This window comes from Streptomyces sp. NPDC057002, from assembly GCF_042673825.1.
GTDB lineage: Bacteria > Actinomycetota > Actinomycetes > Streptomycetales > Streptomycetaceae > Streptomyces.
Map to the genome: position 1 here is coordinate 282,128 of NZ_JBHURZ010000003.1, position 55,372 is coordinate 337,499.

Here is a 55,372-nt window from a genome sequence, read left to right on the forward strand (position 1 = left end):
CTCCGCCGCCCGGACCCCGTGCCCCACCCGGTTCGCACCCAGGTCGTCCAGGCAGTCCCGCACCGACGACGGGCCCGTCAGCTCGCCCCCGTGCGGCGCCGACAGCAGCCCGGCCTCCCGCGCGATGCCGAACGCCCGGTCGAAGTCCCGCGCCATCCCCCGGCGTTCGTCGTTGGAGAGCCCGAAGCCGACCACGCCCCGGTCCGCGTACCGCACCGCCAGCCGCGCCAGCGTGCGCGCGTCCAGCGGGTGCTTCATCCGGTTGGCCGCGACCAGGACCCGCATACCGAGCCCCGTCTCACGCGATGTCGTCTCCACCGCGTCGAGGATGACCTCCAGCGCCGGGATCAGACCCCCCAGCCGGGGTGCGTACGACGTCGGGTCGACCTGGATCTCCAGCCACCCCGAGCCGTCCCGCAGATCCTCCTCCGCGGCCTCCCGCACCAGCCGCTGGATGTCCTCCGGCTCCCGAAGGCACGAGCGCGCCGCGTCGTACAGCCGCTGAAAGCGGAACCAGCCCCGCTCGTCCGTCGCCCGCAGTCTCGGCGGCTCCCCGCTGATCAGCGCCTCGCTCAGCGCGTCGGGCAGGCGCACCCCGTACTTGTCGGCCAGTTCCAGCACGGTCGAGGGCCGCATCGACCCGGTGAAGTGCAGGTGCAGATGGGCTTTCGGCAGTTCAGAGACATCACGTACACGCTCCATTCCCAGATCCTGCCGTACGTCCGAGGCGTCCCGGTACCCGTTTCACCTTTAGTGGTCTTGCTCGCACAAACAAATGGGGCACATACCGAATTCGGTATGTGCCCCAGGCCGAAGGCCGACCAGGAGACGTCAGTCCCTGGCCTCCGCCAGCAGCTTCTGGATCCGGCTCACGCCCTCGACGAGATCCTCGTCACCCAGCGCGTACGACAGCCGCAGATAGCCGGGCGTACCGAACGCCTCACCCGGCACCACCGCGACCTCGGACTCCTCAAGGATCAGCGCGGCCAGCTCGACGGTGTCCTTGGGCCGGCGCCCCCGGATCTCCTTGCCGACCAGGGCCTTCACCGACGGGTACGCGTAGAACGCGCCCTCCGGCTCCGGGCACACCACGCCGTCGATCTCGTTCAGCATCCGCACGATGGTCTTGCGGCGCCGGTCGAACGCCTCACGCATCTTCGCCACGGCGTCCAGGTCGCCGGAGACGGCGGCCAGCGCGGCCACCTGCGCGACGTTGGACACGTTCGACGTGGCGTGGGACTGGAGGTTCGTCGCGGCCTTGACCACGTCCTTCGGGCCGATGATCCACCCGACCCGCCAGCCGGTCATCGCGTACGTCTTCGCGACACCGTTGACCACGACGCACTTGTCGCGCAGCTCGGGCACCACGGCCGGCAGCGACACGGCGGAGGCGTCGCCGTAGACCAGGTGCTCGTAGATCTCGTCGGTCAGCACCCACAGGCCGTGCTCGGCGGCCCAGCGGCCGATCGCCTCGGTCTCGGTCTCGCTGTACACCGCGCCCGTCGGGTTGGAGGGCGACACGAAGAGGACAACCTTGGTCTTCTCCGTGCGGGCCGCCTCCAGCTGCTCCACGGACACCCGGTAGCCGGTCGTCTCGTCGGCGACGACCTCCACCGGGACACCCCCGGCCAGCCGGATCGACTCCGGGTACGTCGTCCAGTACGGCGCGGGCACGATGACCTCGTCGCCCGGGTCCAGGATCGCGGCGAAGGCCTCGTAGATGGCCTGCTTGCCGCCGTTGGTGACGAGGATCTGCGACGCGTCGACCTCGTAGCCCGAGTCACGCAGCGTCTTCGCGGCGATCGCGGCCTTCAGCTCGGGCAGACCGCCGGCCGGCGTGTAGCGGTGGTACTTCGGGTTCTTGCAGGCCTCGATCGCGGCCTCGACGATGTAGTCCGGGGTCGGGAAGTCGGGCTCACCGGCGCCGAAGCCGATCACCGGCCGCCCGGCTGCCTTGAGGGCCTTGGCCTTGGCGTCCACGGCGAGGGTGGCGGACTCGGAGATCGCGCCGACTCGGGCGGAGACCCGGCGCTCGGTGGGAGGGGTTGCAGGGCTCATGGGCCCCATCGTTTCAGACCGGAAACGCTCGCGGCACGGGGGTTTCACAGACTGAACAACGTCGGGCAAACCCCTGGACAACAGTACGGATCGGCCGCCCGGCCTGGGCGATCTTCAGCCTGAGGCCCGCCGCCCGCCACCTGTTCCGGGGGCGATCTTGCGCCAACAAGGCCTCCCGCGGGCCCTTTCTGTTCGACGACCGGCCGCGGAGCACGTACACTCTCACCTCGTTGGCCTTCAGCAGGCCGCGCCCGTTCGGTGCACACCAAGCATCCGGATGGATGCGGTACGTTGGGGGACACACAAAGGGTCGTAGCTCAATTGGTAGAGCACTGGTCTCCAAAACCAGCGGTTGGGGGTTCAAGTCCCTCCGGCCCTGCTACACACTCCTTCGCCAGGATGTGTGCGCATGTACGTACAGCAATGCACCGCCGTGCGGCTCAGACCGGGCGCGGCACGGCCACGACCCGGAATCAGGTGAGGACGAGTGACGGACGCCGTGGGCTCCATCGACATGCCTGATGCCCAGGATGAGGCGCCGGAGTCCAAGAAGGCCCGCAAGGGCGGCAAGCGCGGCAAGAAGGGCCCGCTGAAGCGCCTGGCCCTCTTCTACCGCCAGATCGTCGCGGAGCTGCGCAAGGTCGTCTGGCCGACGCGCAACCAGCTGACGACGTACACGACCGTGGTGATCATCTTCGTCGTCATCATGATCGGCCTGGTCACCGTGATTGACTATGGACTCAGCAACGCCGCCAAGTACGTGTTCGGCTGAGCAGCCCGCGAAGAGCGCCGAGGTACCCGGCGCTCCTTTCGCATGTTCCACCCCTATGTATCCAGGAAGAAGCAGCCACCGTGTCTGACCCGAACGTGAACGACGCCATCGAGCCTGTCGAGTCCGTCGAGGACGAGCTCGACACCGTCGAGGGCGCGGACAGCGAGGACACCGAGACCTCCGCCGAGGTCGAGGCTGCCGACGCCGTCGCGGACGACGACGCCGAAGCGGAGTCCGAGGCCGGCGAAGAGGCCGCGGACGAGCCCGAGGAAGAGCCCGAGGACGACCGCGACCCGATCGAGAAGCTCCGCGAGGAACTGCGGGTCCTGCCCGGCGAGTGGTACGTGATCCACACCTACGCCGGCTACGAGAACCGCGTGAAGACCAACCTCGAGCAGCGCGCCGTCTCGCTCAACGTCGAGGACTACATCTTCCAGGCCGAGGTGCCGCAGGAAGAGGTCGTCCAGATCAAGAACGGCGACCGCAAGACGATCAAGCAGAACAAGCTTCCCGGCTACGTCCTCGTCCGCATGGACCTGACGAACGAATCCTGGGGCGTCGTCCGCAACACCCCCGGCGTCACCGGCTTCGTGGGCAACGCCTACGACCCGTACCCGCTGACCCTGGACGAGATCGTCAAGATGCTCGCCCCGGAGGCCGAGGAGAAGGCCGCCCGCGAGGCCGCCGAGGCCGAGGGCAAGCCGGCTCCGTCCCGCAAGGTCGAGGTCCAGGTGCTGGACTTCGAGGTCGGCGACTCGGTCACCGTCACCGACGGCCCGTTCGCCACGCTGCAGGCGACCATCAACGAGATCAACCCGGACTCGAAGAAGGTCAAGGGCCTCGTCGAGATCTTCGGCCGCGAGACGCCGGTCGAGCTCTCCTTCGACCAGATCCAGAAGAACTAGCGGACACCAGCTTCCGAGCAGGTCAGGCAGGCTCCTGGAGCCTGCCTGACCTGCTCGGTTTTTGGCCGCACATGGATACCCGTTATCGTTGTGCGGTATGCCTCCATCCGGATGATCCGGTTCGGAGGCTGGAAAACTCTCACTAGGACCCGGAGAGAGCAATGCCTCCCAAGAAGAAGAAGGTCACGGGGCTCATCAAGCTCCAGATCCAGGCCGGTGCGGCCAACCCGGCTCCGCCGGTCGGCCCCGCGCTGGGCCAGCACGGCGTCAACATCATGGAGTTCTGCAAGGCCTACAACGCCGCGACCGAGTCGCAGCGTGGCTGGGTCATCCCGGTGGAGATCACGGTCTACGAGGACCGTTCCTTCACCTTCATCACCAAGACCCCGCCGGCCGCCAAGATGATCCTGAAGGCCGCGGGCATCGAGAAGGGCTCGGGCGAGCCGCACAAGACCAAGGTCGCGAAGATCACGCGTGACCAGGTCCGTGAGATCGCCACGACCAAGATGCCCGACCTCAACGCCAACGACCTGGACGCCGCCGCGAAGATCATCGCCGGCACCGCCCGTTCCATGGGCGTCACGGTCGAGGACTGAGCCCCAACTCCATCAGCAGAAGTGGCAGGGCCCGCTCGGCCCGGACCACGACTCCTAAGAATCCACAGGAGCAGTAGTGAGCAAGCGCAGCAAGTCCCTTCGCGCTGCGGACGCCAAGATCGACCGGGAGAAGCTCTACGCCCCGCTCGAGGCCGTCCGTCTCGCCAAGGAGACCTCCACGTCGAAGTTCGACGGCACCGTCGAGGTCGCCTTCCGCCTGGGTGTCGACCCGCGCAAGGCCGACCAGATGGTCCGTGGCACCGTGAACCTCCCGCACGGCACCGGTAAGACCGCCCGGGTCCTGGTCTTCGCGACCGGTGACCGTGCCGAGGCCGCTCGTGCCGCGGGCGCCGACATCGTCGGCGCCGACGAGCTGATCGACGAGGTGTCGAAGGGCCGTCTGGACTTCGACGCCGTCGTCGCCACCCCGGACCTCATGGGCAAGGTCGGCCGCCTCGGCCGTGTGCTCGGTCCGCGTGGTCTGATGCCGAACCCGAAGACCGGCACCGTCACCCCCGATGTCACCAAGGCTGTCAACGACATCAAGGGCGGCAAGATCGAGTTCCGCGTCGACAAGCACTCGAACCTGCACTTCATCATCGGCAAGACGTCGTTCGACGACACCAAGCTGGTGGAGAACTACGGCGCGGCGCTGGAGGAGATCCTCCGTCTGAAGCCGTCCGCCGCCAAGGGTCGCTACATCAAGAAGGCCGCCATCAGCACCACGATGGGCCCCGGCATTCCGCTCGACTCCAACCGCACCCGCAACCTCCTCGTCGAGGAGGACCCGGCCGCGGTCTGAGCCTGACGGCTCGCCCAACCGGTCACGGGCCCCGCACCTCTCAGAGGTGCGGGGCCCGTTCCCTTTTCCGGTACGTACGCCGGTGGCCTGGGTTAACGTGCGGGAACCGGATGCGAACGGGGGGACGTATGCAGGGCAGGACCGTGCGCCGCGTGGGCCAGGTGCTCGCGATGGCGACCGCGCTGACGGGGGTGGCCGCCTGCACCTTCTCGGACTCCTCCGACCGCCCGGGCAAGGACGACCGTGCCGCGCGCGGCACCTCCCTGGCGGACCTGCGCTCCGCCGAACGGGCCACCGCACAGGCCGAGTCCGCCCGGGTCGAGTCCAAGACGACCATGGGCTCGCTGATGTCCATGACCGCCGACGGCACCCTCGGCTGGAGCGACGGCATCACCGGCACCCTCACCATCACCTACACCGGCGGCACGATCGCCGACACCATGCGCAGGCTCGGCACCACCTCGATGGAGGCCCGCTACCTGCCCGACGCCTACTACGCGCGCATGGGCGACAAGTTCGCCGAGCAGGCCGACGGCAGACACTGGATCCGGTACGCGTACGACGATCTCGAAGCCCTCGCCGGCGGCTCCGGGGCCCACCTCGGCGACCAGATGCGCACCACCACGCCCAACCAGTCCGTGAAACTCCTGCTGGCCTCCGGGGACGTCCGGAAGATAGGCGAGGAGACCGTGCGCGGCCGGGCCGCCACGCATTACTCCGGCACCGTGGCCACGGCGGACGTCACCGACGACGGCCTGAAGAAGCAGCTGACCGAGGCCGGTGTCACCACCGAGACCGTCGACATCTGGATCGACGAGCGGAACCTTCTGGTCAAGAAGGTGGAGAAGGCGCGGATGACCACGGGCCGGATGACCCAGACCGCGCACTACCGCGACTACGGCGTGCGGGTCCGGGCGGAGCGGCCCCCGGTCTCCGACACCGGGGACTTCGCGGACCTGATGCGGAAGAAGGCGGGTACAACCGGTACGCCCTGAGGCTGCCGTGAATTCGGATAGGTCACTTGTGCCCCTCTGGGATAAGCTCACCGCCTTGCTGTGAAGCAATCATGTATTCCTTGGGGGGAATCAATGAGGACATCCATGCCCGTCGCCGGGCTGGGCGCGCTGCTGCTCGCCGCCGGCGCGGTCGGCTGCGGATCCGAGCAGTCGCCGGAGATGACGCCCGCGGCCGCCGTCGCCAAGGCGGCGAAGAACACGGAGGACATCACGTCCCTCCGGTACCGCCTGAGCGGCACGTCCCCGGGCGAGGGCCGGGTCAAGGGCGAGGCGTCGATGCGCCTCAAGCCCACGATCGCCATGAGCATGAAGATGACGGCACCCGACAAGGGAGCCACCGAGGCCGTGGAGATCCGCCTCGTCGACAAGGCCATGTACCTCGGTGGGGGAGCCGAGATGGCCAAGGAGATGGACGGCAAGCGCTGGATGAAGTTCGACCTGTCCGGGTCCGAGGCCGGCAAGGAACTGGACCAGGCGGGCAGCAGCACGAGCCGGGCCGAGCAGGACCCGGCGGCCCAGTCCGCCTTCCTCGCGGGCGCCAAGGACGTGAAGGAGGTCGGCTCCGAGAAGGTAGACGGCGTCGAGACGACCCACTACTCGGGCACGGTCACCCTCGCCGACCTGCGCGCCTCCGCCAAGGACGCCAAGGCGGACACTCGCAAGCAGCGCGAGAAGAGCATCAAGCAGTACGAGAAGCTCGGTGTCGACAAGCTCACGATGGACATGTGGATCGACGGCGACGACCACACCAAGCAGTTCCGCATGAAGGGCGATGCCGCCAAGGGCCCGCTCGACATGACCATCACCTTCCTCGACTACAACAAGCCGGTGGACGTCAAGGCGCCGCCCGCCAAGGAGGTCGCGGACCTCGCCGGCATGTTCAAGGAGCTGGAGCAGGGCTGATCCGCCCCGCACCGCCGGTCGTACGACGGAGCCGTACGGGCGGATTTGCTTGACGGCGATCCGTTCCCGTACCCTCCTGTAGAAGCCAAAGACCGCTGGTCGTTACCGCGTGCTCGGAAGAGGGCGTGGTGGCCGAAGGATCCGCTGAACGGCGGACGACCCGCGCAGGTGACACTGGAAGAGCTCCTGGATTCCGCCGCCTCGTGCGGCCGGACAACCGGTCGAGCTACGCCCCGTGCGCTTGCGCCGGGGCGTTTCGTTTTCCCCAGTCCTCCTTCGGGTCCGCGCGGTCCGAATCACCCGGAAGGAGGCCGAGGCTCATGGCGAGGCCTGACAAGGTCGATGCCGTCGAGGAGATGCGGGACAAGTTCCGCAACTCCAACGGTGCCGTCGTCACCGCGTACACCGGTCTCACCGTGGCGCAGCTGCAGCAGCTGCGTCGTTCACTCGGTGAGAACGCTAACTACCGTGTGGCGAAGAACACGCTGACCAAGATTGCGGCCAATGAGGCCGGGATCAACACGATCGACGACCTCTTCACGGGTTCGTCGGCCGTCGCCTTCGTGACCGGTGACCCGGTCGAGGCGGCGAAGGGTCTCCGTGACTTCGCCAAGGACAACCCCAACCTCGTCATCAAGGGCGGTGTCCTTGACGGCAAGGCGCTGTCCGCCGACGACATCAAGAAGCTTGCGGACCTCGAGTCCCGCGAGGTTCTGCTCTCCAAGCTGGCCGGTGCCATGAAGGGCAAGCAGTCCCAGGCTGCCTCTGTCTTCCAGGCGCTGCCGTCGAAGCTCGTCCGCACCGTGGACGCGCTCCGTGCCAAGCAGGACGAGCAGGGCGGTGCCGAGTAACTCGGCTCGCATCCCGGCCCCCGCTGCCTGAACGCGGAGGCCGTCGCGGGCCAGACGTACGCCCGCCACACATGTACATCCGGCACCTGCCGATTTAGTGGAAGGACCGCCATCATGGCGAAGCTCAGCCAGGACGACCTGCTCGCCCAGTTCGAAGAGATGACCCTCATCGAGCTCTCCGAGTTCGTGAAGGCCTTCGAGGAGAAGTTCGACGTCACCGCCGCCGCTGCCGCGCCGGTCGTCGTCGCCGGTGGTGCCGCTGGTGGCGCCGCCGCCGAGGCCGCCGAGGAGCAGGACGAGTTCGACGTCATCCTCACCGGTGCCGGCGACAAGAAGATCCAGGTCATCAAGGTCGTGCGCGAGCTGACCTCCCTGGGTCTGAAGGAGGCCAAGGACCTCGTGGACGGCGCCCCGAAGCCCGTTCTCGAGAAGGTCGCCAAGGACGCCGCCGAGAAGGCCGCCGAGTCCCTCAAGGGCGCCGGCGCCTCCGTCGAGGTCAAGTAAGACCTCTCGGATCCGCCAGGATCCACGACACGTCCCACTGGACGTGTAACGCGTAAGCGCGGAAGAGCGATCATCCATCCGGGTGGTCGCTCTTCGGCGTTCCCGGGGTCCGGCCACGGTTGCCTTGCACCCTCAGTGACGGGGGGTATGGTGATCTTCGTCGTGTCTCCGGGCGTCCCCGGTTCGGGCAGGGGGGCCTTGACGAACCGCACGCAGCGCGCAATTCTCAGGACGCGTCGTCACAAGGATCCGTATCCGAGGCATGGATCGACGGCGAAGAGGGCAGTATCAACGTGCGTTGAGGGCAGCGCCTTGTAGCAGGAGTGGAACAACGAGGGTCAACACGGGCGTGAAAACCCGGACTGGACATCAGTGTGCCAAGTGGCTACACTGACCCTTTGCGCTGCCTGTTAGCTGTCCCCTGCCCGTCACCAGGGGTCTGCCCTCACCCGAGCATCGATGACAAGACCTGTCTGACCTGGCCTTTCGGCCGGACCGACACAGCTTGTCTCTGTGTACGGGAGAGGGGCCGGTACGCGCGTAGTGAGTCCGAGCCCTCGGAAGGACCCCCTCTTGGCCGCCTCGCGCAACGCCTCGACCGCGAATACGAACAACGGCGCCAGCACCGCCCCGCTGCGCATTTCCTTTGCAAAGATCAAGGAGCCTCTCGAGGTTCCGAACCTGCTCGCGCTGCAGACCGAGAGCTTCGACTGGCTGCTCGGCAACACCGCTTGGCAGAGTCGGGTCGAGGAGGCTCTGGACAACGGTCAGGACGTCCCCACCAAGTCCGGTCTGGAGGAGATCTTCGAGGAGATCTCCCCGATCGAGGACTTCAGCGGGTCGATGTCGCTGACCTTCCGTGACCACCGCTTCGAGCCGCCGAAGAACTCGATCGACGAGTGCAAGGAGCGCGACTTCACGTACGCGGCCCCGCTCTTCGTCACCGCCGAGTTCACGAACAACGAGACCGGCGAGATCAAGTCGCAGACCGTCTTCATGGGCGACTTCCCGCTCATGACGAACAAGGGCACCTTCGTCATCAACGGCACCGAGCGTGTCGTGGTGTCGCAGCTGGTCCGTTCGCCCGGTGTCTACTTCGACTCCTCCATCGACAAGACGTCCGACAAGGACATCTTCTCCGCCAAGATCATCCCGTCCCGGGGTGCCTGGCTGGAGATGGAGATCGACAAGCGCGACATGGTCGGTGTCCGCATCGACCGCAAGCGCAAGCAGTCCGTCACCGTCCTGCTCAAGGCTCTCGGTTGGACGACCGAGCAGATCCTGGAGGAGTTCGGCGAGTACGAGTCCATGCGCGCCACCCTGGAGAAGGACCACACCCAGGGCCAGGACGACGCGCTGCTCGACATCTACCGCAAGCTGCGTCCGGGCGAGCCCCCCACGCGTGAGGCCGCGCAGACGCTCCTTGAGAACCTGTACTTCAACCCCAAGCGCTACGACCTCGCCAAGGTCGGCCGCTACAAGGTCAACAAGAAGCTGGGCGCGGACGCTCCGCTCGACGCCGGCATCCTGACCGTCGAGGACGTCATCTCGACGATCAAGTACCTGGTGAAGCTGCACGCGGGCGAGGCCGAGACGGTCGGCGACAGCGGTACCTCGATCGTCGTCGAGACCGACGACATCGACCACTTCGGCAACCGTCGTCTGCGCAGCGTCGGCGAGCTCATCCAGAACCAGGTCCGTACGGGTCTGGCGCGTATGGAGCGTGTCGTCCGCGAGCGGATGACGACCCAGGACGTCGAGGCGATCACGCCGCAGACCCTGATCAACATCCGGCCGGTCGTCGCCTCCATCAAGGAGTTCTTCGGCACCAGCCAGCTGTCGCAGTTCATGGACCAGAACAACCCGCTGTCGGGTCTGACGCACAAGCGGCGTCTTTCCGCGCTCGGCCCGGGTGGTCTGTCCCGTGAGCGGGCCGGCTTCGAGGTCCGTGACGTGCACCCCTCGCACTACGGCCGCATGTGCCCGATCGAGACGCCCGAAGGCCCGAACATCGGTCTGATCGGCTCGCTCGCCTCCTACGGCCGGGTCAACGCGTTCGGTTTTGTCGAGACCCCCTACCGCAAGGTGTTCGAGGGCCAGGTCACCGACGAGGTCGACTACCTGACCGCCGACGAGGAAGACCGCTTCGTCATCGCGCAGGCCAACGCGCCGCTCACCGACGAGCTCCGCTTCGCCGAGGCCCGCGTGCTGGTCCGCCGTAAGGGCGGCGAGGTCGACTACGTCACCGGCGAAGACGTGGACTACATGGACGTCTCGCCGCGCCAGATGGTGTCGGTCGCGACCGCCATGATCCCCTTCCTCGAGCACGACGACGCCAACCGTGCCCTCATGGGCGCGAACATGATGCGTCAGGCCGTGCCGCTGATCAAGTCCGAGGCCCCGCTCGTCGGCACCGGCATGGAGTACCGCTCCGCGGCCGACGCCGGCGACGTGGTCAAGGCCGAGAAGCCGGGTGTGGTCCAGGAGGTCTCCGCGGACTACATCACCACCGCCAACGACGACGGCACGTACATCACGTACCGCCTGGCCAAGTTCGCCCGTTCCAACCAGGGCACCTCGGTCAACCAGAAGGTCATCGTCGGCGAGGGCGACCGGATCATCGAGGGCCAGATCCTCGCGGACGGTCCGGCCACCCAGCAGGGTGAGATGGCGCTGGGCAAGAACCTGCTCGTGGCGTTCATGCCGTGGGAGGGTCACAACTACGAGGACGCGATCATCCTGTCGCAGCGCCTCGTGCAGGACGACGTCCTCTCCTCGATCCACATCGAGGAGCACGAGGTCGACGCCCGTGACACCAAGCTCGGCCCCGAGGAGATCACCCGGGACATCCCGAACGTCTCCGAGGAGGTCCTCGCCGACCTCGACGAGCGCGGCATCATCCGTATCGGTGCCGAGGTTATCGCCGGTGACATCCTCGTCGGCAAGGTCACGCCCAAGGGTGAGACCGAGCTGACGCCCGAGGAGCGCCTGCTGCGCGCGATCTTCGGTGAGAAGGCCCGTGAGGTCCGTGACACCTCGCTGAAGGTGCCGCACGGCGAGACCGGCAAGGTCATCGGCGTCCGCGTCTTCGACCGCGAGGAGGGCGACGAGCTTCCCCCCGGTGTGAACCAGCTGGTGCGCGTCTACGTCGCGCAGAAGCGCAAGATCACCGACGGTGACAAGCTCGCCGGCCGTCACGGCAACAAGGGCGTCATCTCGAAGATCCTGCCGATCGAGGACATGCCGTTCCTGGAGGACGGCACCCCGGTCGACATCATCCTCAACCCGCTCGGTGTGCCGTCCCGAATGAACCCGGGTCAGGTCCTGGAGATCCACCTCGGCTGGCTCGCCAGCCGCGGCTGGGACGTCTCCGGTCTCGCGGACGACTGGGCGCAGCGCCTCCAGGCCATCGAGGCCGACAAGGTCGAGCCCGGCACCAACGTCGCCACCCCCGTCTTCGACGGTGCGCGTGAGGACGAGCTGGCGGGTCTGCTGAACCACACGATCCCGAACCGCGACGGCGAGCGCATGGTGCTCCCGACCGGTAAGGCGCCGCTGTTCGACGGCCGCTCCGGCGAGCCGTTCCCGGAGCCGATCTCGGTCGGCTACATGTACATCCTGAAGCTGCACCACCTGGTCGACGACAAGCTGCACGCCCGCTCGACCGGTCCGTACTCGATGATCACCCAGCAGCCGCTGGGTGGTAAGGCCCAGTTCGGTGGCCAGCGCTTCGGTGAGATGGAGGTGTGGGCGCTGGAGGCTTACGGCGCCGCGTACGCCCTCCAGGAGCTGCTGACCATCAAGTCCGACGACGTCACCGGCCGCGTGAAGGTCTACGAGGCCATCGTCAAGGGCGAGAACATTCCCGAGCCCGGCATCCCCGAGTCCTTCAAGGTGCTCATCAAGGAGATGCAGTCCCTGTGCCTCAACGTGGAGGTGCTGTCCTCGGACGGCATGTCCATCGAGATGCGCGACACCGACGAGGACGTCTTCCGCGCTGCGGAGGAGCTTGGCATCGACCTGTCCCGGCGCGAGCCGAGCAGCGTCGAAGAGGTCTGACGGGAGTTCGGAGGCCTTCGTCATGAAGGCCTCCGGCCCCAGGACCCCCGTATCAGACCCCATGACTTACAACCCTGAGAGGGATTGACGCATAGTGCTCGACGTCAACTTCTTCGACGAGCTCCGGATCGGTCTGGCTACCGCTGACGACATCCGTCAGTGGAGCCACGGCGAGGTCAAGAAGCCCGAGACCATCAACTACCGCACCCTCAAGCCCGAAAAGGACGGACTCTTCTGCGAGAAGATCTTCGGTCCGACCCGGGACTGGGAGTGCTACTGCGGCAAGTACAAGCGCGTCCGCTTCAAGGGCATCATCTGTGAGCGCTGTGGCGTCGAGGTCACCCGCGCCAAGGTGCGTCGTGAGCGGATGGGCCACATCGAGCTGGCCGCGCCCGTCACGCACATCTGGTACTTCAAGGGCGTCCCGAGCCGGCTGGGCTACCTGCTCGACCTGGCTCCCAAGGACCTCGAGAAGGTCATCTACTTCGCGGCGTACATGATCACGTACGTCGACGAGGAGCGCCGTACGCGCGACCTGCCCTCGCTGGAGGCCCACGTCTCCGTCGAGCGCCAGCAGATCGAGCAGCGCCGCGACGCCGACCTGGAGGCCCGCGCCAAGAAGCTCGAGACCGACCTGGCCGAGCTCGAGGCCGAGGGCGCCAAGGCCGACGTGCGCCGCAAGGTGCGCGAGGGTGCCGAGCGCGAGATGAAGCAGCTGCGTGACCGTGCGCAGCGCGAGATCGACCGTCTCGACGAGGTGTGGAACCGCTTCAAGAACCTCAAGGTCCAGGACCTCGAGGGCGACGAGCTGCTCTACCGCGAGCTGCGTGACCGCTTCGGTACGTACTTCGACGGCTCGATGGGTGCCGCGGCGCTGCAGAAGCGCCTGGAGTCCTTCGACCTCGACGAGGAGGCCGAGAAGCTCCGCGAGATCATCCGCACCGGCAAGGGCCAGAAGAAGACCCGTGCGCTCAAGCGCCTGAAGGTCGTCTCCGCGTTCCTGCAGACCAGCAACAGCCCCAAGGGCATGGTGCTCGACTGCGTGCCGGTCATCCCGCCGGACCTTCGCCCGATGGTGCAGCTGGACGGTGGCCGCTTCGCGACCTCCGACCTGAACGACCTGTACCGCCGTGTGATCAACCGGAACAACCGACTGAAGCGCCTTCTCGACCTCGGTGCGCCCGAGATCATCGTGAACAACGAGAAGCGCATGCTCCAGGAGGCCGTCGACGCGTTGTTCGACAACGGCCGTCGTGGCCGTCCGGTCACCGGTCCCGGTAACCGCCCGCTGAAGTCCCTCAGCGACATGCTGAAGGGTAAGCAGGGTCGCTTCCGTCAGAACCTGCTCGGTAAGCGTGTGGACTACTCCGCGCGTTCCGTGATCGTCGTCGGTCCGCAGCTGAAGCTGCACCAGTGCGGTCTGCCGAAGGCGATGGCGCTGGAGCTCTTCAAGCCGTTCGTGATGAAGCGCCTGGTCGACCTGAACCACGCGCAGAACATCAAGAGCGCCAAGCGCATGGTCGAGCGCGGCCGCACGGTCGTGTACGACGTGCTGGAAGAGGTCATCGCGGAGCACCCGGTTCTGCTGAACCGTGCGCCCACGCTGCACCGCCTCGGCATCCAGGCCTTCGAGCCGCAGCTGGTCGAGGGCAAGGCCATTCAGATCCACCCGCTCGTCTGCACCGCGTTCAACGCGGACTTCGACGGTGACCAGATGGCCGTCCACCTGCCGCTCTCCGCGGAGGCGCAGGCCGAGGCCCGCATCCTGATGCTGTCCTCGAACAACATCCTCAAGCCCGCCGACGGCCGTCCGGTGACGATGCCGACCCAGGACATGGTCCTCGGTCTGTTCTTCCTCACCACCGACGGCGAGATGCGCGACCTCAAGGGCGAGGGCCGTTCCTTCGCCTCGGTCGCCGAGGCGATCATGGCCTTCGACGCGGGCGAGCTGTCGCTCCAGTCGAAGATCGACGTCCGCTTCCCGGTCGGCACCATCCCGCCGCGTGGCTGGATGCCGCCGGCGCGTGAGGAGGGCGAGCCCGAGTGGCAGCAGGGTGACAGCTTCCGGCTGAACACCACCCTGGGCCGTGCGCTCTTCAACGAGCTGCTGCCCGAGGACTACCCGTTCGTCGACTACGAGGTCGGCAAGAAGCAGCTCTCCGAGATCGTCAACGACCTCGCCGAGCGCTACCCCAAGGTCATCGTGGCGGCGACGCTCGACAACCTGAAGGCGTCCGGCTTCTTCTGGGCGACCCGCTCCGGCGTCACCGTGGCCATCTCCGACGTCGTCGTTCCCGAGGCGAAGAAGGAGATCGTCCGCGGGTACGAGGCGCAGGACGAGAAGGTCCAGAAGCAGTACGAGCGCGGTCTGATCACCAAGGACGAGCGCACGCAGGAGCTCATCGCGATCTGGACCAAGGCGACCAACGAGGTCGCCGAGGCGATGAACGACAACTTCCCGAAGACCAACCCGATCTTCATGATGGTGAACTCGGGTGCACGAGGCAACATGATGCAGATGCGTCAGATCGCCGGTATGCGTGGTCTGGTGTCGAACGCGAAGAACGAGACGATCCCGCGTCCGATCAAGGCGTCGTTCCGTGAGGGTCTGTCCGTGCTGGAGTACTTCATCTCCACGCACGGTGCCCGTAAGGGTCTGGCGGACACCGCTCTGCGTACCGCCGACTCGGGTTACCTGACCCGTCGTCTGGTCGACGTCTCCCAGGACGTCATCATCCGCGAGGAGGACTGCGGCACCGAGCGCGGTCTGAAGCTGCGGATCGCCTCGAAGGACGAGACCGGTGTCCTGCGCAAGGCCGAGGACGTCGAGACCAGCGTCTACGCCCGCATGCTCGCCCAGGACGTCGTCATCGACGGCAAGGTGATCGCGCCGGCCAACGTGGACCTGGGCGACGTGCTCATCGACCAGCTCGTGCACCACGGTGTCGAGGAGGTCAAGACCCGCTCGATCCTGACCTGCGAGTCGCACGTCGGCACCTGTGCCATGTGCTACGGCCGTTCGCTGGCCACCGGCAAGCTGGTCGACATCGGTGAGGCGGTCGGCATCATCGCCGCCCAGTCCATCGGTGAGCCCGGCACCCAGCTGACGATGCGTACCTTCCACACCGGTGGTGTGGCCGGTGACGACATCACCCAGGGTCTGCCGCGTGTCGTCGAGCTCTTCGAGGCCCGTACCCCGAAGGGTGTCGCCCCGATCTCCGAGGCCTCCGGCCGCGTCCGGATCGAGGAGACCGAGAAGACCAAGAAGCTCGTCGTCACCCCGGACGACGGCAGCGACGAGACGGCGTTCCCGATCTCGAAGCGTGCCCGACTCCTGGTCAGCGAGGGCGAGCACGTCGAGGTGGGCCAGAAGCTCACCGTGGGTGCCACCAACCCGCACGACGTGCTGCGCATCCTGGGCCAGCGTGCCGTCCAGGTCCACCTGGTCGGCGAGGTCCAGAAGGTCTACAACTCGCAGGGTGTGTCGATCCACGACAAGCACATCGAGATCATCATCCGGCAGATGCTGCGCCGCGTGACGATCATCGAGTCGGGCGACGCCGAGCTGCTGCCCGGCGAGCTGGTCGAGCGCTCGAAGTTCGAGACCGAGAACCGTCGTGTGGTCCAGGAGGGCGGTCACCCGGCCTCCGGTCGTCCGCAGCTGATGGGTATCACCAAGGCCTCGCTGGCGACGGAATCCTGGCTGTCGGCCGCCTCCTTCCAGGAGACGACCCGAGTCCTGACGGACGCGGCGATCAACGCCAAGTCCGACAGCCTCATCGGCCTCAAGGAGAACGTCATCATCGGTAAGCTCATCCCGGCCGGTACGGGTCTGTCCCGCTACCGCAACATCCGGGTCGAGCCGACCGAGGAGGCCAAGGCCGCGATGTACTCGGCCGTCGGCTACGACGACATCGACTACTCGCCGTTCGGCACGGGCTCCGGCCAGGCCGTTCCGCTGGAGGACTACGACTACGGTCCGTACAACCAGTAAGCGAGTCGCTTGAACCGGAGGGCGGTCACCTTGAGGTGGCCGCCCTCCGGCGTGTCAGCGCCGGCTGTCCAGATGGGCCTGTAAGCGGTGGAGCCGGGTGTGCACATCGGGGTGCGAGTCGAGCAGCCGGGTGTGCACATCGGGGTGCGAGTCGAGCAGCCGCGTGATCATTCCGCCTTTCGCGAAGGCGAGGCCCGGGGCGGTGGCCGTGACCTCCCGTTCGCGCTCCTGGTGCAGTACGGCCATGAGCTGGGGCGCGAAGCCGAGCCCCGCCGCGTGCTCGTCGGCCCGCAGCTCGGACCGCCGGGCGACCGCGGCCACCAGGTAGGGCGTCGCCAACGGCAGGAAGATCAGCCCGTACGTGGCGGTCGCCAGCGCGATCAGAAGCGCCCCGGCCACGCCGGTCACCACGGCGGCCGTACCCGTCGGGAGCCGGCCCAGCCGGGTGCAGAGCAGGAGCAGCAGCCGCCAGGCGAGCCGGGCCGGCAGCGCGTACCAGAGGGACAGCAGCGAGGCCCACGCGTGTCCCCGCGTGTGGTGCCCGAGTTCGTGGGCGAGGACGCCGGCGAGCTGGGCGGGCGTCAGGCTCCGCAGCGAGTGACTGGTCACGCCGACGATATGACCGGCCGCGGCCAGGGCGTTGATCTCGTCGCTCTCCTCCATCCAGAGCTGATAGGCGCCCGCGTCCACTCCGGCCCGGGCGGTCACCTCGTGCCAGACGGGCCGCAGCCGCCTGTCCTCCTCCGGCGTGGGGTAGCGCAGGCCGAACAGCCATCGGGCCAGGAGCCGTTCGCACGGCCGGTGGAAGACCAGGGCCCCGCTCAGGACCCAGCAGCCGAAGAGAAGCCACCAGGGCAGATCGCTCAGCCGGCCCAGGGCGTAGGACACGACGAAGACGACGGCCAGGCTGGCGGTGACGTGGGGGAGGTGCAGCACCAGCGAGCCGAGGGCGGTGAGATCCGCCCCGCGCCGGCGGGCGGCTATGTGGACCCGGCCGGAGCGGCGGGGGAGGTCGTCGTCGGGGACCGGTGCGGACATGGGCATGGGCCTTCCTTCCCGTGCGGGGGACAGAGCGGCGTGGTTCAGGCGAGGAGCATCGATCCGGGCAGCAGGACCGCCGAGCAGCCGAACGAGAACAGTCCGGTCCGGATCCAGAAGTGCTTGCGGGCGGCGATGCCGCTCGTCTCGGCGAGGGCGAGCAGAAGGCCACGAGCGGGGTCGCGGCCGGTGTCCGCGAGGGCCGTGGTGAGCCGCCCCTCGGCTGCGGCTCGTCGTACGTCGCCGAAGTAGGTGAGCGGGCTGCCGGGCGTCCAGCGGCTGCTCCGGTAGCGGGGCACGACCGCCAGCAGGAGGGCGAACAGCGCGACGACCAGGGACGTCGCCCCGGCCCACCACAGCACGGCGGCGGGTGCAGGAAGCCGGCCGGGAGTCCAGCCGCGGTCGGCCAGGAGCGCGGCGAGCATGCCCCCCGAGATGCCCAGGGCGCCGACGAGCACGGTGGCCTTGGCGTCGGCGCGGGCGATCTCGCCGCGGAGGTCGGCGAGCAGCCGGGTGCCCGCGCGCACGCCGGAATCGTCCGGGGAGGTCATGTGCCGGGCTCCGGATCGTCCTCGGGCGGGGCGGACGGGTCCGTGGTCCGCAGGATGACCTTCATCCGCTCGGCGATGAGCTTGTGGGGCTCGTCGAGCTGGTAGCCCTCCAGCTGCTTGTTGTCCAAGGCCTGGTTGATCAGGTTCACCTGGGTGTCCAGCAGCCTGTTCTGGCCCGACTGGAGGTGTTCCAGGACGAGCCGGGTCTCCTCCGGGTGCGCCGCCAGGTGCAGGGCGAGCGCGGCGGTACCGCCCCTGGCCAGGGTGAGTTCGTAGAACCTGATCTGTTCGGTCCTGCGCTCTGCCTCGTAGGTGTCGCGGAGCCGGGTCGCCTCGTGCTCCGGCCTCGCGGCCTCCACCTCGTGCCGGGCGGTCCGCAGGCGGGCCTGGTGGGATCGTTCGGTGGCGTCGCGGCGCAGGCGTATCGAGCAGGTGACGTGCAGACCTTGGGCGCGGCCGAGCGAGGTCGCCTCCCGCACCGCCCGCTGCACGGCCCGTTCCGCCTCGGCGCTCGCGTCGATGGGGTGACGGCGGCCGGCGTCCCGCATCAGCGGCAGCAGCTCCCGGGTGAGCAGGCCGGGTACGTCCCGCTCCTGGCTGCGGACGAAGAGCGCCGGGTGGGTGACGCGCCAGCCGACGTCGGCCGTGACCTCGAACTCGAAGCTGTCGACCAGGCTGGGCAGGAGCATGTCCAGCTGGAAGGCGTGCGGGTCGGTGTCCACCTCGTACACGGCGACGTACCGCCGCATGGAGGCGGGACGGTCGGGTGGCGGGAAGGTCTCGTACGCGCCCTTTCTGGTCACACACACCAGGGCGTGGTCGATGCGGCCCGTGAAGCGCCGGCCGCCGAGGTGGAAGCGCGGCAGCTGCCAGACGGTGCGGACGGGGTCGGTGTCGTGGTCCATGGTCGGCCTCCGTAGGCGGGTCAGTCGAGGGCGAGGCGCTTGCGCAGCCGGTCCGCGGCCGGTGTGACGGCTCCCCTGGAGTCGCGGACCGTGCCCAGCAGATGGCTGACGCGCCGCCGGTTGGTGGGTGTGGTTCCGAGGGCGCCGAGCAGGGAGGCGAGGGCCGACTCGGTCTCCGGGCCGTCGTCGGCCAGGCGCACCCAGCCGCGCAGGATGCCGAGGGCCTTCGGGTTGTGTGTCCGGTCGGTGAGCAGCGCGTCCCAGAACGCGGCCAGCTGCCGGGCGGCCGTCGGGTCGTCGGCCGCCGCGGCCCGCGCGCACCAGGCGAGGACGGGCGGGCGGTCGCTGTCGTCGTCCTTCGTCTGCTTGCAGGCCTGGAAGAAGGCGAGCAGGGCGTGCGGGCGGACCACGCGGTCGGTGCGGCGGAGTTCGGTCAGGGCGGCCAGTACGGGGTCCCGTACGGCGAGGAGGAGGAGTTCGAGGGCGTCGGCGAGCTGCCGGGCCTCCTCCGGTGGCTCCCCGTCCTCCTGGACGCTCCCGGCCTCGTCGGGCGGCGGCCGGTGCATGGCGTCCACGAGTGCCGCCAGGGTCTCCTCATGGTGCACCGGCCCCAGGAGGCCGTAGGCACGGATGGCGGTCCAGCGACGGCTCTCGACCTCCCCGACGCACCAGTCGTGCAGGATCCGGGAGACGGCCGGCACCTTCAGCAGCTGGGTCATGGTGAGGGCGTTGGCCGCGGTCAGCCAGGCATGCGGCTTACGGCCGTCCGCCCACGGCTCGATGAGGTGGGCCATGGCGGACGACAGATCGGCCTTGGCCAGCAGCGCGGCGGCCGACGCCGCCCGGGTCCGCACGAGAGGGCGGCGGTCGTCGGCCAGCTTGCGGATCCACTCCGCGAAGGCCGGGCGCGCCGACGGGTGGAGGTTCCACACCTCCTCCAGCAGCATCGGAGCCGTCCGCTCGTCCTGGAAGGCGGCGCAGAAGCTGCCCTTCAGAGGACCCCACTCGGTGACCTCCGCGGTCACATAGCCGTCGGCGTGCGCGAGCCGGAGCCGCTCCTCGCGGGAGCTGCCGAAGACGGGGATGGTCGGTCGGATGTTCGGATTCTGGATGTCGTGCAAGCGTACGAAGAGGCCGTCGGCGAGCTCGGCCGTCACCGCGTACGGCGCCTTGTCGAAGACGGCGAGGGAGACGAGGAACGCCTTGTCACGCAGCTCGGGCTTCTCCTCGGTGAGCCAGCGGTTCACCTGGGTCGCCACGGCCGTCTCGCCGAAGGCGGCGAGCCGCGCCTCGTCGATCTCGCCGCGCTGGTGTGCGACGAGCCGCAGCGCGAACTGCCTGATCTCCTCGGGCCGGTGGTGCCGGGTGAGGAAGTCCCGCACCGCTGTCAGTCCCCACAGTTCCGGCCAGGCGGACTCACCGGTCGCCGGGGTGACATGGGCGTGCAGCAGATCCTCGGCCGACGGCGGCTCCCACCGTACGGAGGGCAGGTCGCCCAGCGCCGCCGAGGGCTCAACGGTGATCACCAGACGGGCCCGGGCGCGCTCCAGCCGCTCCCGAAGCGAGTGCAGTTGGGCCTCGCGCAGGGGACGGTTCCGGCCGACGGGCAGATCGCACAGGACGTATCCGGCCGAGGAGTCGACCTGGCCGGCAAGCTCCGGGAACGACGCCGGGGGATCGAGGGAGCGCAACCGCTCGGCGCCCGACCGGTGCAGCAGCATCAGCGCGGCGGTACGGCGGCCTGTCTCGCGTCCGCCGGACAGGATGACGAGCCTGTCGTCCCGCAGGCGCCTCAGGGCCTCGTCGAAGCTCTGGCAGCCCCGGAAGACGACCTTCAGCTCCTCGATCTCCCCGTGCGGGATCGGCCCGGACAGCGGGAGGGGCGCCTCGGCCCGGCCTCCGAAGTGGAAGTGCTGGTCGCCGTAGTGCGTGCCGCCGGCCTGGCCGAACTGGTCGCGGGTGACGAGGGTGGAGACGAAGTCCGGGGCGTGCGCGATCAGGTCCCGGCGCGCGGCCCACGCCTCCTGCCTCGGCTGTTCCTCGGCCGCCTCGTCCCGCTGCTTCTTCTCGCCGTCCTGCGCTTCGGCCGGATGCGCCGCGTCGGCCGCCGACTCCTCCTGGCTCATCGGCGCTCGTCCCGGGTCCGGCCGGTGAAGTCGAAGTGCTGGCCGCCGTGGAGTGTGCCGCCGGCTTGGCCGTACTGATCGCCGTAGATCCGGACGTCGGAGCGCTGGAGGGCCGGCGCGTCCGGGCCCGAGGCACCGGCGACGGCTTCGGGGGAGCCCGGCGTGCTGCTGCCCGGCTCCCCGTGCACCCAGGCCACCGTGGGCCCCTCCTTCGTCCCCACCGTCACCCGGTGGAACTCCTCCGGCCGCACGCCCAGCGGGCCGTGCCGTACAACCCCCTGGTAGATCCCTTCCGACACGCACAGAACGCAGTCGGACTCGCGCTGCGTCAGGGCGTCGCGCAGGGGGTCGGAGTTCAGCAGGCGGACCGCGTGGTTGAGGTCGGAGCCGACCCAGCCGTCGAGTTCGTCTACGGCGACGTAGCCGGAGGACAGGACGATGCGCAGCCGCATACGGGCGCTCGTCGCCAGGAGGCGGTTCTTGTTGTGGAGGAGGGCGGGGGTCTCGGTCAGAAGTGTCTTGATCAGGGCGGGTACGGGGACCGCGGTGTCGATCAGCTCCATGACGGAGTCGCCGCGGTCGGCGCGCAGCCGGGCGGTCTCGTCGACGGCGGCGTCGAGCAGGGTCGTGTCGACGACGTCGTAGAGGACGCGGCGCAGGAACGCCTGTTCCACGTCGTCTCGCGAGCCGTACTGCTCGATGTCGAAGAGGAGGATCGTGCGGTACACGGGGTCGGTCATGGCTGCCTCTCGCACGTCGGTGTCCGTCGTCCAGCACGATGGCGGGTCGCGGGCGAGCGCCGGAGGGCCGATGACACGGACGGAATGTGACCGTGTGCATGGAACGGCGGGCGGGGATGTGCGTCAGGCGGAGGCTTCGCCGGCTATACGGCGCAGTACGTCGGGGCGGAGTACGACGATGCGGCGGCGCCGGGTGGCGACGACCTGCCGGTCCCGCAGCTCCTTGAGGAGCCGGGCCACCGCCTCGCGCGAGGAGCCCACGGAACCGGCGAACTCCTGCTGGCTGAGCCCGATGGTGAGTTCGACGCCCTCGTCCGTCCGGCTGCCGTGTGTGCGCACCAGTTCGAGCAGCAGGACGGCCAGCCGCTCGCGCACGGTCAGCGCGGCCCATTCCAGCCGGCGACGGTCGGTCGACCGCTGCCGGTCCGTGGACAGGCTCAGCAGGTGCAGTGCCACCCGGGGGTGGTCCGAGACGAACACGGTGAAACGGTTCTGGTCGATGACGACCGCCTCGACCGGCTCCAGGGCCGTCACGGTCGCCGAGCGGCCGCGGCCGCTGAGGGCCGCGCCCTCGCCGATGATGTCGCCGGGGCCGCGCAGGGCGAGCAGCGCCTCGTAGCCGTTGGCGGCGATCGCCGTGACCTTCGTCCAGCCGTGCAGGAGGAGCAGGACGTGGGCCGAGGGCTCGTCCTGGTGCAGGATGACGCCGCGGGCCCGGTAGCCGAGGGGGCGGCCGATGGCGAGCAGGGCGGCGCGGTCCTCCCGCTCCAGCCGGGCGAGGAAGGGGACGCCGTCGTCGTCCCACGCGCGTGCCTGCCCCCCGGTCATCCCGCCGACCCCCGCGTTCACCTGTGCCGATGCCTGCCCTGTACAGGCGTCGTACTGGCGTCAACGTACTGGAAACGACCATGGAGGAAACGGGCGTGATTCGGCCGCGTGGCTGACGAACGGCGCCTCGCCCCGGGCGCACCGATGCCGGAAGCGTCCCTTCGGAGCATCATGGAAGGACTCAGGCTCCCGGGGAGGTACTCCGTGTCGCAGCCGCCCTATCCGTCCTGGCAGCCCTGGCAGGGCGCCGGCGCACCGTCGATGCTCGCCTCGCACGCCGACCGCGAGCGTGCCGTGGACGTGCTCAGAGCCGGATACGGCGAGGGGCGGATGGAGCAGGACGAGTTCGAGAAGCGGGTGGCGCGGGCGTACGGGGCCCGGACCGTGGGGGAGCTGGCGCTGCTCGTCGCGGACCTGCCGCAGGGGCCGGTGCCGCAGTCGGCCGGTGCCGTGCCCGTGCCCGTGCCTCGGACGTTCCTGCCGGTGCCGCGGCCCGCGACGAACGGGAAGGCGGTCGCGGCGGGCGTATGCGGTCTGCTGTGTGTGCCCACGATGGGGCTGACCGGGATCCCGGCCGTCGTTCTGGGGCACGTGGCGAGGGCCGAGATCCGCAGCCGGGGCGAGCTGGGGGACGGGCTCGCGCTGACCGGGCTGGTGCTCGGATGGTTGTCCACGGCGGGCTGGGCACTCGTCCTGGTGTTGCTCACGGTGGTGTCCATCGCGGCGGGCTGAACGGCGGGCTGAACGGCCTGGGGTCTTGACATGCTCCGCATAACCATGCGGGCGATGCCCATTTGTTTTGACCGCAGCGAATGCGATAGGTACGCTCAGACCTTGTGCCTGGGGTGTGCCCTGGCTCTCGTGCGTGCCATCAACCGCATCGCGAGCTGTTACCGGCCACCGCAATCTGCGCTTCTTTCTGCCTCGCGGCGGGAGTCCGCGGGATTCGACACACCCGACCGCGTGGGTCGGCGACGTTCCAGGTTAGCTTCACCATTCGGCACACAGAAACCGGAGAAGTAGTGCCTACGATCCAGCAGCTGGTCCGGAAGGGCCGGCAGGACAAGGTCGAGAAGAACAAGACGCCCGCACTCGAGGGTTCCCCTCAGCGTCGTGGCGTCTGCACGCGTGTGTTCACGACCACCCCGAAGAAGCCGAACTCGGCCCTGCGTAAGGTCGCGCGTGTGCGTCTGACCAGCGGGATCGAGGTCACCGCTTACATTCCGGGTGAGGGACACAACCTGCAGGAGCACTCCATCGTGCTCGTGCGCGGCGGCCGTGTGAAGGACCTGCCGGGTGTTCGCTACAAGATCATCCGTGGCTCGCTCGACACCCAGGGTGTCAAGAACCGCAAGCAGGCCCGCAGCCGCTACGGCGCCAAGAAGGAGAAGTAAGAATGCCTCGTAAGGGCCCCGCCCCGAAGCGCCCGGTCATCATCGACCCGGTCTACGGTTCTCCTCTGGTGACCTCCCTCATCAACAAGGTGCTGCTGAACGGCAAGCGCTCCACCGCCGAGCGCATCGTCTACGGCGCCATGGAGGGTCTGCGTGAGAAGACGGGCAACGACCCGATCATCACGCTGAAGCGCGCGCTGGAAAACATCAAGCCGACCCTCGAGGTCAAGTCCCGCCGTGTCGGTGGTGCGACGTACCAGGTTCCGATCGAGGTCAAGCCCGGTCGTGCCAACACGCTCGCGCTGCGCTGGCTGGTCGGTTACTCCCGCGCCCGTCGCGAGAAGACCATGACCGAGCGTCTGCTCAACGAGCTTCTCGACGCCTCCAACGGCCTTGGTGCCGCTGTGAAGAAGCGCGAGGACACCCACAAGATGGCCGAGTCCAACAAGGCCTTCGCGCACTACCGCTGGTAGTCGCTACCCACATCGAGACCGAGAGAAGACTGAAGCCTTATGGCTACCACTTCACTTGACCTGGCCAAGGTCCGCAACATCGGGATCATGGCCCACATCGACGCGGGCAAGACGACCACCACCGAGCGGATCCTGTTCTACACCGGCGTTTCGTACAAGATCGGTGAGGTCCACGACGGCGCCGCCACCATGGACTGGATGGAGCAGGAGCAGGAGCGTGGCATCACGATCACCTCTGCTGCCACCACCTGTCACTGGCCGCTCGAGGACAACGACTACACCATCAACATCATCGACACCCCGGGGCACGTCGACTTCACCGTCGAGGTGGAGCGCTCCCTGCGTGTGCTCGACGGTGCCGTGACGGTGTTCGACGGTGTCGCCGGTGTCGAGCCGCAGTCCGAGACGGTGTGGCGTCAGGCCGACCGTTACGGCGTTCCGCGTATCTGCTTCGTCAACAAGCTCGACCGTACCGGTGCCGAGTTCCACCGCTGCGTGGACATGATCTCGGACCGCCTGGGCGCGCAGCCGCTGGTCATGCAGCTGCCGATCGGTGCCGAGGCGGACTTCAAGGGCGTCATCGACCTCGTGACGATGAAGGCCCTGGTCTGGTCGGCCGAGGCGACCAAGGGCGAGATGTACGACACCGTCGACATCCCGGACACCCACGCCGAGGCTGCCGAGGAGTACCGCGGCAAGCTGCTCGAGGCCGTCGCCGAGAACGACGAAGAGCTGATGGAGCTGTACCTGGAGGGCACCGAGCCCACCGTGGAGCAGCTCTACGCCGCGATCCGTCGTATCACCATCGCGTCCGGCAAGAGCGACGGCACCACCGTCACTCCTGTCTTCTGCGGCACCGCGTTCAAGAACAAGGGCGTTCAGCCCCTGCTCGACGCGGTCGTGCGCTACCTGCCCACCCCGCTCGACGTCGAGGCCATCGAGGGCCACGACGTCAAGGACCCGGAGCAGGTCATCGCGCGCAAGCCGTCGGAGGACGAGCCCCTCGCCGCGCTGGCGTTCAAGATCATGAGCGACCCGCACCTCGGCAAGCTCACCTTCGTCCGCGTGTACTCCGGCCGTCTGGTGTCCGGCACCGCCGTGCTGAACTCCGTGAAGGGCAAGAAGGAGCGCATCGGCAAGATCTACCGCATGCACGCGAACAAGCGTGAGGAGATCGAGTCGGTGGGCGCCGGCGACATCGTCGCCGTGATGGGCCTCAAGCAGACCACCACCGGTGAGACGCTGAGCGACGACAAGAACCCGGTCATCCTGGAGTCCATGGACTTCCCGGCGCCGGTCATCCAGGTCGCCATCGAGCCCAAGTCGAAGGGTGACCAGGAGAAGCTGGGCGTCGCGATCCAGCGCCTGGCCGAGGAGGACCCGTCCTTCCAGGTCCACACCAACGAGGAGACCGGCCAGACCATCATCGGTGGTATGGGCGAGCTTCACCTCGAGGTGCTGGTCGACCGCATGAAGCGCGAGTTCAAGGTCGAGGCCAACGTCGGCAAGCCGCAGGTCGCCTACCGTGAGACGATCCGCAAGGCCGTCGAGCGCGTCGACTACACGCACAAGAAGCAGACTGGTGGTACCGGCCAGTTCGCCAAGGTGCAGATCGCGATCGAGCCGATCGAGGGCGGCGACGCCGCGTACGAGTTCGTGAACAAGGTCACCGGTGGCCGCATCCCGAAGGAGTACATCCCTTCGGTGGACGCCGGTGCACAGGAGGCCATGCAGTTCGGCATCCTCGCCGGCTACGAGATGACGGGCGTCCGCGTCACGCTCATCGACGGTGGCTACCACGAGGTCGACTCCTCCGAGCTCGCGTTCAAGATCGCCGGCTCGCAGGCCTTCAAGGAGGCCGCCCGCAAGGCCAGCCCCGTGCTGCTCGAGCCGATGATGGCCGTCGAGGTCACCACGCCCGAGGACTACATGGGTGAGGTCATCGGCGACATCAACTCCCGCCGTGGCCAGATCCAGGCCATGGAGGAGCGGGCCGGTGCCCGCCTCGTGAAGGGCCTGGTGCCCCTCTCGGAGATGTTCGGCTACGTCGGAGACCTCCGCAGCAAGACGTCGGGTCGCGCAAGCTACTCGATGCAGTTCGACTCCTACGCCGAGGTTCCCCGGAACGTCGCCGAGGAGATCATCGCGAAGGCCAAGGGCGAGTAACGCACCGCGTCTACACGCCGTAGGCTTGACTCCGGAGCCTTGAGGGGCATTCCGTCACAAACGTGGTGAGAATGCCCCGGGCCCGGGCTTTCCAGCAAAGATCACCTGGCGCCGATGAGTAAGGCGTACCAGAACCACTCCACAGGAGGACCCCAGTGGCGAAGGCGAAGTTCGAGCGGACTAAGCCGCACGTCAACATCGGCACCATCGGTCACATCGACCACGGTAAGACGACCCTCACGGCCGCCATTACCAAGGTGCTGCACGACGCGTACCCCGAGCTGAACGAGGCCTCGGCCTTCGACCAGATCGACAAGGCTCCCGAGGAGCGCCAGCGCGGTATCACGATCTCGATCGCGCACGTCGAGTACCAGACCGAGACGCGTCACTACGCCCACGTCGACTGCCCCGGTCACGCGGACTACATCAAGAACATGATCACGGGTGCGGCGCAGATGGACGGCGCCATCCTCGTGGTCGCCGCCACCGACGGCCCGATGCCGCAGACCAAGGAGCACGTGCTCCTGGCCCGCCAGGTCGGCGTTCCGTACATCGTCGTCGCCCTGAACAAGGCCGACATGGTGGACGACGAGGAGATCCTGGAGCTCGTCGAGCTCGAGGTCCGTGAGCTGCTCTCCGAGTACGAGTTCCCGGGCGACGACCTGCCGGTCGTCAAGGTCTCGGCGCTCAAGGCCCTCGAGGGCGACAAGGAGTGGGGCAACTCCGTCCTCGAGCTCATGAAGGCCGTGGACGAGAACATCCCGCAGCCCGAGCGTGACGTCGACAAGCCGTTCCTCATGCCGATCGAGGACGTCTTCACGATCACCGGTCGCGGTACGGTCGTCACCGGCCGTATCGAGCGTGGTGTCCTCAAGGTCAACGAGACCGTTGACATCGTGGGCATCAAGCAGGAGAAGACCACCACCACGGTCACCGGCATCGAGATGTTCCGCAAGCTGCTCGACGAGGGCCAGGCCGGTGAGAACGTCGGTCTGCTGCTCCGCGGCATCAAGCGCGAGGACGTCGAGCGCGGCCAGGTCATCATCAAGCCGGGCTCGGTCACCCCGCACACCGAGTTCGAGGCGCAGGCCTACATCCTGTCCAAGGACGAGGGTGGCCGCCACACGCCGTTCTTCAACAACTACCGCCCGCAGTTCTACTTCCGTACGACGGACGTGACCGGCGTCGTGACCCTCCCCGAGGGCACCGAGATGGTCATGCCGGGTGACAACACCGAGATGAAGGTGGAGCTCATCCAGCCCGTCGCCATGGAGGAGGGCCTGAAGTTCGCCATCCGCGAGGGTGGCCGGACCGTGGGCGCCGGCCAGGTCACCAAGATCAACAAGTAAGTCTTCGGACTGGCTTGATGGTCAACTGACCTGAGTGGCTCGAAGGGGCCCGTACGACTTCGGTCGTGCGGGTCCCTTTGTCGTATCTGGCTGTGTGAGCTCACCCGTGCCGGGCGGCGTCGTCCCGGTACAGGGGCAGGCCGTCCGTCGCGATGGTCCAGTCGGCGATGGTCACGTCCTCGCCGTAGACGAAGTCCTTGCGGGTGGCGTAGCGGGGGCCGTCCGGTGTGCCGTGGATGTCGGTGAGGACGGTGCCGGTGCCGGTGCGGGGGTCGAAGACGGCGTAGACGGGGATGCCGATGAGGGGGTAGTCGCGCATCTTGGTGACCCAGTCGTTGTCCGGGTTGGAGCGGGAGACGACTTCTACGGCGGCAACGAGCGACCGGGGGTCGAACGAGCCCTCTCCTTCCATCTCCGACTCGGCGATCACCATCACATCGGGCCGGCGCATGATGCCCTCGGGTTCGTCCTCCACGTCGGGTTCACCCGTGTGCGCCACGATCTCGTCCGGCATCACCTTTTCCAGGCGCTTGCGGACGCGCAGCACGGTGAGCTCGTGCGGCTTCATGGGCGACATCATGTCGAGGACGATCCCTTCCTTGGTGATCTCGAACTTGCCGGGGAGGTCGTCGTCCGCCGACTGAACGAAGTCGCGCATGGCCCGGTACAGGTGGGAGGCGCCCTGCCGCGCGTCGTCCGGGGCGATGGTCATGGCGCTCGCTCCTCGTCGTCTGTGCCCAGGGGCAAGGATCGTCACGTTCATGCTAGGCGGCCTCCGGGGGAATCGGATCGGCAATCGCTGCAGCGGCCGCCGGCGGGGCCGCGGAAGGCACGGTCGCAGCCGTCGCAGTTCATGAGGGGGCGAGGGACGGCCTGTGGAGGTTCGGGGGCGCGGTACGGCGGGAGGGGCGGGAGCTTGGCCGTCAGGCGATGGGCCAGGAAGGCGACCGGACGGACCAGGGGCTCCAGGGGCAGGTCGTCGGCCAGGGCCCGGCGTACGGCGGCCGGGGTGACGTCGCGTTCGAGCCAGGCGGCGACGCCTGGGGCGAGGTGGGCGGTGTCGCACGCGGAGAGCAGGAGGCGGGGGTCCTCGCGGCGGAGGCCGGTGAGCAGGTCCGTGGCCTGCTGGTGGAGGGCCGGGGCGGTGCAGGCCGGTTGCGGTACTGCGGGGAGGGGCTTGCTGCCGGGCGGCCTCGTCCGCTTCCTCGGGGCCGGGCGGGGGGCCTCCGTACCGCTGTGACCTGGCTGGTTGCAGGAGGTCGTGCGGGTGATGATCCGGCCGTCGGGGACGCGTACGCGCTCGCGGCGCAGGTAGCCGTGGGTCTCCAGTTCGCGCAGGGCTGCCGAGATACGGGTCGTGCCCTCGGGGAAGCGGGCCGCGAGGGACTTGATGTCGATGCGGGCGCCGACGGGGAGCGACTGGATGTGCGTGCCGAGCCCGATCGCGAGCAGCGACAGTTCCGGGTGCTGGGCGAGGTGGTTGCCGATCACCGTGAAGCGGGTGGTGTGGCGGATGTTGTCGTGCACCAGGCCGGTGTGGGGGTGCCGCCGGTTCGGGTGCTTGTTTGCGGCAACCCGGGTGTGGGCGTGCGCGGGCACGTTAGGGTTCTGCGTATCCATCAGGAAGTTGAGCCTTCCTCGGTGGTCAGGCCCTCGCACTGGGATTGCCGTCCCGGCGGGGGCCGTCGCATGTCTGCGGTTGTGTTGCGCTGAGCGTAGGGCAGGCAATGGCTCCCGAATCCAGCTGAGTTGGGGATGTTCACTCGCGCGAGTGAGGCGGCCCCGCAGGCGGGAGGAGGGGTGGGGCTTGGTGGGGTTCTTTCACCTCTGTGGTCCTTCTGGGAGGCAGCCTGCGCCACCGGAGTGCAGGTTCTTGGGTTCCGGTGCGAGGCCGATTTCGGCCCAGACGGTCTTGCGGGGTGGCAGTCCTGGGGTGACGCCCCAGTGGTCGGTGGGGAAGTCGTGGCCGGGGACGCGGCCGTGCGTCACCGCGTTGGCCGACAGTTCCGCGACGACCTGCCTTGCCGGGTCCAACGGCGACTCCCAGGAGCGCAGTTGCTCGGCGGCCAGGAGGCGGGCCAGGCGGGCGCCGCGTGGGGTCGGCGACAGCTGGAGGCTGAAGTTGCGGATGGGGGCGGTGAGTTCGGGGGATCGCTGCTTCACGTCACTCAGAGTGGCGGGGCACGTCTATCGTGAACAGTGACTCAGCGGGTGCGTACGGTGACTGTCCGGAGCTTGTCCGGTGGTGTCCGGGCTGTCGGAGCCGGGCGTACGGGTAGGGCGCTGGGCACGGTCGTACGACGGCGGAGGGGTGTGGGGTGACGGCGGTCGAGGCGGACTCGGGGCGGCTCAAGGGCGAGGCGGACGAGCCGGGTTGGGAGGTGGATCCCGACGATGAGTGGGGTGTCGCCGTCATCGCGACCGTCGGACGGCAGCTGAAGCTGCGGCGGGAGGCGGTGGGGATGCGGGCCGGCGAGTTCGGGACGGCCGTGGGGTACGGCGAGGACATGGTCTACAAGATCGAGGGCGGGAAGCGGATCCCTCGGCAGGACTATCTGGTCAGGGCGGATGAGGTGTTGGGGGCGGGTGGGCTCGTCGCGGCGGCTTGGGAGGATGTGAAGAGGGTTCGGTATCCGAAGAAGGTGCGGGAGCTTGCCAAGTTGGAGGGGCAGGCGGTTGAGATCGGGGTGTACGAGAGCATCAGCATCAACGGCCTGTTGCAGACCCCGGCTCATGCGCGAGCCCTGTTCGAGTCCTGGCAGCCCGCGTACTCGCCTGAAGAGGTGGAGCATCTGGTGGTCGCCCGTATGGCCCGGCAATCCGTGTTCGAGCGGTCGCCGGCGCCCTCGCTCAGCTTCGTCCAGGAGGAGGCGACGCTGCGACGCCCGGTCGGAGGCACAATGGTCTGGCGTCAGCAGCTTGAGCGTCTGCTGGAGGTGGGGCGGTTGCGTAACGTCAGGCTTCAGGTGATGCCGACGAGTAGCGAGGCCCATCCCGGTCTGAACGGGAGGATCGAGGTGCTGAAATTCGGGGACGGCGCTGCGGTGGGCAGGTCCGACGGCGCTTTCACCGGTCGGCCGACCACTGATCCGAAGCACATCCGGGTTCTCGAACTGCGCTATGGCACCATCCGAGCTCAGGCCCTTCCCCCACGGGAGTCTCTGGCCTTCATCGAGCAACTGCTGGGAGAGACATGATCAGCAACGCTGAACTGGCGTGGTTCAAGAGCAGCTACAGCAGTGGCCCTGATGGCGACTCCTGCATCGAGGTCGCGATAGCCCCCCACACCATCCACGTCCGCGACTCGAAGCAGGAGCAGGGCCCCCGACTGGCACTCTCCCTCACCGCGTGGACGGGGTTCGTATCCGGCGTCCCGGAACTGGGACGTTAGTCGACTGCTTCGCCCGCGGGCCCGCTCTCTTCCGGGGTGCCGGCCTCGGGGCCGATGGAACGGCCGGCCCACTCCCGCACTCGCCAGCCCTCGGCGGGGGTGCCGGTGAGGATGACGACCCCGGTGTTCTGCAACGCGTGCGCGGACGCGAAGTCGACGTCGATGTTCCCGGCCCGTGCCGCCACCCACATACGGATGACGGCACCATGGCTGACCAGGGCCACCGTCTCGGCACCCGTGCCCGACGCCTCCTCGACCACGGCGTCGAAACGGCGCAGGGCCTCCACTCCGTTCTCCCCGCCCGGCATGCGCAGCTCGGTGTTCCCCGCGGACCAGGCGAAGGCCGTGCTCAGGTACGTCTCGATGGCGAGGTCGTCGCCCCGCATCTCCAGGTCGCCGGCGGACAGCTCCCGGATGCCGTCCCGCACACGGACCTCCAGCCCTGTCCGGGTCGCCAGTGGCGCGGCGGTGAGCTGTGTGCGGAGCAGGGTGGAGGCGTAGAGGGCGCCTATCTCCTCGCCGGCCAGCGCTGCCGGAAGGGCGGCTGCCTGCTGCTGTCCCAGCGGGGTCAGCGCCGGCCCCGGCGCCGCGGTGTCCAGGAGATGCTTGAGGTTGGAAGGGGTCTGGCCATGGCGGATGAGGAGCAGACGCATGGCTCCCACTCTGACACCCCTGGACTTCGTCCGAATCAGTGGGCTGTGGCTGCGGGTGCTGCCGCACCTCGCTTCCGCAGAACATTGACCGCGCGGTCGAACGCCGAGTCCCGCTTCTTGGCGAACTCCTCCTTCGTGAAGACCGGTTCGGTCAGGTGGGGCGGGATGCCCGTGCCGTCGTAGGTCCGGCCGGAGCGGTTCAGGAATTCCTCGTTCGGGAGGACCGCGGTCATGCCGTTGGGCAGGTTGCGTTCCATGACGTCGGAGAAGACGCCCTGAGTGGGCTGGCCGATGCGGATGGTGCCGCCGGGGCGGTCGATGAGGGCCTGGGTGAAGGTCTCGCCCGCGCTGACGGTGGAGCCTGAGGTGAGTACGGCGATGGGGCCGGTGTAGCGGGGCCCGTCGGCCGGGGTGACGCGGATGGGCTCGGGGCGGGTGTGCCGGGTGGGGTCGGTGGGGTGGTTGCGGGCGCGTTTGGCGTAGGCGACGTAGGGCTTGCCGGTGAGGCGCTCGGCGATGCGGATGCCGAGGGCGTCGGAGCCGCCGCCGTTGATGCGCAGGTCGATGATCAGGCCTTTGAGCCGCTGGGTGCGGTCCTTGGTCAGGATGGTGTCCAGGGCCTTGTCGAGTGCGGCGACGTGGGCGGGGTACGGGGCGTCCTCGGAGGTGTAGCCACCGAAGCCGGAGATACGGAGGTAGCCCTGGTCGGCGCGGCCGGGGAGGTCTGCGTAGGTGATGCGGCCGTTCGCGAAGTCCTGGCGGTACGGGGCGCCCTTCAGGTCGCGCTCGACGACGAACTTCTTGACCTTGGTGTCCAGCGCCTCCGTGGGCATCTCGGTGCCAGGGCGGACCTGGGCGAAGACACTGTCCTCGTCCTCGACGGCGACATGGGCGTCGTAGAGAGGCCGCACCATGTCGCTGAAGATCCCGAAGAGCTCCTTGCGGGTGGTGTCCTTGTGCACCTGGGGCCGGTACCGGTCCCGCATCTCCTGCCAGTCGACGTCCTTCGCGGCGAAGAAGGGGTAGTTCTCGGCGAAGGAGTGCCAGAAGACGTCGAAGGAGGTGCGGGGGTCCTTGGGTGCGGGGCGGGTGCAGTCGGCGGGCAGTTCCTTGATCCGCCGGAGTGCGCGGTGGCCGACCGAACTGTCCGCGCCGAAGGTGGCGCGGTCCTGGCCCGGGCCGGGGCGGACGGTCAGCACTGTGCCGTCGTCGGTCGTGTACGCGCCAGGGCCGGTGCGCCGGGCGGTGTCGCCCTCGATGCAGCTGACGGATGTCGTCTGGAACTCCTGGAGGGTGTCGCCGTCGAGGGAGAGGACAGTGCCGTAGCCGTCCATGCGCCAGAGGCCGTCGGTGCTTTGTTCGGCAGGAGCGGTGGCGGCGGTGGCGGGTGCTGCCGCTGCCGCGGCGAGGGCCAGGGTGAGGGCGGTGGCTGTGGCGGTTCGCATGATCGGTTCCCCCGTTGTGTGGTCGTGTGTTTCCACAGTGCCCGGGGGAGCGGGGGTGGGCCATCCGGAGGGCTGGTGGGCGGGGGTGGGGACAGCCCCCTCTTCCGCCGATTGGCTGCTGCCATGCCGTGACACTGGAGCATGACTTCAGAACCGGCGTCTCGCGATGACCACCTCGACCTGGACGCGATCGAGGCACTGTGCGCGGCCGCGACCACGGATCCCGCGTCGCTGGAGGAGTAGTGGCACGATGTGCGCACGGGAACGAATGACCGAGTGATCGTGTGAACGGGGAGGCCGGCGTCATGGCCCGCTACATGGAGACACTGACCGTCGAGCGGGGCGGTTTCCGGATCAAGGTGCCGGAGACGTGGTGGGAGTTCGACGTACGGCCGGAGTCGCGGGACGACTCGATCCGCCGGATGGTGAGCGAACGGGTGCAGCAGCGCCCGGAGTTGGAGCAGTACCGCGGCACCTACGTCGACTTCCTCCAGAAGGCCGCCGCCGATGCCTGGAAGTCGGGCGCGCTGTACTGCGGCTGCATGGCGGAGAACTTCGGCGGCGATACGCCGATAACCGGCTCGGTGACCGTCTCACTGGTCGGCGGCCGCAACGAGCGGGGCGAGCCGCTGTCGAACGACCCGTCTGTCATCGCGAGCCAGCTCGCGGTGAAGGAGGCCAGGCGGGAGGGCGACTCCTGGCGCAAGGTGACGACGGTCGACATCCCAGGAGTCGGTCCCGTTGCTCGCACACACGGCATCGAGGACATCCCCGTACCCGGCGACGCCCTCAACCGCACGATCCGCGCTGTGCTGATGCAGACGTACATCCCCGTGCCGGGCCAGGAGGGCAAGGTGGCCCTGGTCGCGGGCAGTAGCCAGGTCCTCGACCTCGCGGATTCGTTCTTCGACATCTTCGACGCGATCACGTCGACGTTCCGTTTCACGGACTGATGTCCCGTGGATGGGACTGGGGGAGCGGTGAGGGCCTGCTCGGGCTCGACGACCCCGAGGAGTGGGACGCCGCGTTCGAGCGGGGCGAGGAACATCTCGGTACGGCGGTGATCGGGCTGACGTTCCACTGTTCGCTGGCGGAGGTGTCGCCTCGGATCGTCAAGGCGATGCGGTTGCCGGACACCGGTCAGCGGGGCTTCGCCTTTACGGCTGCGGGACACGCGGCCCGTCTCAACGGCGAGTTGACGCCAGAGCTGTACGCCGCGCTGCGGGCGGAACGCCCCGGCCGCAAGAGCATCGCCGTGAACGCCATCGACGACACCTTCGACTACGTGCCGTTCCGGCAGCTGCCGCCGTGGCTCAAGAGGCGCTGGGTGTATGCGACTGTGCGGGACAAGCTGGAGAGCTGGTGGCTGCAGTCCATGGACGCAGTCGGGGATGCCTGGCGGGCGGTGCGCGGACGCCGTCCGTGATGTGGGAGCCCAGCTTTCCGTCGAACGGTTGTGCCTTGTAAGTTCACGTGTGCATACGGTTGTTGACGTTGATGTGCGCGTGACGGGGGTTGCGGTATGGCGGGGCACAGGCCGGCGGACTGGCACGTCCTCGATCTGGACAAGGACCCGACCCCGGGTGATCCGCAGCGGGTGCGCACGCTTGCGAAGCAGTTGCACGACTTCGCCGACGATGTCTCCGACGCGTTGCGTCTGGTCAAGGGCATGGCGGGGGAGGGCACGCTTCTGGAGTGGGCGGGCAAGTCCGCGGATGTCTTCAAGGAGGACTTCGCGGATGTCCCGAAGAACCTCAAGAAGCTGAAGAAGTCGTATGAGATGTGCGGTGACGCGCTCTCCGACTTCTGGCCGAAGCTGGAGCGGGCCCAGTCCCTGGCCGACAAGGCCCTCATCAAGGGCCGCGAGGCCCGCGACAACCTCTCCTCGGCCCAGTCGAAGCTGACCTCGGCGGACTCGTGGGTGACGCGGGCCGGCAAGGAAGCGGACAAGTACAAGGACGACCCCACCGGCAGCAAGTCGGATGCGGACAAGCCGGACGAGGCCAAGGTCCGCGCCGCCACCCGCGATGTCCAGCACGCCAAGTCCGCCCAGTCCAAGGCCCAGTCGGACGTCTCCGACGCCCAGGACGCGCTCGCGGCGGCGAAGAAGATGGCCGCGGACGCGCGCACGATGCGTGATGAGGCCGCTCGTGAGGCGAAGTCGAAGATCGACGAGGCCTCGGATGCGGGTATTCAGAACCGGTCGTGGTGGGAGGAGGTCGGGGACTGGTTCGTCGACAACTGGGACACCATCGTCGCGGTGTGCAAGGTCGTTGTCGCGGTCGTCGGGATCGTGGCGATGATCATTGGCGGGCCGATCCTGGGCGCGATCGTGCTGATCGCCGCCGCTGTCGTCCTCGCCGACACGCTCTACAAATACTCCAAAGGCCAGGCCTCCCTATGGGACGTGGGACTCGCCGCGCTGGACTGCATACCCGGCATGAAGGGGCTCACCACCCTCGGCAAGCTCGCCACGGGTGCGAAAGCGCTGGGCAAGGTGGGTCTCAAGGGTATGGCGCTCGGGGCCAAGGGTCTGGGGAGAAGCGCCAAGGGCATGGTCGCGGACGGAGCCAAGGGTGCCTACAACCGTCTCAAGACCAAGATCTTCGGATGCGGCGACCCCGTCGACGTGGCCACCGGTGCGATGTACCTGCAGCAGGTCGACGTGGAATTGCCTGGCGTGCTGCCTCTCATGTTCACTCGCCGAGCCGCCTCGAACCACCGCTGCGGCTGGTGGTTCGGTCCGAATTGGGCCTCCACGATCGATCAGCGCCTCGAAGTCGACAAGGACGGCGTTGTCTTCATCACCGAAGAAGGCATGCTGCTTGCCTATCAGCACCCCTTGGCGGCGGGAGCTTCAACTTGGCCGGAACAGGGGCCTCGTTGGCCGCTCACCCTGCTTGACGGTGGGGGCTACCAGGTGCATGACCCCGATTCCGGGCACACACGAACGTTCGCACCACCATCAGGTGGTCTGGCGCTCCCGCGGTCCATCGCCGACAGAAACGGCAACACCATTACGTTCGACCACGAGCCGGACGGTACGCCGTTGGGCATGCGGCACTCAGGTGGATACCACATCACCTTCGCGGTGACCGAAGGGACAATCAGCGAACTGAGCCTGAGTGGGGCGGGTGAAGACGGAACCGACATCGTCATCAAGCGCTTCACTTACACGGACGGCATCCTCACTGGAGTGGTGGGATCGTCCGGAGCGTCATTGAGGCTCGCCTATGACGAGAGACTGCGCATCACGGCGTGGACGGACAGCACCGGCAGCTCCTACCACTACGCGTATGACGAACAGGACCGCTGCACGGCCCAGGGTGGTGAAGCGGGGCACGTCGCATTCACGTTCGCCTACGACGGGTCGGAGGGTGACTGGCCAGGTCATCGAGTCACGACGGCGACCAGCGCCGCGGGTGTGGTCAGCCGATACGTCATCAATGCCGACTCGCAGGTGGTGGCGGAGACCGACCCGCTCGGTGGCCTTACCAAGAGGTCATACGACACCAACCACCACCTCCGCTCATACACCGACCCCTTGGGACGGACGACGCTGACGGAGTACGACGATGAGGGTCGGCCGGTGGTGATGGTGCGGCCCGACGGTGCTCGCACCGAGTACACGTACAACGAACTCGGTCTGCCGCTGGTCGTCACCCTGCCGGACCACAGCACTGTCCGCAGCGTCTACGACGAGAGTGGAAATCGCACGGCCATCACGGACGCCGACGGTGCCACGTTCCGCTATGTCTACACAGCTGCGGGCCATCTGTGCGGCCTTACGGATCCACTCGGATACACGACCACGATCCGCACTGATCGGGCTGGGCTCCCGATCGAGATAACGGATCCACTGGGGGGAGTCCTCCGACATGAACGGGACGCCTTCGGCCGCACGATTCTGCTGACGGATCAGCTGGGGCACACCACTCGTCTCGAATGGTCCGTAGAAGGGTGGCTCACACGTCAAGCCGACGCCGACGGCACTGAATCGTGGGAGTACGACGGCGAAGGGAACTGCCTACGCCACGCAGACACCGCCGGCAACGTCACAACGTACGAGTACACCCACTTCGATCTGCTGGCGGCAAGGACGGATCCTGCAGGGGCCCGCTACACCTATGCCTACGACGCCGATCTGCGTGTCACGCAGGTCACCGCGCCTACAAGCGATGTCTGGCAGTACACCTACGACGCCGCCGGGCGCTTGGTGTCAGAGACGGACTTCGATGGTCTCACCACTCAGTACTCCTATGACCTTGCCGGGCAGCTCATCGTCCGTACCAATGCCCTGGGACAGAGCGTCCACAGCGACCACGACATCCTCGGCCGCATGGTTCGTAAGCGCCTGGACGGGAAGGCAATGGACTTCCGTTACGACGTGTGCGGGCGACTCATCGAGGCAACCGGTCCGGACGCGACGATCACGATGACCCGGGACGAGGTGGGGCGACTCCTCACCGAGACGACGGACGGCCGACGAGTCTCACACACGTACGACCCCGCGGGGCGTCGTCGCACCCGCACGACCCCCAGTGGCGCGGTGAGCAACTGGAGCTACGACATGGCGGGAAGCGCCACTGAACTCGTCAGCTGCGGACATGCCGTTCGATTCGACCGCGATCCGGCGGGACAAGAACTTGCTCGCCGTATCGGCGGAGATACCGTGCTGGCTCAGACACACGACCCGATCGGACGCGTACTCTCCCAGTCTCTCGTTCATGACGGGCAGAGTCGGCTCCTGCGCCGTTACGGCTACCGATCGGACGGGCGTCTCAGCGGAATCGAAGATCTGACCGGAGCGCCGAGCCACTACGAGTCGGATCCGACGGGACGCGTCACGGCGGTGCACGGACCTCAGGGCACGGAAAGCTATTCCTACGACCCCCATGGCAACCAGAGGCAAGCCTCGTGGCCGGCTGTGTTCCCCGGACAGGAAGGGACCGGTGAACGGGGCTACCAAGGGCTGCGTCTGCGGCGTGCGGGGTCGGTGCGCTTCGAGCACGACGCACAGGGACGCATCACGCTCCGGCAGAAGACCCGCCTGTCGCGCAAGCCGGACACCTGGCGCTACGAATGGGATGCCGAAGATCGGTTGACCGCGGTCACGACTCCGGACGGAACCCGCTGGACGTACCTGTACGACCCCCTCGGGCGACGCATAGCCAAGCAACGGCATGCTGCTGACGGTGTCACAGTCGTCGAGCGCACCGAGTTCATCTGGGACGGCACGGTGTTGTGCGAACAGACGACCGCTTCGGTCGGACAGCCGCACTCTGTAACGCTGACGTGGGACCACCAGGGCCTCCAGCCACTCACGCAGACCGAGCGCATCATCAAGGCCAATGCCTCGCAAGAAGTGATCGACCAACGCTTCTTCGGCATTGTCACTGACCTCGTCGGGACTCCGACCGAGCTCGTCGACGAAGAAGGAGAGATTGCCTGGTATGCGCAGGCGACGCTGTGGGGCTGCACCACGTGGAACCGCTCCGCAGGTGCTTACACACCACTGCGCTTCCCCGGTCAGTACTTCGACCCGGAAACCGGACTGCACTACAACCTCTTCCGGCACTACGATCCCGAAACAGGCCGCTATCTCACTCCCGATCCTCTGGGACTTGCGGCGAGCCCAAACCCCTTCTCCTATGTGAATGACCCCCTCACGTGGGCGGACCCGCTGGGGCTCACTCCTTGTGAAGACGCCGCCAAACAGGCCGCTGCCCGAAACGAGACAGTGCTGGGGAATAACGTCCCCACTCGCTCGGAAGCCTCTGTCGGGAGTGCCACGAGTCACAGCTATAAAAAGACGTTCTTCGAGGCGCATCCGGAGCTCAAGGGAAAGGTCGTCGTGCATCATGCAATTGAGCAGCAAGTGCTCAAGAGGTATCCGGGCCTGTTCTCGGCAGACGAAATGCACTCCTTGGAGAATCTGCGCGGAATACCCAAGGGGGATATTAATAGTAGGGTTCACCTGAGTCAGATCCGCGTGGAATGGAACAGGTTTTACGATGCGAACCCGAACCCCACGCGGCAGGAAGTTCTCGATCACGTGACGCGGGTCGATGATATGCTCGGCAACTGGTTCAGTCCGCGCATTCGTTAATGTTCACGAAAAGATTGGTCATGCTATGTGGCGTGAGATCGTCGAAGTGTTTCCATCGGCGGAACTCCGTAACCCCGTAGATTCCGGCACTCTCGACCGCGTCGAATCGGCTCTTGGCCAGCCGCTCCCAGGTGATCTTCGCTCCTTTCTCTTGGAAAGCGACGGACTGGCCGATGAATACGGCACCGACATCATCTGGACGGTCGAGCGAATCCTCAGCGACAATCTCTCGTTTCGAACTGACGAACAGTACAAGTCTCTGTACATGGCGTTCGACTCGCTCATCTTCTTCGGGGACAACGGCGGGGGAGACCAATTTGCCTTCGTTCGGCGACCTGAGCGCAACGAGGTGTTCGTCTGGGACCACGAGACGGATAGCAGAAACCTCGTGTCGCCGAGCTTGGAGCGCTATGTGCACAGCGCGCTGGAGAGTGACGGCGACGACTGGTACCGGTAGCGATACTGCCCGGTGAATTGCGTGCCGACGGACACCTGGGAGTCGATCCTGCACGAGCGTGGATCCTTCGTGGCCCATGAGGCCGCGCGTCGGTTTCTGTCCGAATTCGGCGGTCTCGTGACGTACGGCTGGCCCGCCGATTCGATCGCCACCTCGTCGGCCATCCGGTTCGACCCGCTCGGGGCCCATGGGCAGGGCGAGCGATTCGCGAGGGCGAGCCGGGAAGCGGGGGAGTCCCTGTATCCCATCGGCATGGCGGACGAGGGCGCCGGCTTCCTGGGCAGCACCGAGAACGGGACCCTCCATCTCGTGAGGGACCGCGTGGAGCCGCTGGCCACATCCACCGACCAGGCGCTGGACCGCCTGGTGGCGGCGCAGGCAGCACGGTCCGGCCTCTGGACACCTGGTACGCCGGCAGCCGGGCACCCCTTCTGGATACGGCTCGACACCGTCGAGACCGGTACGGATGCCGGGCGGTTCCCACGGAGACCTGGGAGAGCATCCTCCTGCCGACCGGCGAGTCCGAGATCCACGACGCGGCGCGGCGCTTTCTCGCGGGGTTCGGAGCCGTCGGAGTGCCCTGGCGGGAGCCCAGGGGCTCGATGCCGTGGACGCAGTTCTCGCTGGACCCGCTGCCGGCGATCCGGGACGGGGAGATCATCGACGACCTCGCCGAGCAGGCGGGCGTCGATCTGTACTCCATGGGTATGCGCGACACACGACGAGGCGTTGCGGAGGCTCACCCGGCAGGGTTCAGCCGATGGCTTCCAATTGATCATCGGCGGTAGGAGCGCGTCCCCGGTTTGACCCACGTCACCCCCGGGGTATTCTCCTCGGCTCGATTGGCGTAGGCGCCGCCCCATATGGCAGACTGTCCGAGTTGCTCGGTCGAGTGTTGATGCTGCGCGCCTCCCGCCGGGGGGACCGGAAGCGAGTCCCACAGTACTCGTCGCCCCAACTGCCTTACGGCAGCGCTGAGGCGGACGTACGGGAATCTTCCGGGAAGCGTATGTGCGGCACCGGCCAGGCACCCGGTGGGTTTTCCGCCCCCGGCTCGCGGTTCCGGAAGGGCCGTGTGCAATCCCGGAAGGTTGTTCGGACAAGGGACATCCTTGTCAGCGGGAGCGCGACACGCCCGACCGCGTGGGTCGGAGAACGGATAGTACGGAACACCGGGTTCCAGAGCGTTACGAGAGACAGGACTACTGAGTAGCCATGGCGGGACAGAAGATCCGCATCCGGCTCAAGGCCTACGACCACGAGGTCATCGACTCCTCGGCGAAGAAGATCGTCGAGACGGTGACTCGCACTGGTGCGTCGGTCGCGGGCCCGGTGCCGCTGCCCACTGAGAAGAACGTGTACTGCGTCATCAAGTCGCCGCACAAGTACAAGGACTCGCGCGAGCACTTCGAGATGCGCACGCACAAGCGCCTGATCGACATTCTCGACCCGACCCCCAAGACCGTTGACTCTCTGATGCGACTCGACCTCCCGGCCGGTGTCGACATCGAGATCAAGCTCTGAGGGCTGGTGATCTGAGAATGGCTAAGCAGATCAAGGGCATCCTGGGCGAGAAGCTCGGCATGACGCAGGTGTGGGACGCGAACAACCGTGTTGTTCCGGTCACCGTCGTCAAGGCCGGCCCCAATGTCGTCACCCAGGTCCGCACGAACGACGTCGACGGCTACGAGTCCGTCCAGATCGCGTTCGGCGAGATCGACCCGCGCAAGGTGAACAAGCCCCTCAAGGGCCACTTCGCCAAGGCCGACGTCACTCCCCGCCGCCACCTCGTCGAGATCCGTACCGCTGACGCCAGCGAGTACACCCTCGGCCAGGAGATCACCGCTGAGGTGTTCGAGGCCGGCCTCAAGGTCGACGTGACCGGCAAGAGCAAGGGCAAGGGCTTCGCCGGTGTCATGAAGCGTCACAACTTCAAGGGCCTCGGCGCCGGACACGGCACCCAGCGCAAGCACCGCTCGCCCGGTTCCATCGGTGGCTGCGCCACCCCGGGCCGCGTGTTCAAGGGCCTCCGCATGGCGGGTCGCATGGGCAACGAGCGTGTCACCACCCAGAACCTGACCGTCCACGCCGTTGACGCGGAGAAGGGTCTGCTGCTCATCAAGGGCGCGGTTCCCGGTCCGAACGGCGGCCTCGTCCTGGTCCGCACTGCGGCCAAGGGGGCCTGAGGTACCGATGAGCACTGTTGACATCCTTTCGCCTGCGGGCGAGAAGACCGGTAGCGTCGAGCTCCCCGCGGAGATCTTCGGCGTGGAGAAGATCAGCATCCCGCTGATCCACCAGGTCGTCGTCGCGCAGAACGCCGCTGCCCGCCAGGGCACGCACAAGACCAAGCGTCGCGGTGAAGTCCGTGGTGGCGGCAAGAAGCCGTACCGCCAGAAGGGCACCGGTCGCGCCCGTCAGGGTTCGACCCGCGCGCCGCAGTTCGCCGGTGGTGGCGTCGTGCACGGTCCCGTGCCGCGCGACTACTCGCAGCGGACCCCGAAGAAGATGAAGGCTGCCGCTCTGCGTCACGCCCTCACCGACCGGGCCCGCCACAACCGCATCCACGTCGTCTCCGGCGTCATCGAGGGTGAGAACCCGTCGACGAAGGCCGCCAAGTCGCTGTTCGGCAAGATCTCGGAGCGCAAGAACCTGCTCCTGGTCGTCGACCGCGCCGATGAGGCCGCGTGGCTGTCCGCCCGTAACCTGCCCCAGGTCCACATCCTGGAGCCGGGCCAGCTGAACACGTACGACGTTCTCGTCTCGGACGACGTGGTCTTCACCCAGGCCGCCTTCGAGTCCTTCGTGTCCGGCCCGAAGGCCAATGACACCGAAGGGAGCGAGGCCTGATGGCTATCCGTCACCCCGCCATTGCCTCCAAGGCGGCGAAGAAGGCCAAGGCCGCGCGCGTCGCCAAGGCGCGCCGCCACGCCGCCGAGGGCAAGAACACCGTCGAGACCCCGCTGAGCAAGTCCTTCACGGACCCCCGTGACGTGCTGCTCAAGCCGGTTGTCTCGGAGAAGAGCTACGCGCTCCTCGACGAGGGCAAGTACACGTTCGTCGTCGCCCCGAGCGCCAACAAGACCCAGATCAAGCAGGCCGTCCAGGCGGTCTTCTCGGTCAAGGTCACCGGGGTCAACACGATCAACCGCCAGGGCAAGCGCAAGCGCACCAAGACCGGTTTCGGTCAGCGTGCCGGCACCAAGCGCGCGATCGTGACCCTCGCTGAGGGCGACCGTATCGACATCTTCGGCGGTCCGACCGCCTAAGGGCGGTCCGGATCGTCCGATATCGGACGAGGACTGAGAAATGGGAATCCGCAAGTACAAGCCGACTACGCCGGGCCGTCGCGGCTCCAGCGTCGCCGACTTCGTCGAGGTCACGCGGTCCACGCCGGAGAAGTCGTTGGTCCGCCCCCTGCACAGCAAGGGTGGCCGTAACAACTCCGGTCGTGTGACCGTCCGCCACCAGGGCGGTGGCCACAAGCGCGCCTACCGCGTGATCGACTTCCGTCGTCACGACAAGGACGGCGTGCCGGCGAAGGTCGCGCACATCGAGTACGACCCCAACCGCACCGCGCGCATCGCGCTCCTGCACTACGCGGACGGCGAGAAGCGCTACATCCTCGCGCCGCGTGGCCTGAGCCAGGGCGACCGCGTGGAGAACGGCCCCGGGGCCGACATCAAGCCGGGCAACAACCTTGCCCTGCGCAACATCCCGGTCGGTACCACGCTGCACGCCATCGAGCTGCGTCCGGGCGGCGGTGCGAAGTTCGCCCGCTCCGCCGGCGCCTCGGTGCAGCTGCTCGCGAAGGAGGGCTCGATGGCCCACCTCCGCATGCCGTCCGGTGAGATCCGCCTGGTCGACCAGCGCTGCCGCGCCACGGTCGGCGAGGTGGGCAACGCCGAGCAGAGCAACATCAACTGGGGTAAGGCGGGCCGTAAGCGCTGGCTGGGCGTTCGCCCGACCGTGCGTGGTGTGGTCATGAACCCGGTGGACCACCCGCACGGTGGTGGCGAAGGCCGTACCTCGGGTGGTCGTCACCCGGTGTCCCCCTGGGGCAAGAAGGAAGGCCGTACTCGTTCGCCCAAGAAGGCGTCGAACAAGTACATCGTCCGCCGCCGCAAGACGAACAAGAAGCGCTAAGGACGGGTTGAGATGCCTCGTAGCTTGAAGAAGGGGCCCTTCGTCGACGACCACCTGATCAAGAAGGTGGACGCTCAGAACGAAGCCGGCAGCAAGAACGTCATCAAGACCTGGTCCCGTCGCTCCATGATCGTGCCGGCCATGCTCGGCCACACGCTCGCGGTGCACAACGGCAAGACCCACATTCCGGTGTTTGTCACCGAGTCGATGGTCGGCCACAAGCTCGGCGAGTTCTCGCCGACGCGCACCTTCCGGGGTCACGTCAAGGACGACCGGAAGTCGAAGCGCCGCTAGCAGCGGGGTGGAATGACCATGACAGACACTGGAAGGACAACCATGGACGCCAGGGCCCAGGCGCGGTACATCCGCGTCACGCCCATGAAGGCCCGCCGAGTGGTGGACCTCATCCGTGGCCTTAACGCCACGGAGGCTCAGGCGGTCCTGCGTTTCGCCCCGCAGGCCGCGAGCGTGCCGGTCGGCAAGGTGCTGGACAGCGCCATTGCCAACGCCGCGCACAACTACGACCACACCGATGTCGACAGCCTCTTCATTTCTGAGGCCTACGTCGACGAAGGCCCGACCCTGAAGCGGTTCCGTCCGCGTGCCCAGGGCCGTGCCTACCGGATCCGCAAGCGGACCAGCCACATCACCGTGGTCGTCAGCAGCAAGGAAGGAACCCGGTAATGGGCCAGAAGGTAAACCCGCACGGGTTCCGGCTCGGTGTCACGACCGACTTCAAGTCGCGTTGGTACGCCGACAAGCTGTACAAGGACTACGTCAAGGAAGACGTCGCCATCCGTCGGATGATGACGTCCGGCATGGAGCGCGCCGGCATCTCGAAGGTGGAGATCGAGCGCACCCGTGACCGTGTGCGTGTGGACATCCACACCGCGCGTCCGGGCATCGTCATCGGCCGCCGTGGCGCCGAGGCCGACCGCATCCGCGGTGACCTCGAGAAGCTCACGGGCAAGCAGGTCCAGCTGAACATCCTCGAGGTCAAGAGCCCCGAGACCGACGCTCAGCTGGTTGCCCAGGCCGTCGCCGAGCAGCTCTCCTCCCGCGTCTCCTTCCGTCGCGCCATGCGCAAGAGCATGCAGGGCACGATGAAGGCCGGCGCCAAGGGCATCAAGATCCAGTGCGGTGGCCGCCTCGGTGGCGCCGAGATGTCCCGCTCGGAGTTCTACCGCGAGGGCCGTGTGCCCCTGCACACGCTCCGCGCGAACGTGGACTACGGCTTCTTCGAGGCCAAGACGACCTTCGGCCGCATCGGTGTGAAGGTCTGGATCTACAAGGGCGACGTCAAGAACATCGCCGAGGTCCGCGCCGAGAACGCTGCTGCCCGTGCGGGTAACCGCCCGGCCCGCGGCGGTGCCGACCGCCCGGCCCGTGGTGGCCGCGGTGGCGAGCGGCGCGGTCGCAAGCCGCAGCAGGCCGCTGGTTCCGAGGCCCCCAAGGCCGAGGCTCCCGCGTCCGCCGCTCCGGCTGAGAGCACCGGAACGGAGGCCTGACCGACATGCTGATCCCCCGTAGGGTCAAGCACCGCAAGCAGCACCACCCCAAGCGCAACGGCATGTCCAAGGGTGGCACGCAGGTTGCGTTCGGCGAGTACGGCATTCAGGCCCTGACCCCGGCGTACGTGACGAACCGGCAGATCGAGGCAGCTCGTATCGCCATGACTCGTCACATCAAGCGTGGCGGCAAGGTCTGGATCAACATCTACCCGGACCGCCCCCTCACGAAGAAGCCCGCCGAGACCCGCATGGGTTCCGGTAAGGGTTCTCCCGAGTGGTGGATCGCCAACGTCAAGCCCGGACGCGTGATGTTCGAGCTGTCGTACCCCAACGAGAAGATCGCGCGCGAGGCCCTGACCCGTGCGGCTCACAAGCTGCCGATGAAGTGCAAGATCGTCAAGCGCGAGGCAGGTGAAGCGTGATGTCGGCCGGTACCAAGGCGTCCGAGCTGCGCGAGCTGGGCAACGAGGAGCTGCTCAACAAGCTCCGCGAGGCCAAGGAAGAGCTGTTCAACCTCCGCTTCCAGGCGGCGACGGGCCAGCTCGAGAACCACGGCCGGCTGAAGGCCGTCCGTAAGGACATCGCGCGGATCTACACCCTGATGCGTGAGCGCGAGCTGGGCATCGAGACGGTGGAGAGCGCCTGATGAGTGAGAGCAACGTGACTGAGCAGACTGCAGAGGCCCGCGGCTTCCGCAAGACCCGTGAGGGTCTCGTCGTCAGCGACAAGATGGACAAGACCGTCGTCGTCGCCGTCGAGGACCGCGTCAAGCACGCGCTGTACGGCAAGGTCATCCGCCGTACCAACAAGCTCAAGGCGCACGACGAGCAGAACGCCGCGGGTGTCGGCGACCGTGTCCTCCTCATGGAGACCCGGCCGCTGTCCGCGACGAAGCGCTGGCGCGTCGTCGAGATCCTCGAGAAGGCCAAGTAATCCCGCCTAGGGGGACCCCCTAGGCATCGTTCCGCCAGGCTCGGCAGGGGCCGACCTCGCACGAGGGAAGCCCCTGCCGGGAACCGGCAGACAACCAGGAGATAGACGTGATCCAGCAGGAGTCGCGACTGCGTGTCGCCGACAACACGGGTGCGAAGGAAATCCTCTGCATCCGTGTGCTCGGTGGCTCCGGTCGCCGCTACGCGGGTATCGGTGACGTCATCGTCGCCACCGTCAAGGACGCGATCCCCGGCGGCAACGTGAAGAAGGGTGACGTCATCAAGGCGGTCATCGTTCGCACCGTCAAGGAGCGCCGCCGTCCGGACGGCTCGTACATCCGCTTCGACGAGAACGCCGCTGTCATTCTGAAGAACGACGGCGACCCTCGTGGCACCCGTATCTTCGGCCCGGTCGGCCGTGAGCTGCGCGAGAAGAAGTTCATGAAGATCATCTCCCTCGCGCCGGAGGTGCTGTGAGCATGAAGATCAAGAAGGGCGACCTGGTCCAGGTCATCACCGGTAAGGACAAGGGCAAGCAGGGCAAGGTCATTGCCGCTTTCCCGCGCGACGAGCGTGTCCTGGTCGAGGGTGTCAACCGGGTCAAGAAGCACACCAAGGCAGGTCCGACGGCTCGCGGTTCGCAGGCCGGCGGCATCGTCACCACCGAAGCGCCGATCCACGTCTCCAACGTCCAGCTGGTCGTGGAGAAGGACGGCAACAAGGTCGTGACCCGCGTCGGTTACCGCTTCGACGACGAAGGCAACAAGATCCGCGTTGCCAAGCGGACGGGTGAGGACATCTGATGACGACCACCACCAGCCCGCGTCTGAAGCAGAAGTACCGTGAGGAGATCACGGGCAAGCTGCGTGACGAGTTCAAGTACGAGAACGTCATGCAGATCCCCGGTCTCGTCAAGATCGTGGTCAACATGGGTGTGGGCGACGCCGCCCGCGACTCCAAGCTGATCGAGGGTGCCATCAAGGACCTCACCACGATCACCGGTCAGAAGCCGGCCGTCACCAAGGCCCGCAAGTCCATCGCGCAGTTCAAGCTGCGTGAGGGCCAGCCGATCGGTGCCCACGTCACGCTCCGTGGCGACCGCATGTGGGAGTTCCTGGACCGCACCCTGTCGCTCGCGCTGCCGCGCATCCGCGACTTCCGCGGCCTGTCCCCCAAGCAGTTCGACGGCCGTGGCAACTACACCTTCGGTCTCACGGAGCAGGTCATGTTCCACGAGATCGACCAGGACAAGATCGACCGCACCCGGGGTATGGACATCACCGTGGTGACCACGGCGACCAACGACGCTGAGGGCCGCGCGCTCCTTCGTCACCTCGGCTTCCCCTTCAAGGAGGCGTGAGCGAGATGGCGAAGAAGGCTCTGATCGCGAAGGCTGCTCGCAAGCCCAAGTTCGGTGTGCGTGGCTACACCCGCTGCCAGCGCTGTGGCCGCCCGCACTCCGTGTACCGCAAGTTCGGCCTGTGCCGCGTGTGCCTTCGTGAGATGGCTCACCGTGGCGAGCTGCCGGGCGTGACCAAGAGCTCCTGGTAATCCCCCTTTTAGGGATTCCAAGGGCTCTCGGTAAGCAATGGGCGTGTCAGGCGCCCGCCCCTTCATGGCTTAGGCTTGGAGGGTTGGGCGCCTGACGGTCGCCCGTACGACTTACTACGCCGTAGGTCCACCGCGCCGCACCCGTCCCGTCTCGGATCGGGGAGAGGGATGGCGCACCAGGAAACCCCGGCGAGAGAGGCCGAAGGCCAATTCATGACCATGACTGATCCGATCGCAGACATGCTGACGCGTCTGCGGAACGCGAACTCGGCATACCACGACTCCGTGACGATGCCGGCGTCGAAGATCAAGTCGCACATCGCGGAGATCCTCCAGCAGGAGGGCTTCATCACGGGCTGGAAGGTCGAGGACGCCGAGGTCGGCAAGAACCTCGTCCTGGAGCTGAAGTTCGGCCCCAACCGTGAGCGCTCCATCGCGGGCATCAAGCGGATCTCCAAGCCCGGTCTCCGGGTGTACGCGAAGTCCACCAACCTGCCGAAGGTTCTGGGCGGCCTGGGCGTGGCCATCATCTCCACGTCCCACGGTCTCCTGACCGACAAGCAGGCGCAGAAGAAGGGCGTGGGTGGGGAAGTCCTCGCCTACGTCTGGTAGTTCGGGAACGGAGGAGAGACAGCAATGTCGCGTATCGGCAAGCTCCCCATCCCGGTTCCCGCCGGCGTGGACGTCACCATCGACGGCCGTACGGTCGCGGTCAAGGGCCCCAAGGGCGAACTGACCCACACCGTCATCGCGCCGATCGACATCGCCAAGGCCGAGGACGGCACCCTTCAGGTGCTCCGGCCCAACGACGAGCGGCAGAGCAAGGCCCTGCACGGCCTGTCCCGCACGCTGGTGGCGAACATGATCACCGGTGTGACCCAGGGATACGTCAAGAAGCTCGAAATCAGCGGTGTCGGTTACCGCGTCCAGGCCAAGGGCTCCAACCTGGAGTTCTCCCTGGGCTACAGCCACCCGATCCTGGTCGAGGCCCCCGAGGGCATCACCTTCAAGGTGGAGTCCCCGACCCGTTTCTCGGTCGAGGGCATCGACAAGCAGAAGGTCGGCGAGGTTGCGGCCAACATCCGCAAGCTGCGCAGGCCCGACCCGTACAAGGCCAAGGGCGTCAAGTACGAGGGCGAAGTCATCCGCCGCAAGGTCGGAAAGGCGGGTAAGTAAGCCATGGCATACGGACAGAAGATCCTTAAGGGCGACGCCTACAAGCGCGCCGCGATCAAGCGCCGCCACATCCGGATCCGTAAGCACATCAACGGAACGGCGGAGCGTCCGCGTCTGGTCGTTACCCGCTCGAACCGCCACATCGTGGCCCAGGTGATCGACGACATCAAGGGTCACACCCTGGCGTCGGCGTCCACCCTGGACACTTCGATCCGCGGTGGCGAGGGCGACAAGTCCGCGCAGGCCAAGCAGGTCGGCGCCCTGGTCGCCGAGCGCGCCAAGGCTGCCGGTGTCGAGGCCGTCGTGTTCGACCGTGGTGGTAACCAGTACGCGGGGCGCATCGCCGCCCTGGCGGACGCCGCCCGCGAAGCCGGGCTCAAGTTCTGAGCCTGCCGTAGCTAGCGGAAACAGAGAGAGGTAATTCCAATGGCTGGACCCCAGCGCCGCGGTGGCGGTGCCGGTGGCGGCGAGCGGCGGGACCGGAAGGGCCGTGACGGCGGCGCTGCTGCCGCCGAGAAGACCGCGTACGTTGAGCGCGTTGTCGCGATCAACCGCGTCGCCAAGGTTGTGAAGGGTGGTCGTCGCTTCAGCTTCACCGCGCTGGTCGTGGTGGGCGACGGTGACGGCACCGTGGGTGTCGGATACGGCAAGGCCAAGGAGGTGCCGGCCGCCATCGCCAAGGGCGTTGAGGAGGCCAAGAAGCACTTCTTCAAGGTCCCCCGTATCCAGGGCACCATCCCGCACCCCATCCAGGGTGAGAAGGCTGCCGGCGTCGTGCTGCTCAAGCCCGCGTCGCCCGGTACCGGTGTTATCGCCGGTGGTCCGGTGCGCGCCGTGCTCGAGTGCGCCGGTATCCACGACGTGCTGTCGAAGTCGCTCGGCTCCGACAACGCGATCAACATCGTGCACGCGACCGTGGAGGCCCTCCGGGGTCTGCAGCGTCCCGAGGAGATCGCGGCCCGCCGTGGTCTGCCCCTCGAGGACGTCGCCCCCGCGGCTCTTCTCCGTGCGCGTGCCGGGGCGGGTGCGTAATCATGGCGCAGCTCAAGATTACGCAGGTCAAGTCCTACATCGGCAGCAAGCAGAACCACCGTGACACCCTGCGTTCCCTTGGTCTCAAGGGCATCAACACGCAGGTCGTCAAGGAGGACCGCCCCGAGTTCCGCGGCATGGTGCACACCGTCCGCCACCTCGTGACGGTCGAGGAGGTCGACTGATCATGGCGGAGAACAACCCGCTCAAGATCCACAACCTCCGTCCCGCCCCGGGCGCCAAGACCGCCAAGACCCGTGTCGGTCGTGGTGAGGCGTCGAAGGGTAAGACGGCCGGTCGTGGTACCAAGGGTACGAAGGCCCGCTACCAGGTTCCGGAGCGCTTCGAGGGTGGCCAGATGCCCCTCCACATGCGTCTCCCGAAGCTGAAGGGCTTCAAGAACCCCTTCAAGACGGAGTTCCAGGTCGTGAACCTGGACAAGCTCGCCGCCCTCTACCCCGAGGGTGGGGAGGTCACCGTTGCCGACCTGGTCGCCAAGGGTGCCGTCCGCAAGAACAGCCTCGTCAAGGTCCTCGGCCAGGGCGAGCTCTCCGTGGCGCTGCAGGTGACGGTCGACGCCGTCTCCGGCTCCGCCAAGGAGAAGATCACCGCCGCCGGCGGTACCGTCACCGAGCTCGTCTGAACACCACAGGCGTCTTGATGACCTGAGCGATCCCGACCGGGGATACCCCACATATGGGGTATCCCCGGTTGGTCGTTCCTAGGGCGGCAGTCACGCCGGTAAGGTGGCCTGCACTGCCCTCTTTTCACAGGGTGCTTCACTTCGGGCACTCTGAGCGGCAGTTGGTCGTTACCTATGTCGTTGTTCCCATTGGACTCTCAAGACCGTCACCCTTGACGCAGTTGCGCGGGGGTCGCAGGAGGCACCGTGCTCACCGCGTTCGCCCGGGCGTTCAAGACGCCCGACCTGCGCAAGAAGCTGCTCTTCACGCTCGCCATCATCGTGGTCTACCGGGTCGGTACACACATCCCGATCCCAGGTGTCGATTACCGGAACGTCCAGACGTGTATCGATAACGCCCAGGCCAACCAGGGTCTCTTCGGTCTGGTCAACATGTTCAGTGGTGGTGCGCTGCTGCAGATCACCATCTTCGCGCTGGGCATCATGCCGTACATCACGGCGAGCATCATCCTCCAGCTGCTGACCGTGGTGATCCCCCGCCTGGAAGCCCTGAAGAAGGAGGGCCAGGCCGGTACGGCGAAGATCACGCAGTACACGCGTTATCTGACGATCGCCCTCGCCATCCTCCAGGGCACCGGCCTCGTCGCCACCGCCCGCAGCGGCGCCCTGTTCCAGGGCTGCCCGGTGGCCAGCCAGATCGTCCCGGACCAGTCGATCTTCGTCACCATCACCATGGTCATCACGATGACCGCCGGCACGGCGGCCGTGATGTGGCTCGGTGAGCTCATCACCGACCGCGGTATCGGCAACGGCATGTCGATCCTGATGTTCATCTCGATCGCCGCCACCTTCCCGTCCGCCCTGTGGGCCATCAAGAAGCAGGGCTCCCTGGCCGGCGGCTGGATCGAGTTCGGCACCGTCATCCTCGTCGGCCTGGTCATGGTCGGCCTGGTCGTCTTCGTCGAGCAGGCCCAGCGCCGCATCCCGGTGCAGTACGCGAAGCGCATGATCGGCCGCCGTTCCTACGGCGGTACGTCCACCTACATCCCGCTCAAGGTGAACCAGGCGGGTGTGATTCCCGTCATCTTCGCCTCGTCGCTGCTCTACATCCCGGCCTTGATCGCCCAGTTCGCCGGTGGAAAGTCGGAGTGGAAGACCTGGATCGAGCAACACTTCGTCAAGGGCGACCACCCGTACTACATCATTACGTACTTCCTGCTGATCGTTTTCTTCGCGTTCTTCTACGTGGCGATCTCCTTCAACCCCGAGGAAGTCGCCGACAACATGAAGAAGTATGGTGGCTTCATCCCGGGCATCCGGGCTGGCCGACCGACCGCTGAGTACCTGAGCTACGTACTCAACCGGATCACCTGGCCGGGTTCGCTGTACCTGGGTCTGATCGCTCTTGTGCCGACGATGGCGTTGGTTGGTTTCGGGGCAAACCAGAACTTCCCGTTCGGCGGGACCAGCATCCTGATCATCGTGGGTGTGGGCCTCGAGACCGTGAAGCAGATCGAGAGCCAGCTCCAGCAGCGCAATTACGAAGGGTTCCTCCGCTGATGCGTATCGTCCTCGTCGGGCCGCCGGGCGCCGGTAAGGGAACGCAGGCCGCGTTCCTGGCCAGAAACCTGTCGATCCCGCACATCTCCACGGGCGACCTGTTCCGGGCCAACATCAGCAGGCAGACGGAACTCGGCAAACTGGCGAAGTCCTACATCGACGCGGGCAACCTGGTGCCCGACGAGGTCACCATCGCCATGGCGAAGGACCGCATGGAGCAGCCGGACGCCGAGAACGGTTTCCTGCTGGACGGCTTCCCGCGCAATGTCTCGCAGGCCGAGGCGCTCGACGAGCTGCTGGAGACCGAGACCATGCAGCTGGACGCGGTGCTGGACCTTGAGGTCCCCGAGGACGAGGTCGTCAAGCGGATCGCCGGCCGCCGCGTCTGCCGCAACGAGTCGGCGCACGTCTTCCACGTGACGTACAAGCCGGCCGCCAAGGAGGGCGTCTGTGACGTCTGCGGCGGCGAGCTGTACCAGCGGGGCGACGACTCCGAGGAGACCGTCCGCAAGCGGCTGGAGGTCTACCACACGCAGACCGAGCCGATCATCGACTACTACAAGGCCCAGGGCCTGGTGGTCACGATCTCCGCGCTCGGCAAGGTGGAGGACGTCACGACGCGCGCCATGGAGGCGCTGAAGCGTGGCGAGGACGACAAGTAGTCGTTCGTACGCAGCCAAGGCCGCGGTTCCCCTCGGGGAGCCGCGGCTGCTGCGTGGGGCGGGGTCGCTCGAGCGTCCCCGTATCGTTGAAGGCGTTCATTTCTCTCCGGTCCAGAAAGGCCGTAGCCCCCATGGTGCAGATCAAGACCTCCGAGCAGATCGCCAAGATGCGTGAGGCGGGCCTGGTCGTCGCCGCCATCCACGCGGCGACCCGTGAAGCAGCCGTGCCGGGGGCCACCACCAAGGATCTGGACCAGGTCGCCCGCAAGGTGCTCGCCGAGCACAACGCCAAGCCGAACTTCCTCGGCTACGGCGGCTTCCCGGCGACGATCTGCACGTCCGTGAACGAGGTCGTCGTCCACGGCATCCCGTCCGACGACGTCGTCCTCAAGGACGGGGACGTCATCTCCATCGACTGCGGCGCGATCATCGACGGCTGGCACGGCGACGCCGCCTACACGGCCTTCGTCGGCTCCGGCCACGCCCCGGAGCTGGTCGAGCTCTCCCGGGTGACCGAGGAGTCGATGTGGGCCGGCATCGCGGCCATGAAGCAGGGCAACCGGCTGGTCGACGTCTCCCGGGCCATCGAGACGTACATCCGCCGCCAGCCCAAGCCCGGCGGTGGCAAGTACGGGATCATCGAGGACTACGGCGGCCACGGCATCGGCACCGAGATGCACATGGACCCGCACCTGCTGAACTACGTCGACCGGCGGCGCGGCAAGGGCCCGAAGCTGGTGCCGGGCTTCTGCCTCGCCATCGAGCCGATGGTCTCCCTGGGCACCCCGAAGACGGAGGTCCTCCAGGACGACTGGACGGTCATCACCACCGACGGCACGTGGTCCTCGCACTGGGAGCACTCGGTCGCGCTGACCGAGGAGGGTCCGCTGGTGCTGACGTCTCCCGACGCGGGGAAGGCGAAGCTGGCGGAGCTCGGCATTGTCGCCGCTCCGGATCCGCTGGGCTGAGCGCCTTCCGGGGTGGGTGGTCCGGATCGTCGGCGGCTGCGCGAGGGTGGGGTTCCTCGCGCAGTTCCCCGCGCCCCTGAAGGGGCGCTTAAAGATCTGTCCGCTGGGGCAGACTTTCTCGATTCGTGTTTCTGAGGGGCCTGACGTAGACTGACTCGTCGGCTCTGGTGCACCCGCATGCCTGCATGCGCTCGCCCGGAGTCGATCAAGGTAGTCGATTCGAAGGGCGAAGCGTGGCCAAGAAGCAAGGTGCCATCGAGATCGAGGGCACTGTCGTCGAGTCTCTTCCGAACGCCATGTTCAAGGTCGAGCTCCAGAACGGCCACCAGGTCCTGGCACACATCAGCGGCAAGATGCGCATGCACTACATCCGCATCCTCCCTGACGACCGGGTCGTGGTGGAGCTGTCTCCGTACGACCTGACGCGTGGCCGGATCGTCTACCGCTACAAGTAGATCTTGCCCCGCATCTCGCCTCGGCGAGGTGGTGGCACTGACCCGGAGAACCTCACCTAATGAAGGTCAAGCCGAGCGTCAAGAAGATCTGCGACAAGTGCAGGGTGATCCGCCGTCACGGCCGGGTCATGATCATCTGCGACAACCCGCGCCACAAGCAGCGCCAGGGCTGATCGACAGCGGATCGCACCCTCTGCATCCATCGCAGGGATTCGCGCGACGCGAGCTGAATATGTTCATACGCAGGACCCGGGCGGACGATGTTCGCCTGACACCCCTGGTTCGGAGGCCGGGGACCCAGTTCGTACCTCATACGGCGGCTGGGAGTCGGTTCTGTGGAAGACCTCCGACAAGTAACTGGAGCCATTGAATGGCACGCGTTTCCGGTGTCGACATCCCGCGCGAAAAGCGCGTGGAGGTCGCCCTCACCTACGTGTTCGGCATCGGCCGGACCCTCGCGCAGCAGACGCTGGCCGCCACCGGCGTCGACCCGAACACCCGCGTCCGCGACCTCTCCGAGGAGCAGCTCGTCGCGATCCGCGAGTTCGTGGACAACAACATCAGGACCGAGGGTGACCTCCGTCGTGAGATCCAGGCCGACATCCGCCGCAAGGTCGAGATCGGCTGCTACCAGGGTCTGCGTCACCGCCG

General features: G+C 67.2%; 62 protein-coding genes and 1 tRNA gene (2 of these 63 cut by a window edge). 50 read left to right on the forward strand and 13 right to left on the reverse strand.

Annotation, left to right across the window (positions count from 1 at the left end; all coding sequences use genetic code 11):
* Positions 1-702: the 5' portion of an adenosine deaminase gene (locus ACFT32_RS15710; RefSeq protein ID WP_382489311.1), read on the reverse strand. The gene continues 330 nt to the left of window position 1, outside the view; 702 of the gene's 1,032 nt are visible here — the first part of the coding sequence; the start codon lies at positions 700-702; its stop codon lies off the left edge, out of view.
* A 129-nt stretch (positions 703-831) separates the two neighbouring features.
* Positions 832-2,058, reverse strand: coding sequence for a pyridoxal phosphate-dependent aminotransferase (locus tag ACFT32_RS15715; RefSeq protein WP_382489313.1), 1,227 nt, complete (start codon positions 2,056-2,058; stop codon positions 832-834).
* Positions 2,059-2,364: 306 nt separating this feature from the next.
* Between ACFT32_RS15715 and ACFT32_RS15720 the strand changes: the two genes are divergently transcribed.
* From ACFT32_RS15720 to ACFT32_RS15770, 11 genes are all read left to right on the forward strand, one after another.
* Positions 2,365-2,437, forward strand: a tRNA-Trp gene (locus ACFT32_RS15720).
* A gap of 108 nt (positions 2,438-2,545) precedes the next feature.
* On the forward strand, positions 2,546-2,830 hold the full coding sequence (gene secE, locus ACFT32_RS15725) for a preprotein translocase subunit SecE (RefSeq protein ID WP_104785540.1): 285 nt from the start codon (positions 2,546-2,548) through the stop codon (positions 2,828-2,830).
* An 80-nt stretch (positions 2,831-2,910) separates the two neighbouring features.
* The gene (gene nusG, locus ACFT32_RS15730) at positions 2,911-3,735 is read left to right on the forward strand and encodes a transcription termination/antitermination protein NusG (RefSeq protein ID WP_382489316.1); all 825 of its coding nucleotides are present in this window, start codon (positions 2,911-2,913) and stop codon (positions 3,733-3,735) included.
* Between the two features lie 161 nt (positions 3,736-3,896).
* Positions 3,897-4,331, forward strand: coding sequence for a 50S ribosomal protein L11 (rplK, locus tag ACFT32_RS15735; RefSeq protein WP_031141270.1), 435 nt, complete (start codon positions 3,897-3,899; stop codon positions 4,329-4,331).
* Positions 4,332-4,407: 76 nt separating this feature from the next.
* Entirely contained in the window at positions 4,408-5,133 is a 726-nt protein-coding gene (gene rplA / locus ACFT32_RS15740; RefSeq protein ID WP_352389250.1) for a 50S ribosomal protein L1, read from the forward strand.
* Positions 5,134-5,261: 128 nt separating this feature from the next.
* Complete coding sequence (locus ACFT32_RS15745; RefSeq protein WP_382489319.1) at positions 5,262-6,128, forward strand: hypothetical protein; 867 nt, start codon at positions 5,262-5,264, stop codon at positions 6,126-6,128.
* Between the two features lie 93 nt (positions 6,129-6,221).
* Positions 6,222-7,052 (forward strand): LppX_LprAFG lipoprotein, encoded by an 831-nt coding sequence (locus ACFT32_RS15750; protein ID WP_382489321.1) that lies wholly within the window; start codon positions 6,222-6,224, stop codon positions 7,050-7,052.
* Between the two features lie 320 nt (positions 7,053-7,372).
* A complete protein-coding gene (gene rplJ, locus ACFT32_RS15755; protein WP_215119470.1) occupies positions 7,373-7,903 on the forward strand; it encodes a 50S ribosomal protein L10 in 531 nt (176 codons plus the stop codon).
* Positions 7,904-8,017: 114 nt separating this feature from the next.
* Entirely contained in the window at positions 8,018-8,407 is a 390-nt protein-coding gene (gene rplL, locus ACFT32_RS15760) for a 50S ribosomal protein L7/L12 (RefSeq protein WP_189728713.1), read from the forward strand.
* A gap of 573 nt (positions 8,408-8,980) precedes the next feature.
* The gene (gene rpoB, locus ACFT32_RS15765) at positions 8,981-12,466 is read left to right on the forward strand and encodes a DNA-directed RNA polymerase subunit beta (protein WP_382489324.1); all 3,486 of its coding nucleotides are present in this window, start codon (positions 8,981-8,983) and stop codon (positions 12,464-12,466) included.
* A gap of 94 nt (positions 12,467-12,560) precedes the next feature.
* Positions 12,561-16,460 carry a DNA-directed RNA polymerase subunit beta' gene (locus tag ACFT32_RS15770; RefSeq protein ID WP_382489326.1) on the forward strand — a complete coding sequence of 1,300 codons (3,900 nt, stop codon included), beginning with the start codon at positions 12,561-12,563 and terminating at the stop codon, positions 16,458-16,460.
* A 54-nt stretch (positions 16,461-16,514) separates the two neighbouring features.
* Here the strand turns inward: ACFT32_RS15770 and ACFT32_RS15775 are convergent, their stop codons facing one another.
* The 6 genes from ACFT32_RS15775 to ACFT32_RS15800 all read right to left on the reverse strand — a co-directional run bounded on the left by ACFT32_RS15775 (position 16,515) and on the right by ACFT32_RS15800 (position 22,648).
* Positions 16,515-17,504 (reverse strand): M48 family metalloprotease, encoded by a 990-nt coding sequence (locus tag ACFT32_RS15775; RefSeq protein ID WP_382489328.1) that lies wholly within the window; start codon positions 17,502-17,504, stop codon positions 16,515-16,517.
* Positions 17,505-17,542: 38 nt separating this feature from the next.
* Positions 17,543-18,049, reverse strand: a complete 507-nt coding sequence (locus ACFT32_RS15780; protein WP_382489330.1) for a Pycsar system effector family protein — start codon at positions 18,047-18,049, stop codon at positions 17,543-17,545.
* Entirely contained in the window at positions 18,046-18,954 is a 909-nt protein-coding gene (locus ACFT32_RS15785) for a hypothetical protein (protein WP_382489332.1), read from the reverse strand. The genes ACFT32_RS15780 and ACFT32_RS15785 overlap by 4 nt, the downstream gene beginning before the upstream one ends.
* A 20-nt stretch (positions 18,955-18,974) precedes the next feature.
* A complete protein-coding gene (locus ACFT32_RS15790) occupies positions 18,975-21,080 on the reverse strand; it encodes a hypothetical protein (RefSeq protein ID WP_382489333.1) in 2,106 nt (701 codons plus the stop codon).
* Complete coding sequence (locus ACFT32_RS15795) at positions 21,077-21,820, reverse strand: hypothetical protein (protein ID WP_382489335.1); 744 nt, start codon at positions 21,818-21,820, stop codon at positions 21,077-21,079. The genes ACFT32_RS15790 and ACFT32_RS15795 overlap by 4 nt, the downstream gene beginning before the upstream one ends.
* A 123-nt stretch (positions 21,821-21,943) precedes the next feature.
* The gene (locus ACFT32_RS15800) at positions 21,944-22,648 is read right to left on the reverse strand and encodes a Crp/Fnr family transcriptional regulator (protein WP_382489337.1); all 705 of its coding nucleotides are present in this window, start codon (positions 22,646-22,648) and stop codon (positions 21,944-21,946) included.
* Between the two features lie 204 nt (positions 22,649-22,852).
* Here ACFT32_RS15800 and ACFT32_RS15805 point away from each other — a divergent pair, with 204 nt between their 5' ends.
* The 5 genes from ACFT32_RS15805 to tuf all read left to right on the forward strand — a co-directional run bounded on the left by ACFT32_RS15805 (position 22,853) and on the right by tuf (position 28,030).
* Positions 22,853-23,380, forward strand: coding sequence for a DUF1707 and DUF4190 domain-containing protein (locus ACFT32_RS15805; RefSeq protein WP_382489339.1), 528 nt, complete (start codon positions 22,853-22,855; stop codon positions 23,378-23,380).
* 290 nt (positions 23,381-23,670) lie between these two features.
* Positions 23,671-24,042 carry a 30S ribosomal protein S12 gene (gene rpsL, locus ACFT32_RS15810; protein WP_003948652.1) on the forward strand — a complete coding sequence of 124 codons (372 nt, stop codon included), beginning with the start codon at positions 23,671-23,673 and terminating at the stop codon, positions 24,040-24,042.
* 2 nt (positions 24,043-24,044) lie between these two features.
* A complete protein-coding gene (rpsG, locus tag ACFT32_RS15815) occupies positions 24,045-24,515 on the forward strand; it encodes a 30S ribosomal protein S7 (RefSeq protein WP_003992340.1) in 471 nt (156 codons plus the stop codon).
* Positions 24,516-24,554: 39 nt separating this feature from the next.
* The gene (gene fusA, locus ACFT32_RS15820; protein WP_184591469.1) at positions 24,555-26,681 is read left to right on the forward strand and encodes an elongation factor G; all 2,127 of its coding nucleotides are present in this window, start codon (positions 24,555-24,557) and stop codon (positions 26,679-26,681) included.
* 155 nt (positions 26,682-26,836) lie between these two features.
* Positions 26,837-28,030, forward strand: a complete 1,194-nt coding sequence (gene tuf / locus ACFT32_RS15825; protein WP_184591468.1) for an elongation factor Tu — start codon at positions 26,837-26,839, stop codon at positions 28,028-28,030.
* Between the two features lie 100 nt (positions 28,031-28,130).
* Here tuf and ACFT32_RS15830 read toward each other — a convergent pair whose 3' ends face one another.
* The 3 genes from ACFT32_RS15830 to ACFT32_RS15840 form a co-directional block, all read right to left on the reverse strand.
* Entirely contained in the window at positions 28,131-28,742 is a 612-nt protein-coding gene (locus ACFT32_RS15830; RefSeq protein ID WP_382489341.1) for a Uma2 family endonuclease, read from the reverse strand.
* 47 nt (positions 28,743-28,789) lie between these two features.
* Positions 28,790-29,650 carry a helix-turn-helix domain-containing protein gene (locus ACFT32_RS15835; RefSeq protein ID WP_382489343.1) on the reverse strand — a complete coding sequence of 287 codons (861 nt, stop codon included), beginning with the start codon at positions 29,648-29,650 and terminating at the stop codon, positions 28,790-28,792.
* A gap of 201 nt (positions 29,651-29,851) precedes the next feature.
* Entirely contained in the window at positions 29,852-30,193 is a 342-nt protein-coding gene (locus ACFT32_RS15840; RefSeq protein WP_382489344.1) for a hypothetical protein, read from the reverse strand.
* Positions 30,194-30,348: 155 nt separating this feature from the next.
* Between ACFT32_RS15840 and ACFT32_RS15845 the strand changes: the two genes are divergently transcribed.
* Positions 30,349-31,227, forward strand: coding sequence for a helix-turn-helix domain-containing protein (locus ACFT32_RS15845; protein ID WP_382489345.1), 879 nt, complete (start codon positions 30,349-30,351; stop codon positions 31,225-31,227).
* A complete protein-coding gene (locus ACFT32_RS15850) occupies positions 31,224-31,421 on the forward strand; it encodes a DUF397 domain-containing protein (RefSeq protein WP_382489347.1) in 198 nt (65 codons plus the stop codon). Before ACFT32_RS15845 ends, ACFT32_RS15850 begins: the two co-directional genes overlap by 4 nt.
* Here ACFT32_RS15850 and ACFT32_RS15855 read toward each other — a convergent pair.
* Together ACFT32_RS15855 and ACFT32_RS15860 are read right to left on the reverse strand one after the other, a co-directional pair.
* On the reverse strand, positions 31,418-32,074 hold the full coding sequence (locus ACFT32_RS15855; protein ID WP_382489349.1) for a histidine phosphatase family protein: 657 nt from the start codon (positions 32,072-32,074) through the stop codon (positions 31,418-31,420). The two genes, ACFT32_RS15850 and ACFT32_RS15855, sit on opposite strands and share 4 nt — an antisense overlap.
* Positions 32,075-32,109: 35 nt before the next feature.
* Positions 32,110-33,519 (reverse strand): S41 family peptidase, encoded by a 1,410-nt coding sequence (locus ACFT32_RS15860; RefSeq protein ID WP_382489351.1) that lies wholly within the window; start codon positions 33,517-33,519, stop codon positions 32,110-32,112.
* 305 nt (positions 33,520-33,824) lie between these two features.
* On the opposite strand from ACFT32_RS15860, the gene ACFT32_RS15865 reads away from it, so the two are divergent.
* The 32 genes from ACFT32_RS15865 to rpsM form a co-directional block, all read left to right on the forward strand.
* On the forward strand, positions 33,825-34,472 hold the full coding sequence (locus ACFT32_RS15865) for a hypothetical protein (protein ID WP_382489353.1): 648 nt from the start codon (positions 33,825-33,827) through the stop codon (positions 34,470-34,472).
* Positions 34,472-34,945: a hypothetical protein gene (locus ACFT32_RS15870; RefSeq protein WP_382489355.1), complete on the forward strand. Its 474-nt coding sequence runs from the start codon at positions 34,472-34,474 to the stop codon at positions 34,943-34,945. Before ACFT32_RS15865 ends, ACFT32_RS15870 begins: the two co-directional genes overlap by 1 nt.
* Before the next feature lie 96 nt (positions 34,946-35,041).
* Positions 35,042-39,628 (forward strand): RHS repeat-associated core domain-containing protein, encoded by a 4,587-nt coding sequence (locus ACFT32_RS15875; RefSeq protein ID WP_382489357.1) that lies wholly within the window; start codon positions 35,042-35,044, stop codon positions 39,626-39,628.
* Positions 39,629-39,653: 25 nt separating this feature from the next.
* On the forward strand, positions 39,654-40,085 hold the full coding sequence (locus tag ACFT32_RS15880; RefSeq protein ID WP_382489359.1) for an SMI1/KNR4 family protein: 432 nt from the start codon (positions 39,654-39,656) through the stop codon (positions 40,083-40,085).
* 117 nt (positions 40,086-40,202) lie between these two features.
* Complete coding sequence (locus ACFT32_RS15885; protein ID WP_382490699.1) at positions 40,203-40,892, forward strand: hypothetical protein; 690 nt, start codon at positions 40,203-40,205, stop codon at positions 40,890-40,892.
* A gap of 408 nt (positions 40,893-41,300) precedes the next feature.
* A complete protein-coding gene (rpsJ, locus tag ACFT32_RS15890) occupies positions 41,301-41,609 on the forward strand; it encodes a 30S ribosomal protein S10 (RefSeq protein ID WP_003948644.1) in 309 nt (102 codons plus the stop codon).
* A gap of 17 nt (positions 41,610-41,626) precedes the next feature.
* A complete protein-coding gene (rplC, locus tag ACFT32_RS15895; RefSeq protein ID WP_030839681.1) occupies positions 41,627-42,271 on the forward strand; it encodes a 50S ribosomal protein L3 in 645 nt (214 codons plus the stop codon).
* Between the two features lie 7 nt (positions 42,272-42,278).
* Positions 42,279-42,935 carry a 50S ribosomal protein L4 gene (gene rplD, locus ACFT32_RS15900; RefSeq protein WP_189728748.1) on the forward strand — a complete coding sequence of 219 codons (657 nt, stop codon included), beginning with the start codon at positions 42,279-42,281 and terminating at the stop codon, positions 42,933-42,935.
* Positions 42,935-43,354 carry a 50S ribosomal protein L23 gene (gene rplW, locus ACFT32_RS15905; RefSeq protein WP_382489362.1) on the forward strand — a complete coding sequence of 140 codons (420 nt, stop codon included), beginning with the start codon at positions 42,935-42,937 and terminating at the stop codon, positions 43,352-43,354. Before rplD ends, rplW begins: the two co-directional genes overlap by 1 nt.
* 40 nt (positions 43,355-43,394) lie before the next feature.
* Entirely contained in the window at positions 43,395-44,231 is an 837-nt protein-coding gene (rplB, locus tag ACFT32_RS15910; protein ID WP_031141294.1) for a 50S ribosomal protein L2, read from the forward strand.
* 12 nt (positions 44,232-44,243) lie between these two features.
* On the forward strand, positions 44,244-44,525 hold the full coding sequence (rpsS, locus tag ACFT32_RS15915) for a 30S ribosomal protein S19 (RefSeq protein WP_057607913.1): 282 nt from the start codon (positions 44,244-44,246) through the stop codon (positions 44,523-44,525).
* 42 nt (positions 44,526-44,567) lie between these two features.
* The gene (rplV, locus tag ACFT32_RS15920) at positions 44,568-44,915 is read left to right on the forward strand and encodes a 50S ribosomal protein L22 (protein WP_184591450.1); all 348 of its coding nucleotides are present in this window, start codon (positions 44,568-44,570) and stop codon (positions 44,913-44,915) included.
* The gene (rpsC, locus tag ACFT32_RS15925; RefSeq protein ID WP_003992361.1) at positions 44,915-45,739 is read left to right on the forward strand and encodes a 30S ribosomal protein S3; all 825 of its coding nucleotides are present in this window, start codon (positions 44,915-44,917) and stop codon (positions 45,737-45,739) included. Before rplV ends, rpsC begins: the two co-directional genes overlap by 1 nt.
* Positions 45,740-45,744: 5 nt before the next feature.
* On the forward strand, positions 45,745-46,164 hold the full coding sequence (gene rplP / locus ACFT32_RS15930) for a 50S ribosomal protein L16 (RefSeq protein ID WP_003992362.1): 420 nt from the start codon (positions 45,745-45,747) through the stop codon (positions 46,162-46,164).
* On the forward strand, positions 46,164-46,388 hold the full coding sequence (gene rpmC, locus ACFT32_RS15935) for a 50S ribosomal protein L29 (protein ID WP_010036720.1): 225 nt from the start codon (positions 46,164-46,166) through the stop codon (positions 46,386-46,388). The genes rplP and rpmC overlap by 1 nt, the downstream gene beginning before the upstream one ends.
* Positions 46,388-46,675, forward strand: a complete 288-nt coding sequence (gene rpsQ / locus ACFT32_RS15940) for a 30S ribosomal protein S17 (protein WP_003992363.1) — start codon at positions 46,388-46,390, stop codon at positions 46,673-46,675. Before rpmC ends, rpsQ begins: the two co-directional genes overlap by 1 nt.
* A 107-nt stretch (positions 46,676-46,782) precedes the next feature.
* Positions 46,783-47,151, forward strand: a complete 369-nt coding sequence (gene rplN, locus ACFT32_RS15945; protein ID WP_003992364.1) for a 50S ribosomal protein L14 — start codon at positions 46,783-46,785, stop codon at positions 47,149-47,151.
* Between the two features lie 2 nt (positions 47,152-47,153).
* The gene (rplX, locus tag ACFT32_RS15950) at positions 47,154-47,477 is read left to right on the forward strand and encodes a 50S ribosomal protein L24 (protein ID WP_376641110.1); all 324 of its coding nucleotides are present in this window, start codon (positions 47,154-47,156) and stop codon (positions 47,475-47,477) included.
* The gene (rplE, locus tag ACFT32_RS15955; protein WP_003992366.1) at positions 47,477-48,034 is read left to right on the forward strand and encodes a 50S ribosomal protein L5; all 558 of its coding nucleotides are present in this window, start codon (positions 47,477-47,479) and stop codon (positions 48,032-48,034) included. The genes rplX and rplE overlap by 1 nt, the downstream gene beginning before the upstream one ends.
* 5 nt (positions 48,035-48,039) lie before the next feature.
* Entirely contained in the window at positions 48,040-48,225 is a 186-nt protein-coding gene (locus ACFT32_RS15960; protein WP_003948630.1) for a type Z 30S ribosomal protein S14, read from the forward strand.
* A gap of 213 nt (positions 48,226-48,438) precedes the next feature.
* Positions 48,439-48,837, forward strand: a complete 399-nt coding sequence (gene rpsH, locus ACFT32_RS15965) for a 30S ribosomal protein S8 (protein WP_030839654.1) — start codon at positions 48,439-48,441, stop codon at positions 48,835-48,837.
* Between the two features lie 24 nt (positions 48,838-48,861).
* Positions 48,862-49,401 carry a 50S ribosomal protein L6 gene (gene rplF, locus ACFT32_RS15970; RefSeq protein ID WP_059424839.1) on the forward strand — a complete coding sequence of 180 codons (540 nt, stop codon included), beginning with the start codon at positions 48,862-48,864 and terminating at the stop codon, positions 49,399-49,401.
* A 3-nt stretch (positions 49,402-49,404) separates the two neighbouring features.
* Positions 49,405-49,788, forward strand: coding sequence for a 50S ribosomal protein L18 (rplR, locus tag ACFT32_RS15975; RefSeq protein WP_007494754.1), 384 nt, complete (start codon positions 49,405-49,407; stop codon positions 49,786-49,788).
* 39 nt (positions 49,789-49,827) lie between these two features.
* Positions 49,828-50,433, forward strand: coding sequence for a 30S ribosomal protein S5 (gene rpsE, locus ACFT32_RS15980; protein ID WP_164332815.1), 606 nt, complete (start codon positions 49,828-49,830; stop codon positions 50,431-50,433).
* A gap of 2 nt (positions 50,434-50,435) precedes the next feature.
* Entirely contained in the window at positions 50,436-50,618 is a 183-nt protein-coding gene (gene rpmD / locus ACFT32_RS15985) for a 50S ribosomal protein L30 (RefSeq protein ID WP_003974250.1), read from the forward strand.
* A gap of 2 nt (positions 50,619-50,620) precedes the next feature.
* A complete protein-coding gene (gene rplO, locus ACFT32_RS15990; protein WP_193482350.1) occupies positions 50,621-51,076 on the forward strand; it encodes a 50S ribosomal protein L15 in 456 nt (151 codons plus the stop codon).
* A 246-nt stretch (positions 51,077-51,322) separates the two neighbouring features.
* Positions 51,323-52,636 carry a preprotein translocase subunit SecY gene (gene secY / locus ACFT32_RS15995; RefSeq protein WP_382489369.1) on the forward strand — a complete coding sequence of 438 codons (1,314 nt, stop codon included), beginning with the start codon at positions 51,323-51,325 and terminating at the stop codon, positions 52,634-52,636.
* Entirely contained in the window at positions 52,636-53,298 is a 663-nt protein-coding gene (locus tag ACFT32_RS16000; RefSeq protein ID WP_382489371.1) for an adenylate kinase, read from the forward strand. The genes secY and ACFT32_RS16000 overlap by 1 nt, the downstream gene beginning before the upstream one ends.
* Before the next feature lie 131 nt (positions 53,299-53,429).
* The gene (map, locus tag ACFT32_RS16005) at positions 53,430-54,266 is read left to right on the forward strand and encodes a type I methionyl aminopeptidase (RefSeq protein ID WP_328411539.1); all 837 of its coding nucleotides are present in this window, start codon (positions 53,430-53,432) and stop codon (positions 54,264-54,266) included.
* Positions 54,267-54,499: 233 nt separating this feature from the next.
* Complete coding sequence (gene infA / locus ACFT32_RS16010; RefSeq protein WP_003948620.1) at positions 54,500-54,721, forward strand: translation initiation factor IF-1; 222 nt, start codon at positions 54,500-54,502, stop codon at positions 54,719-54,721.
* 59 nt (positions 54,722-54,780) lie between these two features.
* Positions 54,781-54,894, forward strand: coding sequence for a 50S ribosomal protein L36 (gene rpmJ, locus ACFT32_RS16015; protein WP_003948619.1), 114 nt, complete (start codon positions 54,781-54,783; stop codon positions 54,892-54,894).
* Positions 54,895-55,091: 197 nt separating this feature from the next.
* Positions 55,092-55,372, forward strand: partial view of a 30S ribosomal protein S13 gene (gene rpsM / locus ACFT32_RS16020; protein ID WP_189728755.1) — the 5' portion only. The gene runs 100 nt beyond the window's last position; 281 of the gene's 381 nt are visible here — the first part of the coding sequence; its start codon is at positions 55,092-55,094; its stop codon lies off the right edge, out of view.

Coding starts and splice junctions, on each gene's coding strand:
- fusA (WP_184591469.1), top strand. CDS start 24,555: ATGGCTACCACTTCACTTGACCTGGCCAAGGTCCGCAACATCGGGATC.
- rplF (WP_059424839.1), top strand. CDS start 48,862: ATGTCGCGTATCGGCAAGCTCCCCATCCCGGTTCCCGCCGGCGTGGAC.
- ACFT32_RS15780 (WP_382489330.1), bottom strand. CDS start 18,049: ATGACCTCCCCGGACGATTCCGGCGTGCGCGCGGGCACCCGGCTGCTC.
- ACFT32_RS15830 (WP_382489341.1), bottom strand. CDS start 28,742: ATGACCATCGCCCCGGACGACGCGCGGCAGGGCGCCTCCCACCTGTAC.
- rplB (WP_031141294.1), top strand. CDS start 43,395: ATGGGAATCCGCAAGTACAAGCCGACTACGCCGGGCCGTCGCGGCTCC.
- rplD (WP_189728748.1), top strand. CDS start 42,279: ATGAGCACTGTTGACATCCTTTCGCCTGCGGGCGAGAAGACCGGTAGC.
- ACFT32_RS15785 (WP_382489332.1), bottom strand. CDS start 18,954: ATGGACCACGACACCGACCCCGTCCGCACCGTCTGGCAGCTGCCGCGC.
- rpsJ (WP_003948644.1), top strand. CDS start 41,301: ATGGCGGGACAGAAGATCCGCATCCGGCTCAAGGCCTACGACCACGAG.
- ACFT32_RS15865 (WP_382489353.1), top strand. CDS start 33,825: ATGGCCCGCTACATGGAGACACTGACCGTCGAGCGGGGCGGTTTCCGG.
- ACFT32_RS15775 (WP_382489328.1), bottom strand. CDS start 17,504: ATGCCCATGTCCGCACCGGTCCCCGACGACGACCTCCCCCGCCGCTCC.
- rplP (WP_003992362.1), top strand. CDS start 45,745: ATGCTGATCCCCCGTAGGGTCAAGCACCGCAAGCAGCACCACCCCAAG.
- rpmC (WP_010036720.1), top strand. CDS start 46,164: ATGTCGGCCGGTACCAAGGCGTCCGAGCTGCGCGAGCTGGGCAACGAG.
- rplW (WP_382489362.1), top strand. CDS start 42,935: ATGGCTATCCGTCACCCCGCCATTGCCTCCAAGGCGGCGAAGAAGGCC.
- ACFT32_RS15800 (WP_382489337.1), bottom strand. CDS start 22,648: ATGACCGGGGGGCAGGCACGCGCGTGGGACGACGACGGCGTCCCCTTC.
- ACFT32_RS15860 (WP_382489351.1), bottom strand. CDS start 33,519: ATGCGAACCGCCACAGCCACCGCCCTCACCCTGGCCCTCGCCGCGGCA.
- ACFT32_RS15795 (WP_382489335.1), bottom strand. CDS start 21,820: ATGACCGACCCCGTGTACCGCACGATCCTCCTCTTCGACATCGAGCAG.
- ACFT32_RS15750 (WP_382489321.1), top strand. CDS start 6,222: ATGAGGACATCCATGCCCGTCGCCGGGCTGGGCGCGCTGCTGCTCGCC.
- rpsS (WP_057607913.1), top strand. CDS start 44,244: ATGCCTCGTAGCTTGAAGAAGGGGCCCTTCGTCGACGACCACCTGATC.
- ACFT32_RS15875 (WP_382489357.1), top strand. CDS start 35,042: ATGGCGGGGCACAGGCCGGCGGACTGGCACGTCCTCGATCTGGACAAG.
- rplV (WP_184591450.1), top strand. CDS start 44,568: ATGGACGCCAGGGCCCAGGCGCGGTACATCCGCGTCACGCCCATGAAG.
- ACFT32_RS16000 (WP_382489371.1), top strand. CDS start 52,636: ATGCGTATCGTCCTCGTCGGGCCGCCGGGCGCCGGTAAGGGAACGCAG.
- ACFT32_RS15855 (WP_382489349.1), bottom strand. CDS start 32,074: ATGCGTCTGCTCCTCATCCGCCATGGCCAGACCCCTTCCAACCTCAAG.
- rpsQ (WP_003992363.1), top strand. CDS start 46,388: ATGAGTGAGAGCAACGTGACTGAGCAGACTGCAGAGGCCCGCGGCTTC.
- ACFT32_RS15880 (WP_382489359.1), top strand. CDS start 39,654: ATGTGGCGTGAGATCGTCGAAGTGTTTCCATCGGCGGAACTCCGTAAC.
- ACFT32_RS15850 (WP_382489347.1), top strand. CDS start 31,224: ATGATCAGCAACGCTGAACTGGCGTGGTTCAAGAGCAGCTACAGCAGT.
- rplK (WP_031141270.1), top strand. CDS start 3,897: ATGCCTCCCAAGAAGAAGAAGGTCACGGGGCTCATCAAGCTCCAGATC.
- rpsE (WP_164332815.1), top strand. CDS start 49,828: ATGGCTGGACCCCAGCGCCGCGGTGGCGGTGCCGGTGGCGGCGAGCGG.
- ACFT32_RS15870 (WP_382489355.1), top strand. CDS start 34,472: ATGTCCCGTGGATGGGACTGGGGGAGCGGTGAGGGCCTGCTCGGGCTC.
- rplL (WP_189728713.1), top strand. CDS start 8,018: ATGGCGAAGCTCAGCCAGGACGACCTGCTCGCCCAGTTCGAAGAGATG.
- rpmD (WP_003974250.1), top strand. CDS start 50,436: ATGGCGCAGCTCAAGATTACGCAGGTCAAGTCCTACATCGGCAGCAAG.
- ACFT32_RS15745 (WP_382489319.1), top strand. CDS start 5,262: ATGCAGGGCAGGACCGTGCGCCGCGTGGGCCAGGTGCTCGCGATGGCG.
- rpsH (WP_030839654.1), top strand. CDS start 48,439: ATGACCATGACTGATCCGATCGCAGACATGCTGACGCGTCTGCGGAAC.
- map (WP_328411539.1), top strand. CDS start 53,430: ATGGTGCAGATCAAGACCTCCGAGCAGATCGCCAAGATGCGTGAGGCG.
- ACFT32_RS15835 (WP_382489343.1), bottom strand. CDS start 29,650: ATGGATACGCAGAACCCTAACGTGCCCGCGCACGCCCACACCCGGGTT.
- rplE (WP_003992366.1), top strand. CDS start 47,477: ATGACGACCACCACCAGCCCGCGTCTGAAGCAGAAGTACCGTGAGGAG.
- rpsG (WP_003992340.1), top strand. CDS start 24,045: ATGCCTCGTAAGGGCCCCGCCCCGAAGCGCCCGGTCATCATCGACCCG.
- rplO (WP_193482350.1), top strand. CDS start 50,621: ATGGCGGAGAACAACCCGCTCAAGATCCACAACCTCCGTCCCGCCCCG.
- ACFT32_RS15960 (WP_003948630.1), top strand. CDS start 48,040: ATGGCGAAGAAGGCTCTGATCGCGAAGGCTGCTCGCAAGCCCAAGTTC.
- ACFT32_RS15715 (WP_382489313.1), bottom strand. CDS start 2,058: ATGAGCCCTGCAACCCCTCCCACCGAGCGCCGGGTCTCCGCCCGAGTC.
- ACFT32_RS15790 (WP_382489333.1), bottom strand. CDS start 21,080: ATGAGCCAGGAGGAGTCGGCGGCCGACGCGGCGCATCCGGCCGAAGCG.
- rpmJ (WP_003948619.1), top strand. CDS start 54,781: ATGAAGGTCAAGCCGAGCGTCAAGAAGATCTGCGACAAGTGCAGGGTG.
- rplX (WP_376641110.1), top strand. CDS start 47,154: ATGAAGATCAAGAAGGGCGACCTGGTCCAGGTCATCACCGGTAAGGAC.
- rplC (WP_030839681.1), top strand. CDS start 41,627: ATGGCTAAGCAGATCAAGGGCATCCTGGGCGAGAAGCTCGGCATGACG.
- rplR (WP_007494754.1), top strand. CDS start 49,405: ATGGCATACGGACAGAAGATCCTTAAGGGCGACGCCTACAAGCGCGCC.
- rplJ (WP_215119470.1), top strand. CDS start 7,373: ATGGCGAGGCCTGACAAGGTCGATGCCGTCGAGGAGATGCGGGACAAG.
- rpsC (WP_003992361.1), top strand. CDS start 44,915: ATGGGCCAGAAGGTAAACCCGCACGGGTTCCGGCTCGGTGTCACGACC.